We start from the raw sequence: 52,964 nt of genomic DNA, 5'->3' as shown, positions 1-52,964 counted from the left end.
TATCGCCATGACCTGCGTCGCAGCACTCGCCAACACCGACGGTTCGATCAGCGCTGAACGGGATCCGGAGACCGGCGTCGTTCGTCTGACCGTGCGCGGCAAATCAGAGACGTCAATCAACCTAACTGCTGCCGAGTGGCACGATTTCATCTGGCAGGCCTCACCACACAACAAGCGATCGTATCAGGGTCCTCCGGCGTAGGCAGCCGGTCTCCAAAACTGCGCTGAGAGAGTTCGAGTCTCTCCCCTGGTGCCAACAAACAGAAGAACAATGAGCACGTTGCGTTATCGGGTACTGGCACCCAGTGGCATCTACATTGGCACGGACTTCTACCCAGCGAACTCCATTGTCAAGCTGACGGCGAAGGGCGCGAAGTACTTCCTCCTCAACTGGCAGATCGCTATCGCATCTGAGCAAGCGCCGAACGGTCCGCCATCAGGGCCGAATGAGGATGACGTCTCTATCGACATCCTCATCAACAACCAGATCAGGACCGTCTCGCTCACCCAGCTCAGGGACATGTTCCCGAGCATCAAGGGCCCCCCCGGTCCAGCAGGCCAACCTGGTCCCAAGGGCGATAAGGGCGAGCCTGGCCGTGGCTTTTCGCTGAAGGGCGAAGTCGGTGCCTACGAGGATTTGCCGACCAATGCACCAGACGGTGATGCCTATGTCGTTTCTGCGACGGGCACAGGATGGGTTTGGAGCCAGGGTATCTGGATCGGCATTGGGCCTTTCCGCGGTCCTCAAGGGTTAAAAGGTGACATCGGTCCGAAAGGCCCCAAGGGCGACAAAGGCGATAACGGCGACAAAGGAGATGAAGGCGCCATCGGTCCTCAGGGGCCGAAGGGCGACAAAGGCTCCGCCGGAGATCAGGGGCCCCAAGGCGTCCAGGGCATCAGGGGTCCGAAGGGCGATACCGGCGACCAAGGCCCGCAGGGCATCCAGGGACCAAAGGGCGACAAGGGTGATGTCGGCCCGCAAGGTCCGAAGGGTGATCAGGGACTTCCTGGTCTCGGCGACATGCTGTCAGTCAACAATCTGTCGGATGTCGCGAATGCTTCGACGGCGCTCCACAATCTCGGCGGCGCCCCGCTAAATTCGCCGGAATTCGCCGGAACTCCAACCGCGCCGACACCGGCCACCGGGGATAGCAGCGCCAAGATCGCCACCACGGCTTACGTGAGCGACAATCTGGCGAGCTACGTGTCTTCCACCGCGCTGACGACCACGTTGGCCGCGTACGTCACCTCGTCGGCGTTAACTTCGACCCTGGGAGCTTATGCGCCGCTTGCGTCTCCAGCCTTTGCGGGCACTCCGACAGCGCCGACGCCGGCACCCGGCGACAACTCGGCCAAGATCGCGACGACCGCCTATGTTGACGCGAAGATTGGCACCGCGACGCCTCTCGCGCCCAGTGGCTCAGGAACCGTCGGCTCGAGTGCGAGGTGGGCACACGAGGATCACGTCCACCCTGTCGATACGACGCGGGCTCCGCTGAACTCACCAGCCTTCACGGGCACCCCGACTGCTCCGACGCCCGCCGCAAGCGACAACAGCACGGCGATTGCCACGACGGCCTACGTCACCAACGCGGTGGCGCCACTCATCGGCTCTGTGAACTATCAGGGTACCTGGAACGCCTCTACGAACACGCCGGCTCTTGCCTCTGGCACCGGCAGGAAGGGCACCCTCTACAAGGTCTCTGTCGCCGGGACGACTGCGATCGACGGCATCTCGCAGTGGAACCAGGGCGACTGCATCGTCTTCAACGGTACCACCTGGGACAAGATCGACGGCCTTGCGACGGAAGTGACCAGCGTTGCCGGTCGCGTCGGTGCGGTGACGCTGTCCTACAGCGACATCTCCGGCCTCGGTGGCGCGGCGACAAGGAACGTCGGCGCTGGCTCGGGCACTGTCGCTGCCGGCGACGACTCTCGCTTCACCAATGGTGCCTTCACGACGCTGACTGTCAGCGGCAATGGCGTCTGGCACGGCGGGAACTTCAACCCGGCGAACTATGTGCCGCTCAACGGCTCAGTCCAGTTGACGGGATCGCTGACCGGCGCTTCGGTCAGCCTGGCCATGTCGCAAGACGGCGGCGCAACGAGGGGGAGCTTCGTTTGTCGCGCTCCCAGCAGCGGCGACAGCAACCTCGCCGGAATGACCTTCTGGAACGATTCGTATGCGCTGAAGCTCGGTATCCGAGCTGACGGATATTTTGGATTCGGTGGCTGGTCTCGTGCACCGTGGTCCTTCTATTCGGACCCGTCAGGCAACGTTACTGCAGGCGGCAACATCACCGCCTATTCGGATCCTGCCCTGAAGGACGATATTGTCAGGATCGCAGATGCACTCGACATCATCGGGCGGCTCGACGGCGTGCGCTTCACCTGGAACGGGAAGACGAAGCTCATCGGAAGATCGGGCGAACGTGACATTGGGGTCTTGGCCGACCAGGTCGAGGCTGTCCTGCCCGAACTCGTCAATCTCTCGATTCCAGACGACGGCAACGACGGAAAACGTTGGCGCACTGTCGCCTACGACAAGCTCGTTCCCGTGCTCATCGAAGGTATCAAGGCGCAGCAAACGGAGATCGAGGCTCTGTTGAGCTGGGCGCGCTCGAACGGCTTTAACGGATAACGATCATGTGGGCTTTACTCTCTCTCATCCCAGGTCTGGCTAACGGCCTCCTGACTTGGCTCAACAAGAAGACCGACGCTGACTTAGAAAAATACAAGGCGGCGGTCGGCGCTGACACGACGATCGGCGTCGATGACATTAGATCGAGGATCGAAATCGCCAGGATGGTGAACCAGCAGCGGTCCGAAGACCGTGAACACTGGTTTACGGCCTGGATGGTGCCGGCGGCGTTCGGCGTCTTCCTATCGCACGCCGCGGCTGTTGTCTTCGACTCCATGCCGCTACTCGGCCACGAAATCGGCAGCTGGCATGTCGCGTCGCTGCCCGGCATGTACGCCAGCATGCAGAACAACATCATCCTGACCGTCTGCGGTATCGGCGGCGTGTCGGCCTTCAAGAAGATCTTCAGTCGATGAAATCCATCACGGACACCACCACACTCGAAACAATCTACGGGGCTAAGCGTCCCATCGTCGTCAAGTTCGAGGCTCGCTGGTGCAACGCCTGCAAGGCTATGAAGCCGCTGCTGGATGATATCGAGAAGCAGCTCTACGGCAAGGTGGACTTCTACGTCGCGGACGTCGAGCAGTGCATGAATGCAGCTCAGCTCTACCGCGTGAACCAGATCCCAGCTCTCCTAGCGATCGACAAGGGCGTCGTGACTGCAACACGCATCGGCGCCGGCTCCAAGGCTGAGATTTTGCAATGGATCAAGACGGCGATTCCCGGGGCCAAGGGATAGGCTCCACGGTCGACTTCGATTCCATGTCGATCGTCTACGACGGCGGTTTCGCCGTTCCGATCATCGCCATGTTCGATCGCTTCGACGACGAAACCGACGATCACAATGAGGCAGAATACATCCTGGTCGAATGGCCGGGTGAAGGCCTGGTGACTGCGATTTCGATCGAAGACATCATGTGCGATGGCGGAGCGCTGGTCGAAGACAGGACTCACTGAACAAGAAGAAGAACAATGACCGACCTGCCCAAGCGTCGCCGCGGCCGGCCGACGAAAGAGGAGGCGGCTGCTCGCGAAGCCGCAGCCAAAGCCGCCGCCGAGAAGGAAGCCAAGGAGACGGAGTTTCTCGATGAACTTCTCGCTCGCCCGATCGGTCGTCGCAAGACGAAGCTTCAACCTGATGAGGACACGCTACGTGCTCTGGCAGAGATTGCTCGCCTTTTCGGTACACAAGACGAGGCAGCCGCAATCCTCGGCGTAAGCCCTCGCACCCTGACCAACTTCTTCAACGTCTACCCCGAGGCGCGCGAGGTTTGGGATGATGGGCTGCAGCACGCCAAGGTGTCCCTGAGACGCAAACAGATGGCACTTGCCGATAAGAACGCACCAGCGTCGATCTTCCTCGGCAAGAACTACCTCGGGCAGAAGGACGAGAACCACACCAACCTTAATGTCCGCAAGGAGGCCTCCGAGATGTCGGAGGAGGAGCTGCTCGAACTTGCGAGCCGGGCCAAGAAGCCGAAGCCGGAGGAGAAACCCGAGAGCGTTCACTGATGGGGAGCCGGCGTCCACTCGACGAGAGTGTGCGCCGGCAACACATCGCCGCGCTCATGCGCCAGCCATCGATCGTGGTGGCCGCAGCGCGCGACAAGCCGGAGCTCGTTCGGGCAGTGCCGGCACCAATACCAGAGCCGGTCGCCGCTGTTGCGTCGGCATGACCGGAGCCGGAGCCATCGTGGACGCTCCGGCCATCATTTCAGAACCGGCGCCCATCGGCCGGAGTTAAAACTCGAGAAAAGCAAGAAGATGTCTGCGATTAGCACACTGCACCAGAAGGTGAACATCGAGGACGCCCGTCTCATCACCGTGTCGGACCTTGTCCAGGACACCGATGGAAACTGGCTCCGTACTATCCGCTTCTACGGCGACCCGATCACCAACGGTGCTCCTACCGTGATGTTCGAAGTCCAGTCGCGCTCCGCCAGAAAAGACGATCTCACGATCCAGGCGCCGGGCTTCAAGTTCTAAAAGGCTACCATCGTGAATTTGGTCACCGATGTCTCCCCCGAGGAGGCAGCGGCCGAGATCCTGCGTCGTAGGAGGGGCCGCGAGCACCTCATAGATTTCACCACCTACACGCTCCCGAAATACTACGCCGATCCGTTCCACTACAAGGTCGCAGAAGCCCTTGAGCGTGTCGAACGCGGCGAGTGCAAGCGGCTGATGATCTTCGCGCCGCCGCGGCACGGAAAGTCGGAGCTATCGACCAGGCGCTTCCCAGCCTGGTTCATGGCCCGGAATCCGTCGAAGAACGTCATCTCGGCATCCTACAACGGCGACTTCGCCACCGGCTTCGGCCGAAACGTCCGAGATATCATCAAGGGCAAGGAGTTCGAGCGCCTTTTCCCGCACATCAAGATCAGGCCCGACATCCGCGCTGCCGACGAATGGCAGCTCACGGACGAGTCCGGCGGCGGTCAGTATTACGCGGTCGGCGTCGGCACCGGCACCACCGGTAAGGGCGCCCATCTCTTCCTGATCGACGACCCGATCAAGGATCGCAAAGAGGTCAAGTCGGCCACATTCCGCGACGACCAGTGGGATTGGTACCGCGACGTCGTCTACACCCGTCTCGAAGAAGACGCGCCGATCATTCTGACGCTGACGCGCTGGCATTACGATGACATCGCCGGCCGCATCATCGATGCGATGGAGGATGGCAAGGGCCTCCCCTGGGAGATCCTGTACCTTCCGGCGCTGCCATGGGTGAAGAAGACGCCTGATGGTCAGCTGATCCTCAACGAGGATGGCACAGTTCCTGGCGACGCGCTCGGCCGTAAGCCGAATGAGCCTCTCGCTCCGCATCGCTTCTCCTACGCAGCTTTGCAGGATCGTCTCGACGTTCTCGGCGAGCGCTCGTTCTCTGCTCTGTACCAGCAGCAGCCGATGTCCGACGACGGCGGCATGTTCCGCGGTGACTGGTTCGCTCCGGTCGCCTTCGCTGAGCTGCCTGCGCGCCGGGCCAAGGTTCGCGCCTGGGATTTGGCGGCATCTGCTGACGGCGACTACACGGTCGGCGTCCTGATGTCGAAGGACTCCAACGGCCGCTTCTACACCGAGCACGTCATCCGCTTCCGTGGATCGCCGCTCGAAGTCGAGAAGAAGATCCTGGAGACCGCCAAGAACGACGGACGCTCCGTCCAGATCTTTCTCCCGCAAGACCCAGGCCAGGCCGGCAAGAGCCAGGTCCAGGGCTTCATTCGCCGGCTCGCCGGCTACATCGTTAAGACTGCCCGCCCCACAGGATCGAAGGAAGTCCGCGCTGCCGCATTCGCTGCGCAGGCGGAAGCCGGCAACGTCAAGATCGTTCCAGGAGCCTGGAACACAGTCTTCACGGACGAGCTGGAGACCTTCCCGCTCGGCACCTACGACGACCAGGTCGACGCTGCTGCTGACGCATTCAACTCGCTCCTCGGTCCCAAGAAGGCGGCGGTCCTTGACTGGTAACGTCAGGACATCCTACCACCATGGCAGCCGCCACCCAACAGATCAAGTATACGCCGTCTCCGAAGGACGGTAACCCTGGACTGCTGTCGTCCGCCGCGACGACGATGCAGCAGCGCACGAGGATGCTCCGCGCCGTCTACGGCGGCACCGAGACCATGCGTGCCCAGGGCGCAACCTTCCTGCCGCAATACGAGAAGGAATCCGACACCCGCTATGCGGCGCGTCTGGCCTCCACGTTCGCTCTCAACAAGCTGCGAGAGGCGGTGGATGCTGCATCTGCCAAGCCCTTCCGCACCCTGCTGAAGGTGATCAACAGCGATCCGAATCTGGATCTGTGGGTTCAGGACATCGACCTGATCGGCACGCACCTACACGTCTTCGCCCACCAGTTCTTCAACAACGCGATGCTGGACGGCATGTGCCACATCCTGGTGGACCATCCGGACACCTACAACATGAAGAGCCTGGCGGACCAGAAGGCCTCTGGCGCCCGACCATTCATGAAGATGTACAAGGTCGACGACGTGGCCGCGGCCTACGATGCGTATGTCGGCGGCGACACCAAGACGGTCCACGTCCGCATCCGCGGCCAGCGCGCCGATCGCGACGGCTTCAAGGAAGTGCTCTACAACCAGATGCGGGTCATCGAGATCGACCCGACGTCTAACGGCAAAGGCATCGTCCAGCTCTGGGAGCAGCTCGCCACCTCCGGCGGATCGAACTGGACCTTCGTCGAAGAGACCCCGCTCACCAACATGACGGAGGTGCCGTTCGTCACCCTGTTTGCCGGCGAGAAGGAGGCCGACTACCAGGTCCGGCCGGTCTTCATTGACCTCGCTTACAAGCAGATCGAGCACTGGATCTCCAGCTCGGATCAGCGGTCGATCCTGTCGGCAGCTCGCTTCCCGATGCTGGCCTGTTCCGGTGTCCAGATCGACCCGGAAGACGAGGCGCAGTTCGCCATCGGCCCCTACAAGGTGCTCTACGCGCCCGAGGCCAACGGCCGCTGGTATTACGTCGAGCCCCGCGGCACCGCGATCGACTCCGGTATGAAGGACCTGGAGAAGCTCGAGATGCAGATGGACATGATGGCGTTGAACCCGGTCACGGGCACTCACCGTCAGTACGTCCCGCAGAACGAGCGTGACATCCAGGAAACCCGGGTCCACTCGGTCGTCCACGACATGGCGATCAACTGCCAGGACACGCTGGAGCGCGCCATCCGCATGATGGGCAACTGGACCGGCTCGGACTACTCCAACGTCAACGTGGTCCTCAACACCGAGTTCTCGAACACGGCCGATCGCCTGGCCGAGGTTGCCCAGCTGGTCACCCTGTGGTCTCAGCGCGGTCTGTCGCGCGAAGTGCTGCTGCAGGAGATCAGGGATCGCAACCTGCTCGGCGACGAGTTCGACCTCAAGGCGGAACTCGCGCTCTGGCAAGCGGTCGACGAGAACATTCAGGCTGCCGGCGAGAACATGCTGCCGGGTAAGTGGACCCAGGCAGATCCGGCGAAGGCAGGCACCGCTGCGCCGGCTGGAGGCAGCTCCTCGACGCCGCCGGCTGGCAACCAAACCCAGCCGAAGCCGAACTTCCCGGCCGGCTCAACGCGCCCAACGCCTCAGTTCTGATTGACTTGCATTCGTGCAACCTGTAGGCAAATTGGTCCATGATCGAGCGGCTGTCGTTCAAATGCGAAGGCTACGTGTGCGAGCCCTGCACCCAGAGGCAGGGTACGCTCGTGCGCGAGCTGGTGCGGATGATCCCTCGCTCGGTCGTGGCCTTCGGCAAGCTGGTCGGTGACGAATACTGGTGCTGCCCGATCTGCTTCGAGCCGAAGTTCACGGTCAAGGGGAGGAAGCCGGTCAATGGAGTCAGTCAAGCTGAAGTGGTGGGAAAAGCTCCTGGGGCTGCCCGAGGAAGGCGTTCTGCCGCCAAATCCGGCCCCCGTCTCGTTGCCACCTAAGGTTCCGCAGCCGAATCCTGAGCAGCTTGCCCTGGAGCGACTGGTTCGCGAGCAGGAGAAGACCAACTTCTGGCTCATGATGCAGCCCGTCCTGATGCACCCGTTCAAGGCGGTGATGGGGATTTTCATCCTCTACATCATCATCCACGTCTGGATTTACGGCTGAGTTTCCAAGATTTGCATTTACGTTTGCAGTTTTTGCATTCCCTATTGACAAAAGGCGTATATTGTGGTTCAACACTGTTGAAATGCAGATAGTGTGCAAATGAACCTGTTTCACCGCAAGATCTTGGTCCAAGCGTTCAAATTGCCTCTCTGGGGGCAGGCTGCCGAGGAGGTCGCGCCGCAATGGCTCGTCCGCCGTCTGCAGAGTGGTGAGCTGAAGGTCAACTCCCTCGGGGGTCTGACCATGTCGTCGGCGTGGGGCGTGCAATCCTGTGCCGCTGGGGACGTCATCCTCCTGACCGAGGATGACACCATCCAGTTCGCCAAACCGGAGGAGTTCGACAAACTCGAACCCGTCACCGAGCTGCAGATCGCAGCATAATCCGACGCTCTCTCCAGAGGGCATACAGAAGCCGCTCAGGACCTCCCTGGGCGGCTTTCTGCATCGGTCACTCACTCACCTTGCCCGCCCGGTCAACGCCTGGCGGGCATTTTTTTGGCCCGGCGGGCCACCTCTTTCGGTTCCGCGCTCCCTTGAATGGTCGAGCGCGGCTTCAGCGGTCTCAACTCGCATCCCGCACAAGACGAGCAGAGATACCCAAGAGCGTGCCGCACGCCCGCGCCGCCGCTGAAAAATTCGCGAGGAGTAGGCAGAAGGCGCGCAAACGCCGAGGTAGCTGATGCTGCTGGAGGGCTCACCCCAGCTGTTGCCGTGAGCGCTTTTGCGAGTGCTCCGGCAACGACAAATTCCGTTGGCATGTAGCTCAGACGGTAGAGCGCCTCGCTGTTAACGAGGAAGTCGCAGGTTCGAGACCTGCCGTGCCAGCCACCCAGTTCGCCAGCAATGACCCACCGAGCGCCGGGACGGCCTCGGAACGATCGCTGCTGGCATCTCCGATTCCCCGGTTCCTCGGGGATATCACCGGCCCTCAGGCGGGATGCTTGAGCGGCCTTTTATCACGAGGGGCGGGATGCCCCGCATTTCCGGGATGGATATGCTCAAAGCAGTAGTCACCGATCTCAACTCCGTCGAGGAGGCCCATCGTCCGTTTTACGTCGAGAAGAACGGGAAGTTCTTCCTGAACGTCACGCCGGCCGAGGGTTTCGAACTCGACGACGTCAAGGGGCTGAAGACGGCTCTCGGAGCGGAGCGCAACAACGTTGCGGTCCTCAAAGAGCAGCTGAAGCCCTACGAAGGTCTGGATGCCGCATCGGCTCGCACCGCGATCGAGCGCGTCGCCGCCTTCGGAGACATCACCCCTGACGCAGCCAGGACGGCTGTTGAAACCGCTGCACGACTGTCGCAGCTCGATCCCGCGAAAGAGGCGGAGAAGATCGCAGGCGAGAAGTTGGAGACCCTCAAAGGCCAGCTCCAGGCGCAATGGACTGCGCGTGAGACCGAGCTGAACCTGGCGGTCAAGAACGCCAACGCCACGGTCGAGAGCCTCACGGGGCAGCTCCAGACGATCATGGCCGACAGCCAGGTCAAGTCTGAAGTCGCAAAAGCAAACCCACTGGACGACGCGCGGGATGCCGTCGAACTGCTGGTGTCCAAGTTCGTCAAGACGTCCATGAAGGACGGCAAGGTCGTCGTCGAGGTGCTCGACACCAACGGCAACCCCCGCATCAAGGACGTCAACGGCACCCCCTTCACCGTCGCCGATCTCGTCGCAGAGATCCGCGAGAGCCGCGCATCACTCTTCAAGCCGGATGAGAAGCGCGGACTGGGAACCAAGCCCGGCAATGAAGGCGGCGCTCCGGCGGCCGGTGGGGTCGTGAACCCCTGGGCCAAGGAGACCCGCAACATCACCCAGCAGATGGTGCTGGAGAACACCAAACCCGAATTGGCCAAGCAGCTGAAGGCAGCGGCCGGCGTGAAGGACTAACACCTTCCTGCCCATCCGAGACTGCAGGCGCCCGGATTATGTCCGGGCGTTTGCTTGAATGCAAACCAGCAGCGAGGCCAGTCACCAACCTCAAGAGTGAGAAATGACTGAGACTCGTCTCGCGGACATGATCGTCCCGACCAAGTTCAACAACTACGTGCAGGTGCTGTCGACGCAGAAGTCGGCCCTGTTCCAGTCGGGCATCATCACCGACTTGACCAGCGTGATCGACAGCGAGATCAGCGGCAAGACGGTCAACATGCCGTTCTTCAACGATCTCGACGCCAGCGACTCCGAGCAGGTGCTCGATGACAACAGCGATCTGACCGTCAGCAAGGTCTCCACCGGCCAGGACGTAGCGGTGAAGCTGCTGCGCGGCAAGGCGTTCGGTGCGTCCGACCTGTCGGCGGACCTCTCCGGCGCCGACCCGATCGACCTGATCGCGAACCGTTTCGCCGACTGGTGGAACAAGCGCATGCAGACCGCCCTGCTCGCGACCCTCGCGGGTGCGATGGGCTCGGCCGGCATGGAAGCCAACGTCAACGACATCTCCGGCCTGACCGGCGGTGCCGAGAACTTCGACGCCGACTCGTTCATCGACGCCGCGTTCTTGCTCGGTGACGAGCAGGGCGGCCTGAACGCCGTCGCCGTCCACTCGCTGACCCTGAAGGCGATGGTCAAGGCCGACCTCATCGAGTTCATGCCGGACTCCGAGGGCAAGCTGACGATCCCGACCTACATGGGAAAGACCGTCATCGTCGACGACAGCATGCCGGTGTCGGGCAGCGGCGCGAACCGCGTGTTCACCACCTACATCTTTGGCCCCGGCGCGATCGGCTACGGCGAGAAGTCGCCGAAGACCCCGGTCGAGGTCGAGCGCCAGGCTCTGAAGGGCATGGGCCAGGAGTACATCGTGCAGCGCCGCCAGTGGGTCATGCATCCGCGCGGCATCAAGTGGCTCGGTGGCACTCAGGCCGGCGTTACCCCGGCGAACTCCGAGCTGGCGAACGTCGGCAACTGGCAGCGCGTGTACGATCCGAAGATCATCCGGATCGTGGCGTTCAAGCACAAGCTGGGCTCCTAATCGTCTGACCTCAGACGCAAGGATCTGAAATCGACCCTCCTCGGTGAAAGCCGGGGAGGGCTTTTTCGTTATTTGGAGACATCCATGATGGGAACGACTGGCTTCCGAGCCCGTGAGGCGGCTGCGAACATTCGTCTGCGCAAGCAGCGGATCGTGTCGCCCGAGGTGCGCGCCGCGCGCTTCGCTAACCTCCACGGCAATTCGCCGGCCGAAGACGCCGCAGCTGAGGCTGCTGCAAAGGCCGCTGCCGAAGCCGCCGCCAAGGAAGCCGCAGAGAAGGAAGCCGCCGACAAGGCTGCTGCCGATGCCGCTGCTGCAACGAGCAAAACCAAGAAGAAGTAACCTGACAGGGGTTCATGATGGGCTACGCGAGCAAGGACGATATCGACGATCTCTATGGGACCGATCTCCTCGTTCGCATAGCCGATTATGACCGTGACGGCGTGCCGGACCCGCTGGTTGTCCAGCGCGGACTGGACGGCGCAGACGAGATCTGCGACGCCTACCTGTCGTCCCAATATACGGTCCCGGTCGTCCCAACGCCCGGCATCGTCAAGAACTGCGCCATCGACATCGCGGTCTACAAGATCGCACTGGGCCGCACCGGCCGGACCGATGAGATGCGCGTGCGCTACGAGGACGCGCTTGCAATCCTCGAGAAAATTTCCACCGGCAAGGTTGGCCTCGGCCTGCCGCCGGTCACCACGACTGGCACCGATGCCAACGGCAACCCGGTGACCACGACCACTAACCCGAACGTCACACGAGGTGGCCGGTCATTCGATAGCAGGAGGGCCTGATGGCGGCTTTTGCGGTCGATCTCAACACCGAAGACCTCGCCCGCCTCAATGCCCGCCTCACCAAGCTGCTGCAGGACGCCGAGCACCTCCATCCCGTGATGGAGCAGGCTGCCGAGTACATGCAGCGCGCCACCATCAACCGCATCCTACGGACCAAGATGTCCCCGGAAGGGGAGCGATGGGCTGCGCTGTCCGATGTGACCATCGCCCTGAAGGGGCACGACAGGCCACTGTTCGACAGCGGCGAGCTGTCCCGCAGCATCGAGGTCAGCGACGTGACCGATCACGGTTTCGAACTGACGGCGGATACCGAATACGCATCCTGGATGCAGAACGGCTTCAATCATGCCGGCCGGAAGGCGCAGCGCGGCGGCAAGCGCTACAGCAAGTCCGACAAGGTGCCGGCGCGTCCGTTCATGGGCTTCTCGGAAGAGAACGTCAAGCGCATCTCGAAAATGATCCGCGACTACCTCGCGCACGGAGGCTGATGATGGGAAAAGTCGTCAACTTCCGACAGAAGATCATCGACGGGATCAAGGCCATGTACCCGACGATGGACGTCGACTGGTACGACGGTCTGTTCGACGAGCAGGATATTGCCGACTGGACGCTGAAGACGCCATGCGCCCGCGTCGCGGTTATGGCATCCAAGAGCGAGCCGACATTCACGGGCGAGCTGAATGCTCTGCTCCGAGTCGTTGTGGTCTTGATCGACGAAAACAGAAATGTCGCCCTCGATGGCGACGCCAGAGCCTGGGACATGGTCGAGACCGTGGCCACCTGGGCTCATCAGAACCAGTTCGGACATCCCGATGCTGCTCCCGCGCAGAACGTCCAGTTCAAGCGCATCAGCCAGCCGGTCTTGAGGCGCGAAGGCGTCTCGGTCGGCGTGGTCGAATGGCAGAGCGATCTCATGATCGGCACAAACCAGGTGCTGAAGCGTGAGTTCTTCTATTACCCACAGACCGGCGAGATGATCACCAAGGTGCCCAGCTCCAAGGTGTCGATCCTCGGTCACGTTGAAAATGCAGCGGGTCTGTCCAGGGACGAAACGGTCGATGTGACACCCGAGGTGCCGTAATGGTGCGTGCAATTCACGCGATGGAGCGCCGGCTCCAGGATCTAGAGCGCAAGTTCCAGAACAAGGAGCGACTCGGCAAGATCGTCGCCGTCAAGTTCGAGAAGAACCGCTGGTACGTCAAGATGAACGACGGCGAGGATCAGACCCCGAGTGGGAATGAGACCTACTCGAAGCAGGACACCTTCAAGAGCGACTGGCAGCCCTGGCAAAGCCACTCGCACGCCACGATCAAGTATTCTGTTCCGCCGAAGGTTGGGATGCATGGCATCCTGCGCTCGGTCGGCGGCATCCCCGAACTAGGGACGGTCGAGCCGTTTCATTACGGACCGGACACGCCATCGCCGCACGGCAAGCAGGACGAGACGGTCGCCCTGATCCACGAGAAAGAGGATCAGCAGCACTGGGTCCATCAGACCAAGGACTCGAACCACCTGATCATCAAGACCAAGAAGAAGCAGCAGGGCGCCCCCACGGGCCTCGGCGACATCTCTGGTCTCGGCGATCTCGCAGGCATCAGCCAGATGGCCGGCTTGAGCGGCATGGACTTCTCCAACATGCTCAGCGGCCTCAGCAATCTCGGCAACCTGGGCAATCTCACCAACCTCGACATCTCGAACATCGCCAACATGGCGGGGATCTCGCAGCTGTCGGGCCTCAACATCGACCAGCTCGCCAACGTCGGCTCATTGGCCAACATGTCAGGCCTCCCGGGCCTGTCCCAGCTCGGCAACCTCACCGGCATCGCCAACCAGGTCGCCTCTGGCAATCTCATGGGCGTAGTCAGCCAAATGATCGGCGGCGGCGCGGGCGGAGCGGCCGGCATCCCGGCGAGCCTCGCAGGTGGCGGTGGAGGTGGCGGCAGCTCGGGCAGCTCGGGCGCTTCGTCATCAGGTCAACAGCAGTTGCAGCAGACGCGGCCGCCCAAGCTTCCGGAAGTGCCGGAGGATGGCGATGACGGCGTTACGCGGCAGCTGGCCGACAAGGAGAAGATCCTCAAGACGGTCGGCAAGAACAAGTCCTACTACCGTCAGGATGAGAAGCTGGTTCACATACGCTACGGCGAGAAAGACGCCAAGGGCGACGTCCTGATGGATGAGAACCAGGTCAAGGTCCAGTTCAAGGACAAGAAGGCCGTCGTCAAGTGGACCGAGCAGGATCTCACGGTCCAGATGGGCGAAGATGATAAGTCGAAGGTTTATATGACCGAGGACCGCATCTTCATGACCCAGGGCGGAGATAAGGGTTCCTCCGTCCTCATGACCGATGGCGAGACCGTAATTCGGCAGGGCAGAGACAACTCTGTCGTCACTATCAAAGAAGATGGCATCGAGGTTAAAGGCGCGACTGAGTTGTCATGCGGTGTCGACGGTCGATGGATCTACATCACTCAAGGCCGCGTCAACCTTGGCGTCTCCGGTCCGAAGGAAATGGCCCAGACCAGGGTCATTACAGAGGGCGGCCCCTCACAGGTGGTGTGGGCCAAACTTGTATAACGAGAGAGAACAATGAAAACCTACGAAGTGATTAAGGATTTCTGGCATAGGGGCATCCTTGTGCCGGCCGGCTCCCTCATCACTGCAGTCGAAGCTGAGGTCAAGTATCTCAAGCACGCCGTGCAGGAGAAGGTTGAGCAGGCCGAGGCGGTCGTGGCCAAAGTCGAGGCGACCGTCACCAAGGCGGTGACCGCAGCGAAAGCCGTCGAGACTAAGGTGCTCGGTGCCGTTGCTTCGGAGAAGCCGGCCGATGGCAGCGCTTCCAAGTGAGCACCTGGTCGACATCGATCGTGAGACCGGCGAGCTGATCCAGGGCTGGCCCCGGATCAAGCAAAGCATCTTCGTCATCCTCACCACCCGCCTCAAGGTTCGCCTGATGCGGCTGTGGTGGGGATCGACGTTTCAGAACATGCAGGACAAGCCCTCCAACGAGGAGACGATGATGTCCGGCATGATGGCCGCGATCGCCGCGATCAACACCTACGAGCCGGAGTTCAAGGTCACGCGAGTGTCCATTGACGAGGCTGACGCATCAGGTGCGATCACGATCACCATCGATGGAATCGACCTCGTGGAACAGGTGCTGCGGAGAACTTCGGTCACCATCTAGCGAGGGTTGAATGCCCAATTACACGTCGCCCGCGCTGTATATCGACTTCGCGCGTCTTCCTCCTCCTGACGTCATCGAGACCATCGATTACGAGGTTCTGCTCCAGCGCTACAAGGACGAGGTTCTCGAAAAGAACCCGAAGCTGAAGGCAGCGCTGGCCCTCGAACAGTCTCCGACCAACATCATCCTTGAGCCGCAGGCCTATGGCGAGGTCCTGGTGCGAGCGCGGGTCAACGCCGCTGCACGCGCCGTCATGCTCGCCTTCGCCAAGGGCTCCGACCTTGACAACCTGGCCGCCTTCTTCGGCGTCGAGCGCCTGCCGGACGAGCTGGATGACGGCCTGCGCCGCCGCGCGCAGATGGCCCCTGAGGCCTATTCGACGGCCGGCTCCGAGGGAGCCTACATCTTCCAGGCCCTGAGTGCCGATGTCCGCATCCGCGACGCCACGGCGACCAAGGTCAACAAATTCGGCGGCGTCAAAGTCGCTATCATGCAGAGCGGCACCGACCCGGTACCGACCAAGGACATCCTCACAAACGTGGTGAGACGCTTGAACCAGAAAGGGATCAAGCCGCTGACCGACGTCATCTCGGTGTGTCCGGTAACGCCCCTCCGGACGCAGATCGTTGCCAACATCACGCTGTATCCAGGGCCTGACGCGGCGCTGGTCATGAATGACATCGGAACCGCCCTGACGAAGGTTCGCACCAACGTCTCCCTGATCGGACGCGATCTGACCAGGTCGGCGATCATTTCGGCGCTCAACCAGAATGGGGTCCAGAGCGTCGACCTGATATGGCCGGCCGCCGACATCGTGGCCGGTAATGACCAGTGCGTCGTCGTCGGGTCCGCAAAGGTCACGCCGCTCCCGACCAGATTGGAGTAAGCCATGGCCCCGTTCCCGACGCGCAGGATGGGTCAAATCCTGTCACCGAATGCGACGGAGTACGAGCGCACGCTGGCCTCTCAGGTCGAACGCCTGCTCGAAATTGACATCCCCATCCGTAAGCTCTGGAACCCGTGGACCTGCCCTGAGAACCTGCTGCCTTACCTGGCCTGGGCGCTCTCGGTCGATCTGTGGGACTCGGAATGGCCGCTGACGAAGCGCCGGAGCGTGGTCGCGAACGCGATAAAGCACCACCAGATCAAGGGCACGCTGAAGGCTATCGAGACCTACGTCGAACTCATCGACAGCAGGGTCATCAAGGCAACGACGCCGCTGGCAAAGGTGTTCTCCGGGCCCTCGCTCAACAAGGAGCAGCGGGAAGCCTGGCTCGCCAAGCTGCCGCAGGTTCGCATCTACCAGAATTACCTGCGTGGCGCCGCCCGGCGCCGCATCTTCTCAGGTGGAGGCCGCTACAGCAGCTTTCTGGAGAATAAGTTCCCGGCGCCCAACGAGGCGATCACGCGGCTTTCGAAGCGGGCGTCCTGGGTCGTCAATGGTGTCGAGACCGACACCAGGATGGACAACGAGGGCACTTACTTCAGGATCTACATCAAGGCTGTCCGGCCGTATTCGACCTTCTGCAACACGCCGTTCGGCCTGAAAAAGAAGTTTCCGATCCCGTCCACGGCATCCAACCGGATCGTCACAATCGCGCCGATCGTCATTGCGCCCTGGCGCCGAGCGGTCGGCCCGCAGATGGAGCCGGTGTCGACGACACCGGAGCTGATCACCATCAGCGGCAAGGAAGGAAAGGCGGTCTATTGTGGCCGTCCGGTCCACAAGCGGTTCTTTGTTCCTTCGATGGCGCCGTACCAAACCTACGAGCGGTACGCGGTCAATGACGGGTCCGTTTCTGGTGCCAAGCGTCCTACGATCCAGTTCATGGGCGTTGGACGGTACGGGATCGAGCCGCATTCGGCAGAGCTGAAGGTCCAGATGCAGACGCGGTGGAGCAAGTACAAGGCACGCCTCGCGCAGCCGTTTGCGCCGAAGACGCGCTTCTTCATGCCGCACGATGGCTCGCTGATGACCAAGAATCGACAGGCCATCATCGCAGCCAAGCGCATGACCGACAAGATCCTGCTCGACACCGACACCAAGCCCGGCTTCGTCGCCGGCCTGCCGCGGTTCGCGGGCGACCTGATCATCATCTGACAATAACCAGAATGCATTGAGCCCATCGTCCGCGGGGACGGTGGGCCTTTTCGCGTTCGCAGCAAGAGGCCCTTAGATGGACCAGCAAGTCATCTTTCGCGACTATCAGGAACAGACCGCGACCGATCACAACAACATCCAGGAATACGTCCAGACCGCGATGGACCACATCGTCGCCGACGCCGTTTCTGCCACTCGAAAATCTTCGGGACTGATGGTCACCAAGACCGGTCAGGTCGAGGTCACGGTCGGCGCAGGTCGTGTCTACGACACTGGCGCTGTCTACGCGCTCCGATCGGTTCTGACCCAGTCGCTCGCCACGTACGTGGCCGCAGCCGCACGGCGCATCGTGACGATCTCGGCCTATGGCCAGGAAGTCGAGACCGACGTCGAGCAGCGCGATTACCTGACGGACGTCGATACCGGCACCGTCGAGCCGCGCTCGGTCGCCATGACCCGCTCCCGCAATGTCCAGATCGTGTTCACGGCTGGCGCCGAAGCTGCCGACCCGGTCCCCGCCGCTGTGCCAGCGACCCACGTGGTGATCGCGAACGTCCTGCTGGACACCACGCAGATCGTCTCGATCGACATCCAGGATCAGAACCAGGTCGTCTCGACCGACGCTCTGGATAGCCGCACCGACCTGCTAGAGACCTTCCGCTCGATCATCGAGCCGCGCGTCACCTCGCTGGCATCCGATCTCGCCGATCTGGCGAACCGCATGACGGGCCTGAGTAGCGCCTCTGACCTATCCCGCGTTTATCTCGACCTGGCCCGCGTCAAGGAGAGCCTGCGCTATCCGGCCGACGCCTCTGGCTTCGACACCGACTTCTTCCTAGACCAGACGAAGTCGGACATGACTAACAGCAAGCTGCTAGGGTTCGACGCGAGGGTCGAGGAGGGTATTCGCTTCAACGACGCAAACAAGAACCAGTTCGAGATCTCGTTGTTCTCGGCGAACGATCCGAATGCGGCGCTGGCCGGCGGCTACCTGATGCCGAAATACAGCAACGTGCTAAAGATCCAGACCGGCAATTACACCGAGTCGCTCGGCATCGCGCAGTACGGCTACCAGGTACATTCGATGAAGGTCGGGTACATGTCCCGCACCCGCATCCGGTACGGCGGCAGCTACACGGTCTGCACCAACGGCAACGCCTGGAGCACCCCCGGCAACCCGTCCGATATCTCGAACCTCTACGACTTCAACACGATCGAGTATTCGACGGTCACGACGCTGCGAGACCCGCACGGGAACGGCGACGGCACCGTTGCCTGGCGCACCGACTATTACTGGCTCGACACCTGGGAAGAGCCGTACATGTACGAGGTCACCACGAACCTCGCCGTGACTGGCGCCCAGGTTGCGCAGACCTTCCTGGTCTCGAACGACATCATCGCCACGCAGCTGGGCTTCTACATCACCCAGAAGGCAGCAAACGAAGACATCCACATCGCTCTCTGCGAGGTGACTGCCGGCCAGCCCGACCTCGAAAAGGCCGTGCTCAAGACGGTCTACGCGCAGCAGAACATCGTCACGGGTTGGAACCTGTGTCCGATCCAGCCGACCTTCCTCGCGAAGGGCAAGCGCTATGCCTTCGTGTTCATCTCGAACGCGAACCATCAGATCGGCATGACTAACGGTCAGTCCTATCTGGACGGCACGTTCTTCTACTCGACGGACGGCATCTACTACATGGGCGACCTGACCAAGGACATGATGATCCAAGTCTACGGCGCCCAGTTCGCCTCGTCCCAGGTTGCGATCGAGTTCGCTCCGATCAACCTCGACGGCGGTTTCCGCGACATCGACATCCTCGCTGAGCAGTGGGTGCCAGGTTCGTGCGAACTCGTATTCGAGATGCGACCGAACGGTACCGGCGAATGGCAGCCGCTGATCCACGACAACTCCGGCGTCCTCGCTGTTGCTCCGCCGCTGGCTCAATTCCGGGCTCGCTTCGTCGGCACCAGAGACATGATGCCGATCCTGCATCTGACTGGGTCGCGCGTCAGCGTCTCCCGTCCGAAGACGGCCTTCAAGCACGTCTCGAAGACGATCACGGTGCCGGCGCTGTCCAACGTCACGCACAACGTGACCTTCGTCAACCTGCTCGAAATGTTCGATCCGACGCCGCACACCTACGCGATGACGGTTCGGGTTGGTTCGACGGAGTACTCGCCCGACACCACCGTCACGGTGCTGAAGGACGCGCAGGCGAAGCGCTACGAGAAGACCTACACCTTCAGTCTGCCGGCCGGAACCACGCAGTTCACGATTGAGCAGACCGGAACGACCAACTCGCCGCAGGTCACGTACCACGTCGCTGAGCGGTCGTTCTACACCAAGTAAGGAACCAACTTCATGGCCGACACTGATAACGCAGCCGCCCCGGCGGCTGCTACGCCCGTTGTTTCGCCGGCTGCTCCCCCGAAGCTGCCCATCGACCCGGCGAAGAGCTATCGCCTGAAGCTCGCTCGTGCAGTCGAGATCGCTCCCAAGATCTGGGCGCGTCCGGCGCACGAGGCGATCGTCAAGGGAAGCCTCATCGCTGATCTCGGCGACGCCGTCATCGGCTACGAAGAGGTCTAAGGCCGATGGCGCGCAGGTACGATCAATTCTACCGGGTCAAGGCGAGGGATAATCTCGGTGACCCCGAGTATTGGAACCAGCGCTTCGAAGACATCGACCGCCGAATCAACTCGAACGAGGACGGTCTTGCTGCCATCGGCGGCTTGACCTCCTACGTCGAGGGGCTCGCCCTCAACCGTCTCGATCTCGTTCTGGCGCCCGCGCTCGACAAGATCGCCCTGGTTTCCGAGCAGGGATTCCTGCTGGCACATGCCAACAACTCGGTGACGCTCGACGTCGCCACATCACAGACCTTCGCGATCTTCGACGCAGCGGAGCGGGAGCTGTTCGCGCCCTCGCCGTTCGTGACGGTGACCCGCCAGGCCAACAATACCGACTATGCGTTCTGCAGGGTGCTCGCTTGGGATCGCGTCTCCGGCCAGCTGACGCTGCATCCGATCCAGATCTTCGGAAATCCCGGCCCGTTCATCGACTGGGTGATCTATGTCGGCACCGCGCTCCCGCAGGTGGCGATACAGACCTTGACGGATGCCCAGGCTGCACGCGACGCCGCCAAGGGATATCGCGATACGGCTTCGACATACGCGGTCCAGACTGGACAGGATAAAGCTGCGGTCGCCCAGATGAAGATCGACGCGCTGGCTGCTCGCGACCAGTGCTCAACCTATGCGGCGAATGCTCAGATTTTCGATCCGTCCTTCTACATCAAGAGGGATGTGGGCGGCACCTTCAGCGCCTCCGTCAACTTCACGGTGAGCCCGACCGTCCCGACAGTGACGGCCGGCGACAATACCCAAAAGGTGGCATCGACCGCCTTTGTGAAGAACGCCATCGACGCTCTGATCAATGGTGCCCCTGGCACCATTGATACGCTCAAGGAAATCGCCGACAAGCTGACGGCAGACGAGGGCGTCGTCGGCGCTCTGACCTCCACGGTGGCCGGCAAGCTGCAGAAGGACCAGAACCTCGGAGATCTGCCGGACAAGGCAGCCGCGAGAGCGAGTCTTGGACTCACCGGGGCACAGCCGACCGGCAAGGCCACTATCAATGCCAGTGCTGGCAGCGCAGTGACCTATATGCGGTCCGATGCAAACATCGCGATCGACCAGTCGATGTCTCCGACCTGGACCGGGACGCACGTCTTCCTGCACAATACTGGCACGACGTACGGCTTCAACACTGCATCAGACGGAGCCATTCGGATCTACGCACCCGACCAGGGCACTGCGGTCCTCTCGTTCCACCGTCAGGTCTATGCTGTGCAGCTCAGCCTGGATGGTGACAACTGGTTCCGTATCGGCGGATGGTCTGATGGCGGAAACTGGCGCTTCGGCGTGTCTCCCGGCGGTGACGGATATTTCCGCGGCTCGCTCGGCGTTGGCACGACTCCAGTCGGTGGCGGCTCGATCGTTGCGACGGGCGATATCGTCTATGGCTACTCCGATTTTCGTCTGAAGGACGGCATCGAGGTGATCGAGAAGCCGCTGGAGAAGGTTAGGAAGCTCAAAGGTGTCACGTACATCCAGAGCGAGCTGGCAAAGCTGGTTGGGGCTCCGACGCAAGCGAAGCGAAAGGCCGGTCTTCTGGCTCAGGACGTTCTCGAAGCGCTTCCTGAAGCGATTTCGCTCGCTCCGTTCGACCGCGACGATAGCGGCGGAAGCAAGTCTGGCTCCGACTTCCTGAATGTCGACTACATCCAGACGATCGCGCTGCTTGTTGAGGTCGTGAAGGCTCTGGATGCGAAGGTTACAGCTTTGGAGGGCGCATAATGGCAGTGCCCTCCTCGGGACCCGTCGCCTTCTCGACGGTCAACGGCGTGTTCGGCTGGGGCAACCAGATGAGCCAATATGCCGGTCGGACCTATTACTACGGCCCACACCAGACGGCTGTATTCCCGACATCGAACTTCCCGATGTCCCGGTTCTACGGGACGTCCGGACATGACGAATGGAATTGCGCGACCGTTTGCGACTGCGTTTGCGGCAAGTGAGGATACATGGATCGGAAACTGAGCGCGACGTTCAGCTACAAAATCCTGGACTGTAGTCCGGATGGTTGGGCTCGCGTCGAATTTATCCACGATACGCTCGGTCGGCTGACCCACCCTCGCGTCTTCATCCCACTCAACCACTCGGCCGAGGAACAGCGTGGCGCCATCGTCATGCAGTTCCCGGCCAAGTCGTTTCATTTGCGATACCTCGAAATGCTGGCGCAGGAGCAAGGACCACTCGCTCCTTCCAGCATGGAGGGAAGCTTCACCTACCGCATCGATCGTCCGATGGAAGATCCGATCGGTTTGCCCATGGAAACCCCCAAGGTGTGAGATGCACTTCCGGCGCCTCCGTTTCGAGAATTTCACGATCACGATCTTCACGGCGCATGCCGGCGAAGAGCGCATCTGTCCTCCGTCTGAGCTGACGCGCGGCCTGACCGCGGCTGATGCTCCTGCCATCGCGCACCTGCTCGAAGGCAAGGATGACGCGAGGCCGCTACACACGATCCCCGTCTACACCAAGGGCGGCTTCGAGGCGCTCGGCGGAGACCATGCGCCAGACCCGCGGCCGGCGGGAAGCGGCGGCACGCAGTTCGTGCGCGGCATCGACAATTACCGTCTCCGGGCGACGGAAGAGGGCAGCGAATATCACTGCATCACTCCGAAGAGCGAGAAGCCAGTGTTCTTGCAGCGCGCTTTCGTCTCCGGAAAGTCCGGAGACACCTTCGAGGTGGAGCCCGGAAACTACCTCTACATCGCACAGGGAACGATCGAGATGGCCGGAAGGCCGTGGGTTGGCCCGACGATGCTTGAGATCACCAAGCCATACACGGCAACGATCACCGACCCGATGATGGGCGCTAAGCTCTGGCGCTGAGAGGTTGACTATGCCCACGATCCGCTATCTGACGCCTGCCGATTACGACGACATATGCGCCATCATCGACAAGCATTCGAGCGGACCGGGGGCATGGTGCAACGACAGTAGCGCTCCCGCAGCACCGAATTTCAGGAAGCTCGCGAAGGATCATGTCGAGCTGTGCTTTCCGCAACCGATGAGCAACTTCTGGGGCTACTTCGACGACAGCGGAAAGCTGGTCGCCTGGACGATGTTCGTTCGCTGGGCTGACCACGACAACGTCACCGTCCGCCTTCTCATTGAGGATCCCGAAGCGGACCTGCCGCGTGCAAATGGCGCGGTCTGGTCTGACGCCGCTGTTGATCTCGTGAACTGGGGGATCGGCTCGTTTTGGTGCGAGGGCGTGTCATGTTTCTGGTCCCGCACTTACGCGGGCAGGGAAGCCAGGCACGTCAGCGTTCATCCGAACTGTCTGCTCGCAGAATACGAGCGCAGGGACGTGCTGAAGCTGCCGGTGAACACCGTGTCTCCCGACGAATACCGCCGTGTCACATGGTCGCCTGTCGATTACGAGACAACGATCTGCCGGTTCAACGATCCGCGTCCCCTGAAGGACTATCTGGAAGGACCCAAATGATCCGCCTGGACATGCTGAGCAAGGACGGAGAGGTCGTGCCTCTGTTCTATGACCAGCACACCTCTCGTCTCACGGACGAAAACGGGTTTCGCGCTGTCGACTTCACGGGCAACCCGCTTCTCGATCCCGATCCGGCGCCCGGCCGGCCCTTCATCGCCGTGGATTACGATCAGCCAGGCCGCAAGGTACGAGCGGTCAAGAAGCTGAAGATCCAGCTCGGCCTGGGCTGCCAAAAGTCGTGCCTCTACTGTCTCCAGGCGATCCAGGTTCACAAGGCGGCATTGTCGTCTACCCGAGACGCCAGCGAGTTTCTCTCCAATATCGACTCCTGGATCGAGAATCCGGAAGGTGTCCAGAAGGTCGAGCTGTGGGGCGGGGAGCCGCTGCTCTACTGGAAGCATATCGAGATCCTGGCGCCGGAGCTGATCAAGAAGTTCCCGAACGCGCGGTTCTCAATCATCACCAACGGTGAATTGCTGTCACGGGAGATCGTCGACAAGCTGAAGGCTTGGGACTTCTCGATGGCCATAAGCCATGACGGTCCGGGCCATCACATTCGCGGTGACGACCCGTTCGAAGATCCAAACAAATTTGCGCTGATCCAGTATGCGCAGAAGACGTTTCATCCGCGTTTCTCGTTCAACGCGGTCCTGACCCCGGCAAACCACGACGTCAATGCCATCATCGACTGGTTCCAGGATTATTTCCCGGGTTGCAGGGTCGGCTTCGAGGGCGTCGTTCACAGCTACGCCGCCGATCCATCATCGATCTTCTCGGAAGATCAACTCGGCCTGTTCAGCGACACGCTGTCGCGCCAGATTGTCGACGGCTCTGCGATCAGGTCGCCGTCCATCCATGATAAGCTGCGCCGGGCGCTCAGCTCGATGGTGAATGAGCGACCGTCCGAAGTGCTGTTCCAGAAGTGCGGAATGGACTTGCCGGAATACCTTGCGGTCGACCTCAAGGGTAACGTCATGACCTGCCAGAACGTGGGCGCCAATGGCAACCACAAGATCGGGCACGTAAACGACTTCGAGAACATCGCTCTCAACACCTCGCGGCACTGGAGCAAGCGTCCGGAATGCCAGAACTGCCCCGTGCTGCAACTCTGTCAGGGCGCCTGCATGTATCAGGGTGGCGATAACTGGACGCACAGCTGCAACGCCGAGTTTTTCTACAACCTGGCCTTCTTCCGAGCTGCTCTGTTCATCCTCACCGGACGCTGGCTGGTGAGCTTTAGCGGAGACATCGTGCGCCCGAAACTTAAGAAGGACCGCAATGTCGAAGTTCGTTGAGCTTTCCTCCAAACTGGAGCGCATCCCGCACCTCGACCTCTGCAAGAAATACGACACAAATCTCTTACAGGCAGAGCTTGCGGCGATCGACCCGGCGTTGTTCGTGCCGTTCCGCTCCAAGAGCCGGCACAAGGACAGGATCGCAGAATGCTGGCATGGCCTTTCGTTGGTCGCTCCGCATGGCTCGATCCACGACGATCTGACCGAGGAGGGGTACGCGGGCCGGACGGACAGCACCTGGACGCCGATCGCCGACAACTCGCCGTACATCAAGCAGGTCGTCGCCGAGTTTGGTGGTGAGGGGCAGCGCGTGCGCCTCAACCGCCTCGGGGCGGGCAAGAGCCTGACATGGCATCGACACGGCACAGAGCTTTCGATGATCGCAGGTGTCGCGGCAACCGGCCAGAGACGGCCGAACTGGTACGAATTGATCGTACACGTCCCAATCGTTTCAAGCGATCGCGTCAGCTACGAGGTCATCCCGACTCAGGTCTACGAGTTGGCGGATTTCGCAGCAGGCGGCCTGGAGATCCACCAGAAGGCCTATCCGCAAGGCCAGGCGTGGTGCTTCAACAGCGCCCACTATCACAACGTCTTCAACCGCTCCGCCGATGACCGCTACGCGATCATGCTGACGCTGGACATCAGGATGCGGAAGACCTTCGAGATCGTTTTGAAAGCCGTCGAGCGATACATCGAAAACCGAGAAGGTCCGCTGATCTCCTGATCGGCGACCACCACCATCACTCCATGCAGCCGCCCCTGACCGGGCGGCTTTTTTGTTGGGAGAACCCTACGTGACTGTTCAATATCTCCACGGCATCGAGACGATCGAACTCGACAGCCCCTCGGGTCCGGTTGAGACCGTCAAGTCGAACGTGATCGGCTTGGTCGGCACCGCCCCGAACGCCGACCCGGACATCTTCCCGCTCAACACTCCGGTCGCGGTGTTCGCTGACGCCCTGAAGGCAGGCCAGCTCAAGAGCGACGGCACCCTGCTCGACGCCGTGGACGCCATCTACAGCCAGAAGTCGGCTGTCATCGTGGTGGTCCGCGTCGCTGAGGGCCAGAGCACCGAGGAGACCTGGTCGAACGCGGTTGGCTCGCCGACCGGTAAGACCGGCATCTGGTCGCTCCTGAAGGCGCGTCCGCTGCTGCAGGTCATCCCGAAGCTGCTCTGCGCCCCCGGCCTCACCTCGGGGCGCCCGACCAACGGCGTCAAGAACCTGGTCATCGGGGATGTCGGCAATGCCTACGTCCTCAACACGACCTCGATCACCATCGCAGCTCCCCCGGCCGGCGGCCGGCAGGCAAAGGCGGTGCCCCAGGTGGTCGGCGGCAAGGTGACCGGCGCCATCATCACCGACCCGGGCTACGGCTATACGGCCGTTCCCGCCGTGACCGTGAACGGTGCCGGCGCAGGCGCCACCATCACCGCGACCCTCGGCCATGTGGCAAACCCGGTTGGCGTTGCCTTCGGCTCGATCGTCGATCGCCTCCGTGCCGTCGCATTCCTGGATGGTCCCGGTACCTCGTATGAGGACGCTGTCGCGTACCGCGGCGACTACGGCAGCCAGCGTATCTCGATTGTCGACCCGGGCGTCCTGTCCTGGGACACTGAGAACTCGGTCTACGTGCAGAAGCCTGCTTCGGCCTACGCGGCCGGCATCCAGGCCCGCGTCGATGAGGAGAAGGGCTTCTGGTATTCGTTCTCGAACGAACTGATCCAGAACATCGGTGGCCCCGCTCGTCCGGTCGACTTCATGCCGAACGACCGCGACAGCGAAGCCAACATGCTGAACTCCAACCAGATCACGACCATCATCCACGATGACGGTTTCCGGTTCTGGGGTCTGCGCAACACCGGCACCGACCCGCTCTGGGCTCAGCTGTCGGTCCGCCGCACCGCGGACATGGTGTACGAGAGCCTGGAGCGTGCTGAGCGCGTCCGGCTCGACAAGCCGTTCAGCCTCCAGCTGCTCTCCGGCATCCAGGGCGACGTCAACGCTTACCTCCGTCTGCTCCGCTCGCGCGGCGCGCTGATCGGCGGAAAGTGCTGGATCGACCAGTCCATCAACACCCCGGCGACTTTCGCCAACGGTGAGCTGACGGTGGACTTCGATCTGGAACCGCCGGCCTGCTTGGAGCACCTGCAGTTCCGCGCCCGCCGCAACCCGAACTACTACACGAACTTCATCGAGGAGTTCGCGCGGCAGGTTGCGAACGGCTAAGCGCTTCTTCGTCTCCGCAACAATCACATCACCAAGAGCTAGTCACGAGCCGCTCGGTCCCTCCTGGGCCGGGCGCGCTCTGGCATGGCCGGAGAGTTAAATGGCAAACAACAACCTTCGCGACTCCAACATTCTCCAGGACTTCACGGTCTGGATCCAGGATATCGGCAAGATCGGCGAGTCCCCCGAGTTCCAGCCGCCCGAGATCAACATTGAGGTCGAGCAGTTCCGCGGTGGCGGTATGGACGGCACGGTCGAGATCCCGATGGGCATCGAGAAGATCGAGTTCGACTTCCAACTCCACACCTGGGACGAGCAGATCTGGCAGAACCTCGGCTACGGCCCCGGCTCGCTCGATGTTCCGGTCACCTTCCGCGGCTACATGCTGTCGGCAGCCGGCGCCGAGAAGGGCGTCATCATCGAGACCCGCTCGCTCATCAAGTCGATCAAGCCCGGAAAAGCGGCGCCCGGCAAGAAGGTCGAGATGACTGTCAATCTGTGTGCGAACTACTACGCGCACTATATCGACAACAACCTCGTCACCGAGATCGACGTCTTCAACAAGATCACGAACATCGGCGGCGTCGACAAGACCGCCAATGCCCGGCAGATCCTGGGCTTCACCTACTAAGTCCTGATCTCCCGAACTCAAGGCCTCGCCATCCGGCGGGGCCTTTTTCGTTTCCAGTCACATAGGTGTGCAAACCAATGACCCAGAAAGTCTTCAACCTCACCCAGCCCTTCGAGTATCGCGGCGCGAACTACATCGAGTTCAAGGCTCGCCGGCCGAAGGTTCGTGATCTCCGCAACTTCGTGAAGAACGTCGATCGCGACAGCGTGGCGGCCTTCGAGAAGGCGCTCGCCGACCTGTGCGAGGTCGATGAGAAGATCATCGCCGAGATCGACATCGAGGATTTCGGCCCGATGAAGGCGTGGTTCGAGGGTTTTTTGAAGCCCATGCTGAACGGATCGGACGAATAATCGAGGACTCGTTCCCAATCTTTGAGCGCTTCGGCTGGACGCTTGACGCCGTCGAAGCGCTCGAATGGGACGATTTCCTATTAATCGCCGATGGCGTTCAGTTCCTGAACAAGCGCGATCAGGAAGCAATGGAAGCAGCGCAAAAGGCCCGGGGGCGATAAGCCCCGGGCCACCCCTTTCCATTTTCAGGAGCGGTGATGGCCGACGAAACTCTCGATATCAGGGCCAGACTTACGGCCGAAGACCAGGCCTCTGCCAATATCAAACGGCTCCTCACCCAGATCAAGCAGCTCGAGACTCAGATCAAGAAGAGTTTCGCTGCAGCCCCGATCAAGGGGTCCATCATCGACCCCGAGGTCCAGGGCAAAGCGCAGAAGGCGCTCAAAACCACCGAGAAAAGCTTCAACCGCCTGACCGACGAACAAAAGCGTTGGGCTCGCGAGCAGAAGATGCTCGGTCAGATGAATACGACGGTCTGGACCAAGATCACCAACGACATCAACAAGTCGGTTGGCGCGTTCCAGCAGTCGACCGGCAAGAAGCGCGTCGAGCTGGCACGTCAGCTCCGTGACCAGATCGGATACGCCCGTGCGTTCCGCTACGTCTACATGCAGGAGCACGAGAGGCATCAGCGCTCCGTCTCCAGACACCATCAGGCCCTGAACCGATTGGAGCTGGCAAAGCAGCGCCGTGATGAGGTGATGGAGCGAGCCAAAAAACGACTCGCTGAAAGATCCGAGGCAGAGAAGAAGCGGGCGCTCGCCAAAGTCGAAAGGGAGCAGAAGCGGCACCTTGAGAAGTTGGAACGTCAGGAGCGCCAAGCGGCCCGTGAGCGCGCTCGCGCCGAGAAGCAGGCGCTTGAAGAGCGTGCCCGCGTCCGTCGCGGCCTGAGGCGTGGATTCAACCGCTTCCGGGAAGCGCCTGGTCAGCTGGCCCGCGTTGGCCGGACGGTCGGAATCGGCGGCGCACTGTCTGCCGCTGGCCTCGCCATGGGCACCAGGTCCGCAGTCCGTGCAGCTGTCGGCGTCGACGCGGCCGAGACCTCCGCGCGCATGAACATGGATCAGTCCAAGCTCAATGCCCGCGATCTCCGTGACAATTGGGCGCTTCCCACAGCCGTCAAGATGGGTATCGACCCTGGCACGCTGATGGGCGGGGCGGTTGAGGCTGCAAAGGCCGGCGTGCCGGAGGCTCTGTCCAAGACCGCCGCAGAGATGTCGTTCAAGACCGCCAAGCGGTTCGGCATCGATCCGAGCGAGATGATGACGGCCATCGGCCGTGCGGTTGCCCAGGAAATCGGCTCCGGACGTATGCAGGGCAACGACATCAGCGGCTTGACCCGCAAGTTCAACATCGCGTCGACCCTAGCGGCAGAGACCGCGACGGACCCCGCTGAAACCCTGTCGTTCCTGCGATCTGGTCTCGGCGCTGGTGCATCTGTCGGCATGTCCGACGTCGGCACCATGGCGTTCGGCAACTCCGCAATCCTGGCCGGCGCTCAGGCGCGCCAGGCCTCGCGCTTCCTGTCCCATCTCGGCGAGCAGTTCTCCGAGCTGGAGATGAAGCGCAAGATGATCAACAGCAAGGGTCATCGGACTGAAGAGGATCGCCTCTTCATGTCGATCCCGAGCAACCTCGGCTTCGGCTCGCTCGGCAACATGCGTGCGATGCTCAAGAACGATCCCGATGAAGGCTTGTTCAAGATCATCGAGTCCTTCCGCAACATCAAGGATCTCGAAAAGCGCAGCCAGGCGCTGCATGCCTTCTTCGGCTCCGAGTTCGGTCCGATCATCAAGAACATGATCGATGCGCCGGGCAATATGTGGGAGAACTTGAAGATCGCCCGCAGGGCGGCGGCCGAGAGCCCAGAGAACAACGGGATCACCCGGGCCTGGGCAGATTACCAGAAGGGTCTTGAGAACATGATGGACCGCCTCGCCGCGGTCTGGAAGGTTCTGAAGGCCGAGATCGGTGACACGCTGAAGCCGTTCATCGAGCAGATCAGCGTCTGGGCCGGCGACATGTACGAGTCGCTGAAGACCGGCGGCTTGAAGGAGCGCCTGAAGGCGTTCATCAACGGCCTGATCGAGGGCTTCACCGGGAAGAACGGAGCGACCCTCCGTGAACTCCTGGATCAGGTCTTCGGCAAGCCCGGCAGCCAGAACGGGTGGAGCGCCGAGAACATGGGCAAGTTCGGCAAGGGCCTGGCTGAAGGCATCACCTCGATCGTTTCGGCGATCAGCTCTGCTGGCAAGGCGATCATCACGATGTTCGGAGAGAACTCGTCCGATCCTGAGGTGATCGGCAAGTTTGCCGGCCGGATCACCGCACTGGTGGTCGCGCTGACGGCGCTGGCCCCAGTCATGAGCGTGTTCTCGTCTCTGGTCGTCGGCATCGTTGCCATCGGCGCAGCCCTCAAGGGCGTCGGCAAGGGCGTGATCAACAAGAGCATCTTGGCTCTGCTCGCCAAGCTCGGAGTTGGCGGCCTCACTGGCGGCATGCTCGGCGGCCTCATGATGGGCGACGGTCGTGCTGATAACAGTACCGAGGACATGGACGCGCTCCAGAAGGAGATGGGCAAGCAGAAGGGCCAGCCTAAGAGCGACAAGTTCAAGGGCAAGGGCTGGGTGCCGCCTCCGGCGATGAAGTCCGGGGAGAGCACCGAGGAATACCTCAAGCGCCTGGATCTGCTGAAGCGGTCGAGCTACACCGGCCCGACTGAGTTCTCTGGTCGTCGTCGCACCAGCGAGGTCGACGAGCTGACGGATCAGCTGAAGAAGCTCGGCGGCAACGTCGAGAGGGCCGCTTTCATCGGCGGCGGCATCAGCTCCACCGGCAGTGCCATCGCATCCTCGTTCGGAGGTGGCGGCTCCGGCGGTCGCATCGCGGCCCTCGGGTCGGGTAGCGGCAGCCCAACAGCGCTGTTCGGTAGCACGCCTGGCGGTGCGCTGCCTGACTTCGGCGTCGGCTCCAGCGGCTCGATATTGCATCGTAACGGCGGACTCATTCGAAACGGTTCGAACGGACGCATCATCAGCCCGAGCAACGTCCCCAGCTTTAGCGGCGGGGGAGGGTCGTTGGCAAATGATGGTGTCGGAGCTGGCTTGGCCGGTTCTGAGTTCCTGAAGGCGCGACGCGCTCGGTTCGCCGAGGAGTTGAAGAACGATCCGACTCTGAGAATGCACCTCGCGGCCATGCAGATGACCGAAGGGGCAAGCGGCGGCGGAACGATCGAAGCTCTGATGAACCGCATGGACATGACGGGGCAGTCGCTCCGTCAAGGCCTTGGCGCTGGCCAGGACGGTCTTCCGAACTCGAAGTTCCAGTTCTACGGACCGATCAAGAATCATAAGCTGCCGGCGGCGATCCAGAAGCTTCAGAGCAATCCGAAGCTGTTCGAGAAGTTTGATCGCTACACGCAGGCGGCGCTCGCAGGCAGCCACAAGATCGGTGGCTTCACCGACCAGGGACTGCCAACAGATCCGAACGGCACTGTCACGCGGCGCCGTAAGGGGTTGCCAGCGCTGCCGACCGTGAACTACGGCGGCAACGAGTTTACCGAATGGCTCGGCAACCAGCGTTCTCGCAACTATCGCCAGATGATCGAGAAGGGTATCGGAGGCGAGACCTCCAAGGTTCCGTCTCCCGGCGATGCCACGAGCAAGGTGCCGATGCCGGCAACGCCTGGTGCTGGTGCGGGTGACGTTCGCATGGGCGGAGGCGGCCAGGTCGCGATCCACATCAACGGTGGCTCGCATGATCCGGAGGCTCTCGCGCTGCTGGTCCAGCGTCGCATCGACGAGTCCATGAACTATCGCGCTCACGACAGCGAGTCCGAATACACCTAACGCGCCTGGCCCCACGGGGCCGGGACACACCTTCTACCGATAGAGGCCTCGCCATCCGGCGGGGCCTTTTCATTTTGAGAGGATTCCATGGCTTCTGTGCTCATGGGTTTGGGCTCGCTCGAGCCTACTGCGAGCGAAAACGTGATCCTTTTCTACGTTCCGCTGCCGAATAATGACACTCCCGGTTTCGAGCAGCTGCAGCGCGATCGCCAATACACCTGGGTCTCGAATGACCGCCTGTCGCGCGATCCCGCGATGCAGTTCACCGGGCCTGGAGAAGAGCAATTCGTCATCGAAGGTCGGATGTATCCGTACCACTTCGGCGGTCTCTCAACCATCAAGCTGCTCGATCAGGCCGGCCGGTCCGGCAAGCCGCACATCCTGGCGCGTTTCTATCCGCTGACGCAGCCGGGTGGCTCACTGTCCTATGGCAGCGAGAACCTCGGCAACTTCGTCATCAAGCGGCTCCGCACGGTGGAGTCCAAGATCGGTGCTGTCGGTATCGCACACAAGATCGACTTCCAGCTTGAGCTGTCGCGGTACGGCGACGACCTGAACACAGCAGCAGTTCAAGATTTCTGGGCCACCTGATGTCGATTTACGTCACCAAGATGTTCGATCGGCTCGACCGCGTCGTCTACGCACGATACGGCTCGACCAGCAACCGGCTCGTGGAATGGGTCATGGAGCAGAACGACGGCATCGAGCTTTATGGCTTCGTTCTGCCGATGGGAATCAGCATCAACCTCCCGGAGCCTCCGGTGAAGGTCACCGAGGTGTCTGTCCTCCCGCAGCTCTTTCTCTGGACCTGACGCATACGCATTCGCGCATAGCGTCGATTTATACGCAGTTGCGCATCAGACCCAGCGTTTGATGCGCCATAGCAGATCAAGGCCGTCCTTCGGGGCGGCCTTTTTGTTTGGGAGGCGTGCGTGCCCACCGGCTACACCCCGATCTACCGCATCTACAAAGGCGGGATCGATATCACCGATCACTTCAACGATCGGACCACCAAGATCAAGGTCGAGCTGACGTCGGGCGGAGGCGAGGGCGACCGATGTGAGATCGAAGTCGACGATCGTGACTGGCGCATCGCTAGGCCGAACGGCGGCGAAATGATCCAAGTCTGGCTCGGCTACAAGGAGATCGGCCTCGCCTATCTCGGAACCTATACGATCGACGACGTCATCTTCGAGGGTATGCCGCGGAGCATCCAGCTCACCGGCACGTCGACCGGATTCAACGATATCAAGAAGGCCCCGCAGATCGCCAACTTCAGCAACAAGACCGTCGGCGACATCCTCGGCGAAATGGCCTCACAATCCGGACTTCAGCTGTCGATTCCGAGCGACCTGGCTGGCCGGCAAATCCCCTTCAAGAACCAGCAGGTCAGCAACCTGCACATGATCCATGAGCTGGAGCGCATGTTCGGCGCCATTGGCAAGGTGGCTGACGGCAACCTGGTCTTCGTCCCGCGCGACTCGACCGAGAGCGTCAGCGGCGTCGCGTTGCCAACGCTGGTGCTCCATCCGGAGCACTTCGGAACGTGGCGCGTCCGCTACTCAGGCCGCAATGATGCGTCCGAGGTGAAAGCCGCCTACTGGGACAAGGACCAGCACATCCGGAAATGGATCTCGTCTGCGCTGCCTGGCGGCGATGGCGATCCCTTCACCATCGGCCAGATCTTCAACTCGCAGATGGAGGCAGAGGCTGCTGCGGCGGCCAAGGCCGGGGCGATCAAGCGCGCCTCAGTCGAGGCCATCTTCGACCTCGCCAAGGGCGATCCCTGGATCCGTGACGCGCAGACGATCCTAGTGACCAACATGCGGGACGGCATCAACGGCTCCTACGTCGTCGAAAAGGCGACCCACACGTACATCAAGAGCACCGGCATCCGCTCCAACCTGCAGTGCCGAGCCCCCGGCGACGGCGTCGATTACAGCGACCGCGCCGACGACCTGTTCCTCAGACCCATGCCCGGAGAGCCGATGGGCGGTGTGCTCCCTGGAGCGCCCGGCAGCGGCAACGCGGCTCCTTAAACCACGGAATCCAACATGTTCAGTCAAGAGATCATCGACGCCATCGTGGCGGCGGCGAACCAGCACGGCTGGCCGGCGTCTTCGCTGCTGGCCGTCGTCGAGTGCGAGACCTCCGGCAAGCCTTTCGAGGAGGACAATCACACCCCGACGCTGCTGTTCGAGCGCCACAAGTTCTATTCGGAGATGCAGTCGCATCAGCCGAGCAAGCTGAAGGCGGCGATCGCCGCCGGCCTCGCGATCGCAAAGTGGTCGCCGAAGACCCAGTACAAGGACCAGGGCAAGTCGGCCGACCGCCTGTCGCTGATCGCCAAGGCGCGTCACATCGACGAGGAGGTCGCCAACCGGGCGGCGTCCTGGGGTCTCGGCCAGACCATGGGCTTCAACGCCGAGGGCCTGAAATACGAGAGCGCCACGGCGATGGTCGCCGAGCTGTCGCGGGGCATTGCTGAGCAGGTGGATGCGCTCTGCCGCGAGATCCTGCACGCGAAGCTCGACCGGTTCCTGATCGCCAAGGACTTCACCAGCTTCGCACGGGGCTACAACGGTTCCGGCTACGCCCAGAACCACTACGACACCCGCATGCAGGCCGCGGACACGGCCTGGGCGCGGCGCCTGGCGAGCGGCGACTACGAGGCCAAGCCCGGAAAGTCGATCACGCTGGTCTATCAGCAGAAGTTGAAGGGCCTGAATTACAACGTCGGCAATGTCGACGGCGACTGGGGAGACCTCACCACGGGCGCCTGCGCGGCGTTCCAGAAGCGTGAGGGCCTCAAGATCACTGGTCATCCGAATGCCGAGACCACGGACGCGCTGGACAAGGCCATAGCGCCCCGTCCGGCCTCGCCTGAGCGCGCAAACGCCACGGCCGGTGATCTGGCAGCAGCTGGCTCCAAGACGATCAAGGCGGCTCAGAAGGGCTCCACGCTGACCAAGATCATCGTCGGTAGCGGCGCGATCGGAGGTGCCAACATGTCCGGCGCCCTCGACAAGGCGAAAGACGTGGTCAGCCAGGTTCAGGCTGCCAAGGGCATCCTGGATTCCGCCCACGACGTCGTTGTCTGGCTCCTGCCGTACTGGTGGGTCGGCGCGATCGTCGTCGGGTTATTGCTGTGGCGCTGCTATGGCGATGTCATCGAGGCCCGTCTCAAAGACCACCGGACCGGCCAGAACCTCAACAGGTGACTATGTCCATCAGCCGATCGAAGCCGGCATGGGCAAGGTCGCGGTCGTCGCCCGCTAGCGAGCACCCTCATCACCGCAAATCACATTATCGACGGCGTTGCCCAGTGCATCGCCGAGATCGACCAGATTGGAAAAAAACTATGGCCACGCCCCCGCCCATCGACGTGATCAGCCTCGAAAGCATTGCTGGCCTCTATGGCCCGACCGTTGCCCTCATCGGCCTCACCCTCACCATCTCCTGGCGTCTCAGCGGCAAGATCGATGAAGCGAAGGCCGCCGGAGAAGCTGCTGCGAAGTCCGCGACTGAGAAGGCTCACAAGCTCGAACGCGAGTTGGCCGAGTTCCGGCTGAAGGTTGCCGAGGAGTACGCCTCCTGGGATACCGTCAAGGCAATCGAAACCCGATTAACAGAGCGGATGGACGACATTTCCGATCAGGTGATGAAACTACCCGACGTCGTGGTCGACCGGATCATGAAGTTTCTGGCGATCAGGTGACCTGAACAAACACATGACTTGAATTAGCGTCAGGTTGTCGGTAACCTTAGGTCGTTTTGGCGATAAACGAATAGCGTCAGCGATCTTGACAACTTGGGGCACGGTCGCCGCCACCGCATTCACTATCTGCCCCCCTAAGATCGCTAACTTCAATGCGCGTCATCCGAAGCAGTTTGCTTGTCGGGCGTGGCAGACCCAATAATGTTATTGGCAATCATTGGTGCGATGGGGCCTGTGAGAGCACCATCAGCTCGGTTCACGGGTCGAACAGCTACATTAATTTCTAAACAACTTACGATTTCCAGTATAAAATAGCACAAATGACCCCGTGACAGTTTCACTGGAGCCTGAGCGGTGCCGCGAAAGCCGAGAACTGGTACTAATTCGCCCGATCCGCCATCGGTCCCAGCTACGGCATCACTGGCTCCGCTCGCCTCTCCCAGTTGGACGCGCGTAAAAATTGGAGAGACGCGTACTCAAGGCATCGTGGATTTAGCCTGGCTTGAGACCTCAGTGAATCAAGGAGACCCGTTTCATGCCCTCCCTGTCCGCGTCACAGTATCCTGCGGAAGGCCCTCTCTTACAATAGGTGACAATATCCTTATCCTGGCTACCTGGCAGGTATTGATTCGACACGAACTCGAAAATGCGCGCGTGAAGCATAACAGCCGCCGTAGAGTAGCGCTACAAGATGGAAGCTTTAGATCCCAATCAATTTCGAAGACGAAACTCCTAAAAGTAAAAGAGCACGCATTGGCACTTGGGATCGATGCGCGCGTAAAGGGGGCAATATCAGATCCTTCCCTTACTGCATCCTTGCTTGCCAAATGGAGGTTCAATCGGGCGCGAGCGATGGCCCAAGAGAATAACAGCACGGCCAAATCCATATCAGAGATCATTCTAATTGGATCATTTGGGGAGGCTACCGCCATTGGCGACCCGGATTTTGGAGATCCCCACAAAGAGCATGGCTTGTTAAGCCACACGTATCCGAAGACCAGTTCGGAAGAACAAAGTCCCCTCTTTGTACTCGAACCCGAAACTTCCGCAGAATCTATGCGTGTTACATTGATGACCACCGTGCCATTCGAAAAGTTGTGCTTACTTCCAGGGAATACCAGCGAACGCGTTGCGCAGCTGGCCCGAACGGAATTGGAGCAAAGAGCAGATGAGGCGGTGGAAGCTCATGAGATCCTTCGGCAGCAGATGCTGCGAGACGAACTGACAGCGAGGGTCGCGCGGAATCAGAGGGAAGCTGGCTTACCGGTTCGCGAAGGAGAATTCGTAGTGATGATTGAGATATTCGAAATCAGACCCACAACAGGCTAACTCTCAATGGAGCAGAAATCGATCCCGTTCCTAACGGCGGATGACCGCACTGCACTTGGTGCGATGATGGAGGCCGTCGTTCCTCGCCCCGAACTTGCGTTCGTGACCTTTGCAAGGGCCGCGGGCAGAGACATTAGAACTTACTATCGTGGCGCCGATCTGCGCGGGTACGTGCTTCGCGACCAAATACTAAGTGACGTTAACCTAGAAGGAGCGGATCTTCGCCACGCCGATCTGCGTGGCGCGATCGATTTTCAACAGGCGGGTACCCTCATCGAGGGGGCGGTTGTCTCCGTAGACGGCGAAAGGGCGCCGCGCGATCCTATATCGACGCGTCGTGCCCGCTCATCGATCTTGGCCGAAGTTGGTCGCTTTGCCGGAGCAACGGCATCGGTTGAGACCGGTCTAGCGTCGGATTTAGCCGAGACAGCCCCTGCGGCTTCGGTGTCCTGGGACCAACTCCATCGCGACTGCCGCGCGCTCGCCTCGCGGCTACAACGCGCCGGACCGTTTTATGCTATCGTCACCACCAGCAATGGCGGCCTTGTGGTGGCCGCGATCGTCGCGCGCGAGCTCAACATCCAGACGATCGAGACCTTATGCATGTCGAGCCAAGGTGAGTCTGGACCCGAAGAGGAACCGAAAATCCTCAAGAAGGTAGCCGACGAAGTGGCGGCTATTGCCGGCGGGGCAGGGCAGGGCGTGCTTATTATCGACGATGTCGCCACCAACAGCACCGTTGAGGTAGTGCGCAGCATGCTGCCGAAGGCGCATGTCGCCGCCGTTTATACTAGGCCGATCAGTCGCTCGCTTGTCGACACCTTTATCACAGAGGTATCAACGCACTCCTCCATCTACCTTCCTTGGGAGACGGCGGTCGCGTTTCAGCCGCCAATCCACGAAGACGGAAGTTAGGATCTCTCGGCGCTCGCATGCATGGTGAGCAAATAAGGAAGCAAGCGTATCCCGGCTCAGAGATCTTCGTAGGGTGAATTCCCGACGGCACGTCGTTTCCCAAGAAGGGAAGCCTTCGATCGTCTCGGACAACACCGCTGAGTTCACCAGCGATCCAGAACGCCTTAATTGGCGCAGTCTAGCTGCATGAGCGGAGAGCATATCTGAGGTCTGGCGGCAATTGCTGCCAGCAACCTCACGGCCGGCCCGGGGTAACCTCATATTTGCATGAATGCAAATAGCGTGATAATGCAAAACCACGGAATTTCTGTTGACTCGGTGTTTCATGAAACTATCGACCGAAGAGCGCGCCCGCAGAAAGAAGGTCGTCGAAGACCTCCTGAAGCTGGGGTACCACCCTCAGGGGTCTCGCGGTGGGCTGGCTTCCGCCACCAAGACCGCGGAGCGCCGCGAGGGCATCAACTATCCGAACTGGGTTCGCGCCGAAGAGGCGCTGAAGCGAAAGCGCAAAGAGCACTTCGCTGTCGACTGGTCTCTCTACATCCCGCCGCAGGCCGCCGCCACCGTGACCCGGGGCGCCGCTGAGGCCGGCGAGGAGCTGTCCGCCGAGGATCACGCGCACATGCGCGCCCAGGACCTGTCGGTGGAGGTGACCAACCTCATCACCAGATCCCGTTATCCGGTTATCAATCCCGAAGCCATCATCATCGACTCCTACCTGGTCCGCAAGTACGACCGCGATCTGCGCGGCTACGTGACCAAGGAGGGGACTCCGCGGACCTGGATGACCGACACCCTGCGTGTCGCCCCGATCCGGGACTCCCGCAACCGGAACTTCGTCTTCACGGGCGCGCAGAACGATGCGCTGCTGCACGAGGAGTTCTGGGCCAACCTGCTGGCCTATGCGGCATTCATCAACGCCGAGATCGTCGTCGGTCCCTGGACCTACGAGACCCAGTGGTGGGCCGAGAACAACCCGACCGCACGCGCGTACTCGAACGAGCTGACCGAATATCTGTGCTTCGGCCAGATGAAGATCGGCGACAACTTCATGTTCTGCGGCGAGATGAACACGCTGCCGACCGCGTCGCAGCCGATCTCCGACCTCGTGACCTATAGCCGGGGCCGCTGGGCCGTGTTTCCGCACGCCAAGCGCCAGCTGAAGAGCGTTCCGTCCACCGATCCGAACATCCAGGCGCACCAGGTCATGACGACCGGCGCGGTGACCCGGCCGAAGGTGATCCCCCGCAAGGCGGGTGTGAAATCCATCTTCCACCAGGTCATCGGGGCGACCGTTGTTCAGTTCGACAACGACGGCGACGTCTTCTGCCGCCAGATCACGGCGAACGAGGACGGCTCATTCTACGATCTCGACGCCCATGTGGCGGATGGCGAGGTCACGACCGGGCACCGTGCTCGGGCGATCACCTATGCTGACATCCATGTCCGCAAGCTCGATGCCGCCAACACCATGGCGACGTTTGGCTGGGACATGCGCGGCAACATCGCCCGCTATCGCAACAGCCTGACCGACGTCCTCAATCCCGAGTACCAGATCTTCCACGACATCTTCGACAATGAGCCGGGCAACCATCACCACGTCCACGACATCGCCTACCAGTACGAGATGGCGCTCCGCGGTCGCGACAATGTGGCCGACGAGGTCAACCAGTGCGGAGACTTCCTGCACCGGACGATCGGCGAGGACCGCCACGGCATCATTGCCGAGGGCAACCACGACATCGCGCTGGAGAAATACGTCCGTGAGGCTCGCTATCGCGGGCACGGCACCAACCTGCGCTTCGGCCTGCAACTCGAAGACGCCTACATGGCGCACGTCGAGAAGCGGTCGTTCGCGATCGACAACGACCTGCCGATCCCGCGCTTCTCGCTGCTCGAACATGCGATCCGCCAGATGTGGCCGCAGATCGGCGACAAAGTCGAGTGGTGCCATGACGGCTACAGCAAGCTGATCGACGGCATCGAGGTCGGCAACCACGGCTTCCGCGGCGCGAATGGCGCCAAGGGCACTGTGGCCGGCTTCGCCCGCATGGGCCGCAAGATGACCATCGGCGACAAGCACAGCCCAGAGATCAACGAGGGCGTGTACGTGGCCGGCGCGATGAACCTGCGGCACGGCTACAACAAAGGACCGTCCGGCTGGGCTGTCTCGCACGTCGTCCAGTACCAGGATGGCAAGCGCGCTCTAATCACGCTGCAAAAGGGCAAGTGGCGTCCGGAGAAGCCTGTCATCCGCATGCCGGCGGCTTCTGCTGCCTAGAGATTTGCATAAATGCAAATGGAGAGTTGATTCCGATGAGTTTCCCGTATCGTATGATGGTTGTCGGCCACGGTCGGCACGGCAAGGATACTGCGGCCGAGATCCTGCGTGACGATTTCGGCGCGACGTTCGTCTCGTCGAGCTGGTTCATGGCCGAGCGTGTCGTGTTTCCGTGGTTCGAGGAGAAGCATCCCGGCAAGTACGCATCGGTGCAGGAATGCTACGATGACAGGGCGAACCATCGGTCGACGTGGTTTGATCTGATCGCCGAGTCCAACAAGGCCGATCTCACCACGCTGGGTCGTGCGATCTTCAACGAATACGACCTCTATGTCGGCAACCGAAACGCCAGAGAGTTTCACGCGCTGCGAAATGCCCGCGTTTTCGACGCCTCGATCTGGATCGATGCATGCGAGCGCCTGGAGTATCGCGAGCCGCGTAACTCGCTGACGATCGAGCCCTGGATGTGCGATTTCGTGATCGACAACAACGGGACTCTGGATGAGCTGAAGCGGAACATCGCTTCGCTGATGCGCGGAGCCCTGAAGCTCCGGCCGGCCGCCTGATGGAGCAGTCCCGGCTGATGTCCCTGGTGGAGGTTGTGACGAATGCCATGATCGGCTTCGTCACCTCCGTGCCAGTGAACTTCGCGATCCTGCCGTTGTTCGGTGCCCCGGTGAAGCTCGGGGCGTCCATGGGCATCACGTTGGCGTTCACGGTCGTCTCGGTCGTGCGTTCCTATCTGGTTCGCAGGTTCTTCGCTGTCCACATCAAGCGGTTCGCTGCCTGGTGCCAGAAGATCCACGAGAACTTCGCAGCGCCTTCTCGGCACACGCTGAAAGGAGTCTACGGTCTCCTGCCAAGCTCGGCAGCTCCCGTCAGTCTCTTCAATTCAACGGTATCGAATTCCCATTTGGGCAACCTCGATAATCCTTGTTGACTGTAAAAGCTGTTAATCAGGTTGTGTAGATCTTCGGGCGTGGAAACGCCAAGGACTGGAAGCAGTCGTTGAAGATATCGCGCAGATGTCGCTCGCGCGAATAACTCAAAGGGCGAATACTGGCGTGAAGCCCATATCAGTGTCTCCGGCCACCAAGCGTGTTCTTCAGCGGCGGCTCGAAGAAAAAGGACTAAGTCGGCCTGCATAAGATCGTCTAAATTGACGCCTTGGGGCGGTACGCGATCTCGCAAGAGGTCGGCACGGACAGATAGCCGACGGAGTTCCAGCCGTACGTTTCGCCGTGCGAGCGATGGAAGATACGTTCGAAACAGCGTAAAATCTTGTATAGGCGTCCTTGCTCCATCCTGGGATAGAGCGGCGGCATAAAAGCCGTCACCAATGAAACTCAACAGTTCTGCAAATCGTTCGTTTTTCAGAAGCGAGGCAACAGTGTAGAGAAAGAGTTCGTGAATAATGAACCTATAGTTGTCAAACCAGTCTTCAGACCAGCTCATCATTCCCTTCGGTCGAGTCATAAATGGAATCAATCGCTCGAAAAATCTCTTGATGACCAACGCGCTATCGTCCGATGGAGGGGCCTTCACCAAGGTAGAGAGCACGCTGAGATACTCATCTCTATATGGCGTAAAAGCGCCAATCGATTTTACCACTTCTTCGTCAAAATCGTCCCGAGTGGCCCCCTCAATTCGGATCATATTGAAGCTATCTGATAGACTCTCAAGATAGTCCTGGAGAGCGCCGAGCGCTGCGGGGGACGCGGACCTAATTAGAGTCGTTGCGCGGTGTGCGCGCGAGCGTGTGGGTAGAGCTAGATAGCTGTCGTTCAAGAATTCAGGCGGTCGTCCGAGCGGAGGCTTTGGGTATGCTGGTTTACCGAAAACCCAGCGCAAGAGCTGATCGAAATTCTCTGCGTAAGTGTCCTGGTCGCTAAGATCGATATGGAGGCGGGATGCATAGTAGATGGGTTTGTACGGTCGGCCCTCGGGGTTCACTTCAGCGACTATGCCAATAAACTTATCCTGGTCGGATCGCTCGTAAATCTGTGATGTGATAATCTGCGCCTCAGTGCCGACTCCGCCAGTTCTGTCGTTTGCCTTTTCAACATACCGACGGTCGAAAATCATAATGACCTTTTCAATATCCTTGTCCGTGCCCATCCTTTCCATAAATGCGACGACATCGTGCCCCTCCTTGAGGTCCCATTTATCCAGTACGACATCGACACCGCTCTCACGCAGAGCAGTGGCGAATTCTAGTACCCACTGTTCTCGCTCCTTAGACGACCAGCTGTACGAGATAAATGTCTTTGGCATACTACAGCTCCGTCAGCGACCGGCGGCCTGAGCCGCTGCGTCGATCCAACTACCGATGTTTTGGTGCCCTTTATCCGCAATGTAGTCGTAGGTTGATGTACATCTAGAAAGTGGCGTGACGTATCCATCGGCTGGATCTTCAAGCCATCGAGGAAGCGGAACGGCCAGCGTGTAGTCGCTGTATCGGTGCCATTGCCATTCGTGGCCACCGAAGCCGTTCGGAATTGCCAATCTTTCGAATAGGAAGTGCCTCGGTGGCTTTAGAGGATGTTCCTGCACCTTTCCGACGGCCAAGAAGTCCAGCGGATTGTGTCCGCGGGTGTGCGGTGTCTTGGTCGAGTGGTGTCTGATGCTGTTTAGGTGCACGCTGAGCAGTCCGCGCCCGTCCACTACTGCTCTGGCTATTTCATAGCGCACCCAGCGCCTCACCCACGTGCCTGTACCGATAAGGACGCAAACCGCGGATGTGTAATCAACGCCTTCCCTGATGAGGCGCTTAATTGCTTCATCACCCTCAAGCTTTCGACTCTCCCACAAACTGCTGTCCTGGAAGCTACGCATGAGCACGTTGTCCGGATGGTCTATCCTCCATGCGTTCCGAACCACGTTCACTCGCATGATGTCGTCATAGTGGAATGAGAAAAAGGCCTTCCTCTTAATGGCTCGCTTTGGCGTGATAGCGGGCGCTATGCCGGGGGCCAGGGATCCAAAGAGATCGGATACCGCACTAGCCTTGGCAAACGGGTTTGGGGAGGGCGAAGGCGGGGGAAAGAGATCGCTTATAGCGCCACCGATACCGAACGGACCTGTCAACCCGGCGCCGAAGGTAGGTTTTGAAACCAGCGATCCAAGCCCGAGAGCCCGCTCAAGAGGCTTGTTAGCCTCGCTCGTTTTTACCAGTCCAAACAGGCCACCCATGCGATTCGCGTCGAAAGGATCGTCAGCCATAGACGTATGCCCAGAGCACCGCCATTAGGACGGCGATTGCCAGCGGTGCATAGAACCAGACAATCGACCAGCTCGTAGCGGCGGTCAAAAAACGTTCCGCAGGAGCATGCTTAAGATTGATGTCAAAGCTCGGTAACGTGTCCCAGGCCTCTTGGCGCACAACGTTGAAGAGTCCTCGGAAAGTTCGTTCAACGCGGAGATATTGCGCGTCGGCTACGGCGAACGCGAGCACCGGCAGAAGCGCGAGCGCAGCGACACCAGGTCGGTGCAGTGTGAAAGCGAATCCCACTACGGCGGTGACGACAGTGATGCAGTAGCTCTTAAACGAGGCGCCATATCCTGCCATTCGCGTGATAAGTGTCTGTAACATTTCAAGGTGCTTCACCCGCAGCTCTGCGATCTTGTCTGGCGTCATTGGGGCCTCGTAGCTTCGTATGAGATGTCAGCGTTAAACGGCATATTTCAAGGTTGCATAACGTCAAATTACCTGTTGACAGTTGTCGACTCGGACTAGCTGCGTCGGGATTCGCCTCAGCTGAGCTACGACTGAGGATCGAAGGATGGACAGCGTTTTGCGGGGGGATTGATCTTCCGGCACACCGTTTCTGATGCTGTCGCTAAATTGTTTAGATCCGTGCGCTCCTGGTCTAGGAGCGCCGTACCATCGAATTTGTTGGGCTTTGTCAGGCGTCGAGCGGGCGAGGGGAGGCCCCGCCGCAGGGCGGCGCGATGGGGAAACGACTTCGAAAACACGAATGCGCTCAATGGTCTATGGACATAGTAATTGCAAAGAAAGATCCATGTGCCAGTCAAGGCCAACTAAGCCGCTGATTTAACTTGCGGGCTGTGTCAGTCATTTAACGCAGTTCGGCAGATAGCCCCTTCTCAAGCGGCAGCGGCGAATCGCTCTCCATGTTTTAAAATGGAGAGCTGAGTCATGTCGGAACCAGGATCGGTCTCAAAAGCGGAAGAAATATCCCGCGATATCCGTGGCTTAGATGGAGCCACTTTGCGCTTGCCAAGCGGTCTGTCGTCAGCGATCAATCTAAATCACCCGAAAAAGGCAGCTCTGTATTTTCAAGGAGAGCTGCGCCATGTCTGATCATCAGCTTCGCTTCAAAGGCCCTGGTTTCGATTTCGATGCCAAAGGTTGGCAGGCGATTGTCGCCGCCGTCGCGATGGTGGGGATGATTCTATGGCTGTGCCACTAAGCTATGCGCGCTCGCTCATCGCAGCGCCTTTCCGAGTAAGTCGATCGCAAACTGCCGGTCTCGAGATCGGTATCCCTGTGCCTCGGACTTCTCGAAGGTCTCTAGCACCGCGGTGGCGAATTGGTTCAGCAGCTGGTTGCGGACGTAGCTCAGCGCCAGCTCGTGAACCAGCTCCGCCTCGCTGTAGACAGAGGCCTCGATGACATCCTTCACAGGACCGCCGGTCTCGGCGCATTTGAGGATATCGTTGCACACCTTGTGCAGATCAGCCGGATTGATCATTTTGGCGTCCTCCTCCGCTACTCAGATAGCTTGCGAAGCTCGGCCTTCAGATGTCAGCTCCGCTTTGAGCTGGGCCACGCGCTCGTAAGCGAGCGGCTGAGGTTTGATCTTGGTCGGGTTCGCCTGAATCTTAGCGCGAACCTTGGCCCAGTGTTCGAGGCACTTTGGCCCAGGCCTCCACGTCAGGTCGACGCTCATCGACGGAAATCCTTCGACGGATGCTTGTGGCCCTCGGCGCAGATCGTGTCGCCGTCCGGCCTCTTCTCCATCATGTGTCCGGGTTCTCCGCAGGTAGGGCAGCGGCCGAGGCCGATCCGCTTCTCGCGGCCCTTGAACCAGTCCTCGATGAAGCGATGCAGGTTCGGCGCATGCCGCGGCAGCTGCGACAGACCTGTGCCGATGCCGTCAAACGGCACAACAACGGTCCGGCCGGCGCGCAGCAGATCATCGATCTTCAGCAGATCGCACTCGACGACCGCCCTGCAGGCGATGGTGTCATCGAAAAATTCGAGAGGACCCATTCCGGGCGACCATTTTGTCGCCACGCCGATCGCGTTGGGCTCGCCGCGCATCTCCTTCGCCTGACCGCCGTAGCCGCGGCGCTGCATGTTGTCTCCGAAGACATAGAACTGGTTGGGATTGTCCCAGAGATGCTTTCGGGTGATCCATTGCTGACGAACGACAGGCATTAGGGATGCTCCTTCGTGCCGTAGGCGCAGTCGGCGCAGAAGATGGCGCGCTCGCCGCCGATGAACTCCTCGTCGCAGCTGAAGCAGCGCGAGTGATAGGTGCCTGGTGCCCAGCCATTGAGCTTTGCCCGCTGGTCAGCAACCAGGTGATGCCGCTCGGTTCTGGTGTGCGCCTTGATGAAATCCGTGATGAAGCACATGCGATCCCCCTTTCAGAAAACGTCGGTTTCCGAGGCTTCTTCGGCCTCGTAATCAGGAACGTCAGGCACGATGATCGGCTGGCGGCGGAGCAGGCTGACCACCAGCGGCCAGGACGGTGCGTCTTTCGATCGGATCGGCGCCGGCACGATGGTCTTGAAGGTCGGCCAGTTGCCCCAGAAGTGCGGCTCCTGGGGCTCCAGCAAGCCCGCCCAGTCCGGAATCTCTTCCGGCTTGAGCAGGCCCGGTGGCGTCACGAAGAAGAACTGATCCGAGAACAGGCGAGCGCCGCGCTGCTTCAGCGGCTGCTGCACGTCCTTCAGGAAGTCGGAGCGCGAGACCTTGATCTCGTAGCTCGTCGCCGTGCAGCCCTTCGTCGCGTTGGCTTCGATCACCCACAAGTCGATCGAGCGCTCAGCTCCGCCGGCATAGCCGCAGCCGACGCGCAGCTCGGGGATGGCGATACACCCCAGGCTGTGACGCCGAGGCAGCTTCTGCTTGAACACTTGAGCGGTGTACTTCCGCTCGGTCGACTTGATGGGCATCTGGTGCTCCTCAGGTCGGCGAGACCCAGGCGCGGATGCGGTGGCGCGGATAGACGCTCTCCGCCACGCGATGGCCGTGGTTGCCGCTGATGACGATCGGGTCACCCTTGGCGGTGAAGCCAGAGACGATGCCGACGTGCCCACCGCCGCGGCGGCCCATGGTCACGACAGCTCCGACCTGCGGCGCAATGTGGCGATGGCTCTCCCAGGACAGGGCGCGGTCATCGACGCCCGTGGCGCCTGTGATCTTGCGCAGGAATGCGGAGCACCACAGGGCGCTACGGACGCCGACCTGATGAGCCGTCTCACCAACGAACTGGCGAGCACGTTCGACGAAGCCTGTGCCAGCGCTGAAGCCCTGCTGGAGTCCGCTCTGGATGCCACCGAACAGGATCGGCTGCTCCTCCTGCACGGCAAAGGCCTGATGCAGGTGATGGTGGCGATGATGGCGATGGGGACGGGCTTCAGCCACACTGATTGGCGCGGCCAAGGCAGCGGCGCAGAGCAGCGCCGAGATTGCTCTCTTCACTTCATTCTCCTGACTAGGCGGCTAGGATTGCTGGTTCGCCAGCGACGTTCAGAACCGGCTCAGCGGCCGACTCGGAATTGAATTTCTCGATCTCGTTGCCCCAGGCATCCCAGCCTGGGCGCACCTGACGGCTGAAGATGTCCGCCTTCGGATACGGGCCTGCCATCTTGGCTGCGTTGAAGTAGCCTTCCTCGGGCTTGCGCGAATGCTCGCGGCGAGGCTGCAGGATGGCGGAACGGACATCACGGGCATGCACGCGCGGCTTGCCGATTTTGCCGATCAGGATGGGTTCATGGCAGTTGCGGAACACATATCCGGTCCCGAACGTCGGGCGGCTGTTGTCCTTGGTCATCTTCACCCAGGCGCCCTGGGTGACGTACTTCACGTCCCAGCGGCGAAAGGCCTCGCGGGCCTCGTCGTACATGACGCCTGTGGCGTAGAGCCAAACCCACATCCCATCTGGATGCGCCAACTCGGCGATCGGCAGCTCGTAGATGTCTTCGAGCGTCATGCACTTGTAGTGACGCTCTGCAGACTTGCCTTTGCCCTTTTGAGAATAGGTCTGGAACGTCCACGGCGGGTCGATCTTCGCCAGGCCGTAGTGACGTCTGAGCAGGGGGGCGAGCTGGAACTCTGTCATTTGCATTTACGTCCTTTGCATTTATGCAAATGCCAGAGCAAGCCAAGGCTGTCAACTTTTGGTCGTCAATCGATCAGACGCAGCTGCTCAGGATTGTAGATGTGAAGCGCGCCTGCGACTTCAGGGACGGTACACTCGACAACCAGACGTGGCTCGCCCTTGAGTGTCGAGAACGTCGAGACGACGACGCCGGGCCACTTGTAGCCCTTGATCTTCTCGACCTTGTCGCCGACCTTCATGCTTCAGCCTCAGCGAGTGCTGAGCGGCCGGCATCGGTGATCTGCCACTGCATGCCGTAGCCGCTCAGATTCTCCTTGATGAAAAAGCCGCGCTCCGCCAGCTTCGCGGTCGTCTTCGGGTTGAAGAGTCCCCAGCCGCCGGGCCGCTCAACAGCGTCCTTCAAGGCCAGCTTTTCCCTGCTCGTCAGCTTCATCAGTCCTCCTTCTTCAGCCACCGCGGCTGATATTGCATCGCTTCCTCGATCAGCTCTGGTTTGAGCACATCTTCCTTGCGCTCTGCGAGGATCGCCTGGACCAGCATGGCATCCGGCAGGATAGACATGCATGGCTGCTTCTTGTCCTTCCGATCGCAGGTCGGCTCCGTCAGCTTGGCTCTGACCACGAACATCTCGCGGTCATGACCGAAACGCTCCAGCAGCTTGACCTTGCTCGCACGACCCTCGCGGTCGCACTGCGTGCACTTCACGCGGACATGTGCCAGGGGCCAGTCTTCAAGTCGCATCGACGCGCTCCGTAGCTGCCTTCACTCGGATGCGGGGCTTCGTTTTAGGAGGCCCCCAGTTCTGGACGAGATGGTAACGGTAGCAGTCATCGCCCTTGCGGATGGCGCACTCACGAAAATCCCATCGCTCCTTGCCGCACGGGCAGCCGCGGTCATGCGACATCTTCGTCCTCCGGCAGGCCGACAATATCGCACTGGATGCCGCATTCGTCGTAGATCGAGCGTGACTTTGCCATCGAGTCCTTCCACCGTTCGCGCTTGTCTTCCGGCAGCTCAGGCGCGACGACGCGCTTGATGCCTGCCTGCACCATATGGAGGGCGCAGCGGTCGCAGGTGAGGAACGGCCAAGTGTAGAGCGTGTAGCCGTGGAGCGGCTCGCGAGCGGTCAGCACTGCGTTGATCTCAGCGTGGATGACCAGGGAGATCTTGGTGTCCCGGTCCTGCAAGCGCTCGAAGGTGTCGGCGATCCCACGCGGGAAGCCGTTGTATCCCGTTCCCGCGATCGTCCTGTCCGGTCGCACGATCACAGCGCCGACTTGCGTGCTCGGATCCTTCGATCCGCTGGCGATCTCGCGAGCCACGCGCAGGTGGTAGCGATCCCAGTCAAGGTTGTTGCGCTTGATCTCGGTCCTAACTGGCGCAGCGACCGGAGCGATTCCGGACGCCTGGCAGCAGATGTCGCAGATCGAATTCGGATCGCGCTGCTGATGGGAGCAGGGACTTACGGCGGAACAGCAACCCAGCATCAACCGGCTCAACACTTTGCCTCTCCATTTGCATAAAGCATTTGCAGTACAACATTAAATGCAAACATGCAAGTTTTGGATCGGAACCCACTGGAGGGATTTCTAGGCTGGAAATGTTGGGTTTTTGCTGTTTTCACTTCCTGCCGAAATAGCATTGTAGCTTAGGCGAAAACTTGCATTTTGACGCAAGCCCAGCTAATGCAAACGACGGAGCCGGGACGTTGGGGTCTCGACTATGGTCTGGCGGCGGAACACCATGAAGCGTTCTTTTTGTTATCGGGGTTACGAAATTTCGGCTGAAGACGGCCGTTACCAGGCGAAGTCCTTGGATGGGGACGATTTTTTGATGACGTCCAACCACCTCTTGCGGGTCCTGAGAAGCGTGGATGCGCTCTGGGTCGCAGCAGAGGAAGTCCTTGATCAGCATGTCTCAAAAAATGAACAACCGTCGTGGATCCGCGACCTGCTCGAAAAGCCCATGTGCCGTATGGATCTCGATTTCGCTGATGGTGCCGCGCCAGTAAGCAGCCCGGCCGGAGTTGTCGCATTCCGCAGCCGCTTCACCGTCAAGTCCGGCCCTGCCAGCAGCAGCGGCGATTGCATAGCCGCTTCGGGATTGTCTGGGGCTCACGGCCGGCGATCGTCGTGACCATGCTCGGCGACGTCTGCTACAACTGGTGCATCGTCCCGCCAATCAACGAGGTGAGCGCGTCGACCGCCGCGGAGTTCCTCTATATCGCTCTCAACCTCATCGTTGCTGTCGCAGTGCCAAGCCTGATCAGGTGGGCTTCGGAAGCAAAGGGGCGAGTCCGTATTCCCAACACCTGATCGTCATGTCCCGGGTGCCGGTCCCGCCAGGGAAGCCTACCGCATAGTCCGGCTTACCCTCGCGAAGCATCTTCTCGTTCCGGAATGGGCCGGCAGCTGCATCATACAGCTTGCCGGCCTTGTTGCGTCGGACCACGGCGCCGGGGCGGGTGATATCGTTCCACGCAGCTGGGTACGGATCGAACAGGACACCGCGGCTCTTGGCCCATTCCCGGGCCATCCTATCGGCTCCAGACGCCTCACCCTCAATGATGCAACTGATCGTTGAACGCGCATCCAGCTCGTCCAGAACGCGATAGAGCCATCTTCTATCGACGAAGTCCCGACCGCCGTAGACCAGGACTCGCATTATGGCGTTCCGTCCATCTTCTTGCACTTCGTCAAGTCGCTCTTCTGGACCCAGCCATAGGTGCCGTCGTGAATGACGAACCACCAGCCCTGATACTCGTCGCGGAAGGCAACCTTGTCGCCCTTCGCCACGGGCTCGAACCTGGGATCGGTTTTGCCGTCTGGCCGATTGAGCAGCTCGATTTCCTTGATGGCCGTGCATTCGGTGTAGAATGCTCTGGCCGGGGAGGCGGTAAGAGCAGCAGCCGCAGCAAGCAACAACATCATCTTCGACATCTTCATCAAGTCCTCTCGGCGAGCCAGCTCAGCTGCCGGCCCATCGTCAATCCATACATCGGCACTTCTACAGAACCGAACTTATCAAGCAAGATCCAGTAGGCGTGTTCTCTGTGTCGCTTGCGGGCGAGCATGATGGCCGTCTCGCCGGTCAGCTTCTGGCGTTCCACCTGGTCGAGCACCCGATCCGCCCAGTCCAGACGCTGTTCGTTCTTCATCCGGTTCAGGGGTGACCTCGTACGGAGCGATCAGATCGTCTGGTCGCAGCAGGCCGTACTTCGCCGACAGGATGAACTATTGGTCGGCGTTCCGCTCGGCCCAGAACCTCGCCATCTTGAACCAGGGCGAGGTGTACATCTCGCCGGCCCTGCAGATGCCATCCGCCTTGGTCTTCACGCAGGAGACGAAGGCGACCTTCATCGCACGATCTCGAACTGCGTGCCGGCCCGCCAGTCCCGCGCTCCCCCCACCATGATGAGGTACATGTGGGTCTTGGTGACGCGCTTCGGCGAGGGCAGGTGCTCATCTTTGATCGGATCGCCGTCCCAGATCCCCTGCTGCAGGATGTCTCCGACCGAGGCGAACGCTGTCGTGAGTCCCCTGCCGGGCGGCAGGTGGATCGTGGTCAACCTGACAGCATTCGAGGCATGATCACGAAAACGTGATTAACCAAGTTCGCGTAGAGGAACCAAGGCGTTGGGCGGACCGAAGGTATATTTCGAAGGGATTCCTTCGAACGGCCTCTGATTTCGAATTGATTCCTTCGAAAACAGGTCTAGAAGGTGAGAGACCGCTCGGACGGAACCCAAGCGGCCTCTCTGATAGCGATCATCCCTGAAAGGACCAACCGCCATGCCCACCCTACTTCCTTCTCTCGCTGACGTCACGGTTCCTCCTCACGTCCACGTCGAAATCGCCTCCAGCATGGACGCGCTCATGACCGAAATCGGTCGCCGCTCTATGATGGGCTTTGCCGGCGAAGTGTTTTTCGGCACCGCGTTCTTGCAGGGCTCCCGGCTGCAGTTCACCACCGCGATGCCTGTGGCGAAGATGATCCAGGTGTCCAAGACAGATCGTTCAAAAAAGAAGGACGGTGTCGTCGGGGCGATGGAGCATTCTAACCGGCCCCAGGAAGCCAGCCACGCCAAGCATGTTCGTGAGTACCTCACCACGACCGCCTGCATCGGCGAAAAGTTCATTCTCCCGGCCTTCACTTTCAACTATGGCGTAGGCCTTGACGACGAGTCGCCGGACGCATCCCTCATTCTTTTCGCGAATGCCAATGACGGAGCCAACGCCTGGCCCGGCATCCTCTGCCTTCCTCCGACAGCCAAGCTCGATACGACTGACGGCGCCCACCGTCGCGGCCAGATCGAAGCCATCATCAACGACTCGAAGATCTCGACGGAATACAAGGACGCGCTGAAGCGCAACGCGGTCGACGTAAAGATCGTCTTTGAGTCCAGCCGCTCTGACAGCCATCAGGATTTTGCCGACTGCGGCAAGGCCAAGGCAATCGCGAAGTCCCTGATCACCACCTTCGACGTGCGGGATCGCCGTAACAACCGAAGCCGCGAACTCGTAAGCAATATCCCATTCTTGTCGTTCTATGTTGACGCGACCGCCTCCAACGTGAACCTCTCGAGCAAGTCGCGGAAGATCTGGTCAATGAGCGCGATCAGGATGTTTGTCTCGCACATCGTTGATCATCACGCCCAGGAAGACGCCAGCGTGCAGGAGAAGACCCGCGCTGCGGAGGCCTTCATCGAAGCTCTGGTCAGGCACATGCCGCAGCTACGCCTTCTCGACGCCGCTCGCAACATGCGGGATCCGGAAGTCACCACCGGCAGCTTGCGCGAGAAGCATGGTGGCGACGTTGCCCTGCGAGGCATCGGCATGGCGATCTTCGCTCGCGCATACCTTCACTGCATCGAGAACGAGATGGACTTCGACGTGATGGCTGCAAAGCTCGCAGACGTCGACTGGAATATCTTAGACTGTGAAAAAGATCAGCTGCCCACGGGCGAGGACTTCCAGGCCGGCGTTCGCCAGCATGCCAAGCCGATGTGGGGTCACATACTCGTCGTCGGCGAATCGAAGTACCGCGTATCGTCCTCGCAGGCGGATGCTGACGGAGCTTGGGACAAGATCAAGGCACAGATCTTCGCCGAAGAACGCCAGGCCGCCTAAGGCGCAGAGAACCTCACGCGCCCCCTCGGGGCGCGTGTCGAGGCGGTGCCCGAACAGGTCACACCAGATGCTCATCGGAACGCCTTGCAGTAGTCGCCGCTGCGGAAAGTCCCGGACGGGCAGGCAGCGCCTGGAACGTACGGGTAGGCGCGGGGCGTGTCGTTGTGCAGCGCCTCGCACTTGTCGCCCAGGCCGACGTAGCCGGTCGGGCAGGTGCCGTGCCGTTGTAGGCGTTCCCGGCCGTCACGGGTTGGGGTAGGATAGGGGCTCTCGGCGAGCGCCGCAGAGGCGCTGATGATGATCAGAGACAGCGCCGCGATCACGCAACGCAAGCATGCTTTGGTCATCGTTATCTCTATGTTGATGTCGTTGTGACGAGGTCATAACCGCACCAGAAACGGGTGAACGTAGGAAGCACAGATGGGGAAAGATTGACTAACCAATCTGTGCCCCAAACTGTGCCCCAAATTTTTGGGGTTTGTGTAAGTGCTTGATTTGCCTGGTGGGCCCGGCAGGACTCGAACCTGCAACCAGACCGTTATGAGCG

At 60.6% G+C, this 52,964-nt stretch carries 68 protein-coding genes, 2 tRNA genes and 1 pseudogene; 51 read left to right on the top strand and 20 right to left on the bottom strand.

The genetic code is table 11. From position 1 onward, the window contains the following. Positions 1-7 precede the first annotated feature (7 nt). From ACQR07_RS32035 to ACQR07_RS31800, 48 genes and pseudogenes are all read left to right on the top strand, one after another. On the top strand, positions 8-202 hold the full coding sequence (locus tag ACQR07_RS32035) for a hypothetical protein (protein ID WP_434906046.1): 195 nt from the start codon (positions 8-10) through the stop codon (positions 200-202). Then, a tRNA-OTHER gene (locus tag ACQR07_RS32030) sits at positions 183-256 on the top strand. The genes ACQR07_RS32035 and ACQR07_RS32030 overlap by 20 nt, the downstream gene beginning before the upstream one ends. Before the next feature lie 15 nt (positions 257-271). Next, entirely contained in the window at positions 272-2,641 is a 2,370-nt protein-coding gene (locus tag ACQR07_RS32025; protein ID WP_434906045.1) for a tail fiber domain-containing protein, read from the top strand. A gap of 5 nt (positions 2,642-2,646) precedes the next feature. Continuing rightward, positions 2,647-3,057, top strand: coding sequence for a hypothetical protein (locus ACQR07_RS32020; RefSeq protein ID WP_434906044.1), 411 nt, complete (start codon positions 2,647-2,649; stop codon positions 3,055-3,057). Continuing rightward, positions 3,054-3,383: a thioredoxin family protein gene (locus ACQR07_RS32015; protein WP_434906043.1), complete on the top strand. Its 330-nt coding sequence runs from the start codon at positions 3,054-3,056 to the stop codon at positions 3,381-3,383. The genes ACQR07_RS32020 and ACQR07_RS32015 overlap by 4 nt, the downstream gene beginning before the upstream one ends. A gap of 23 nt (positions 3,384-3,406) precedes the next feature. Then, positions 3,407-3,601, top strand: coding sequence for a hypothetical protein (locus tag ACQR07_RS32010; protein WP_434906042.1), 195 nt, complete (start codon positions 3,407-3,409; stop codon positions 3,599-3,601). 15 nt (positions 3,602-3,616) lie between these two features. Continuing rightward, positions 3,617-4,156: a hypothetical protein gene (locus ACQR07_RS32005; protein ID WP_434906041.1), complete on the top strand. Its 540-nt coding sequence runs from the start codon at positions 3,617-3,619 to the stop codon at positions 4,154-4,156. Between the two features lie 252 nt (positions 4,157-4,408). Then, a complete protein-coding gene (locus ACQR07_RS32000) occupies positions 4,409-4,630 on the top strand; it encodes a hypothetical protein (RefSeq protein ID WP_434906040.1) in 222 nt (73 codons plus the stop codon). A 12-nt stretch (positions 4,631-4,642) separates the two neighbouring features. Next, positions 4,643-6,109, top strand: coding sequence for a phage terminase large subunit (terL, locus tag ACQR07_RS31995; protein ID WP_434906039.1), 1,467 nt, complete (start codon positions 4,643-4,645; stop codon positions 6,107-6,109). A gap of 20 nt (positions 6,110-6,129) precedes the next feature. Then, positions 6,130-7,740: a DUF4055 domain-containing protein gene (locus tag ACQR07_RS31990; RefSeq protein WP_434906038.1), complete on the top strand. Its 1,611-nt coding sequence runs from the start codon at positions 6,130-6,132 to the stop codon at positions 7,738-7,740. A 237-nt stretch (positions 7,741-7,977) separates the two neighbouring features. Next, positions 7,978-8,241 (top strand): hypothetical protein, encoded by a 264-nt coding sequence (locus ACQR07_RS31985; RefSeq protein ID WP_434906037.1) that lies wholly within the window; start codon positions 7,978-7,980, stop codon positions 8,239-8,241. Between the two features lie 99 nt (positions 8,242-8,340). Beyond that, positions 8,341-8,622, top strand: a complete 282-nt coding sequence (locus ACQR07_RS31980; RefSeq protein ID WP_316200911.1) for a hypothetical protein — start codon at positions 8,341-8,343, stop codon at positions 8,620-8,622. Between the two features lie 371 nt (positions 8,623-8,993). Next, a tRNA-Asn gene (locus ACQR07_RS31975) sits at positions 8,994-9,069 on the top strand. Between the two features lie 166 nt (positions 9,070-9,235). Then, positions 9,236-10,126 carry a hypothetical protein gene (locus ACQR07_RS31970; protein WP_434906036.1) on the top strand — a complete coding sequence of 297 codons (891 nt, stop codon included), beginning with the start codon at positions 9,236-9,238 and terminating at the stop codon, positions 10,124-10,126. 103 nt (positions 10,127-10,229) lie between these two features. Continuing rightward, a complete protein-coding gene (locus tag ACQR07_RS31965; protein WP_434906035.1) occupies positions 10,230-11,210 on the top strand; it encodes a major capsid protein in 981 nt (326 codons plus the stop codon). Positions 11,211-11,294: 84 nt separating this feature from the next. Then, positions 11,295-11,552, top strand: coding sequence for a hypothetical protein (locus ACQR07_RS31960; RefSeq protein ID WP_434906034.1), 258 nt, complete (start codon positions 11,295-11,297; stop codon positions 11,550-11,552). 14 nt (positions 11,553-11,566) lie between these two features. Beyond that, a complete protein-coding gene (locus tag ACQR07_RS31955; RefSeq protein ID WP_434906033.1) occupies positions 11,567-12,010 on the top strand; it encodes a gp436 family protein in 444 nt (147 codons plus the stop codon). Further along, positions 12,010-12,498 carry a phage virion morphogenesis protein gene (locus ACQR07_RS31950; RefSeq protein WP_434906032.1) on the top strand — a complete coding sequence of 163 codons (489 nt, stop codon included), beginning with the start codon at positions 12,010-12,012 and terminating at the stop codon, positions 12,496-12,498. Before ACQR07_RS31955 ends, ACQR07_RS31950 begins: the two co-directional genes overlap by 1 nt. A gap of 2 nt (positions 12,499-12,500) precedes the next feature. After that, positions 12,501-13,091, top strand: a complete 591-nt coding sequence (locus ACQR07_RS31945) for a hypothetical protein (RefSeq protein WP_434906031.1) — start codon at positions 12,501-12,503, stop codon at positions 13,089-13,091. Continuing rightward, the gene (locus tag ACQR07_RS31940; RefSeq protein ID WP_434906030.1) at positions 13,091-14,584 is read left to right on the top strand and encodes a hypothetical protein; all 1,494 of its coding nucleotides are present in this window, start codon (positions 13,091-13,093) and stop codon (positions 14,582-14,584) included. The genes ACQR07_RS31945 and ACQR07_RS31940 overlap by 1 nt, the downstream gene beginning before the upstream one ends. Positions 14,585-14,596: 12 nt before the next feature. After that, positions 14,597-14,854 carry a hypothetical protein gene (locus ACQR07_RS31935; protein ID WP_434906029.1) on the top strand — a complete coding sequence of 86 codons (258 nt, stop codon included), beginning with the start codon at positions 14,597-14,599 and terminating at the stop codon, positions 14,852-14,854. Next, complete coding sequence (locus ACQR07_RS31930; RefSeq protein ID WP_434906028.1) at positions 14,835-15,194, top strand: GPW/gp25 family protein; 360 nt, start codon at positions 14,835-14,837, stop codon at positions 15,192-15,194. The genes ACQR07_RS31935 and ACQR07_RS31930 overlap by 20 nt, the downstream gene beginning before the upstream one ends. 10 nt (positions 15,195-15,204) lie before the next feature. Continuing rightward, positions 15,205-16,080, top strand: a complete 876-nt coding sequence (locus tag ACQR07_RS31925) for a baseplate assembly protein (RefSeq protein WP_434906027.1) — start codon at positions 15,205-15,207, stop codon at positions 16,078-16,080. A 3-nt stretch (positions 16,081-16,083) separates the two neighbouring features. Beyond that, positions 16,084-17,295, top strand: a complete 1,212-nt coding sequence (locus ACQR07_RS31920; RefSeq protein ID WP_434906026.1) for a phage tail protein I — start codon at positions 16,084-16,086, stop codon at positions 17,293-17,295. Between the two features lie 76 nt (positions 17,296-17,371). Then, positions 17,372-19,645 carry a hypothetical protein gene (locus ACQR07_RS31915; RefSeq protein WP_434906025.1) on the top strand — a complete coding sequence of 758 codons (2,274 nt, stop codon included), beginning with the start codon at positions 17,372-17,374 and terminating at the stop codon, positions 19,643-19,645. Between the two features lie 12 nt (positions 19,646-19,657). Further along, complete coding sequence (locus tag ACQR07_RS31910) at positions 19,658-19,885, top strand: hypothetical protein (RefSeq protein ID WP_434906024.1); 228 nt, start codon at positions 19,658-19,660, stop codon at positions 19,883-19,885. Positions 19,886-19,890: 5 nt separating this feature from the next. Further along, positions 19,891-21,654, top strand: a complete 1,764-nt coding sequence (locus ACQR07_RS31905; RefSeq protein WP_434906023.1) for a tail fiber domain-containing protein — start codon at positions 19,891-19,893, stop codon at positions 21,652-21,654. Then, positions 21,654-21,875: a hypothetical protein gene (locus ACQR07_RS31900; RefSeq protein ID WP_434906022.1), complete on the top strand. Its 222-nt coding sequence runs from the start codon at positions 21,654-21,656 to the stop codon at positions 21,873-21,875. Before ACQR07_RS31905 ends, ACQR07_RS31900 begins: the two co-directional genes overlap by 1 nt. Before the next feature lie 6 nt (positions 21,876-21,881). Beyond that, positions 21,882-22,208 carry a hypothetical protein gene (locus ACQR07_RS31895; RefSeq protein WP_434906021.1) on the top strand — a complete coding sequence of 109 codons (327 nt, stop codon included), beginning with the start codon at positions 21,882-21,884 and terminating at the stop codon, positions 22,206-22,208. A 1-nt stretch (position 22,209) separates the two neighbouring features. After that, positions 22,210-22,755: a hypothetical protein gene (locus ACQR07_RS31890; protein WP_434906020.1), complete on the top strand. Its 546-nt coding sequence runs from the start codon at positions 22,210-22,212 to the stop codon at positions 22,753-22,755. Between the two features lie 10 nt (positions 22,756-22,765). After that, positions 22,766-23,374, top strand: coding sequence for a hypothetical protein (locus ACQR07_RS31885; protein WP_434906019.1), 609 nt, complete (start codon positions 22,766-22,768; stop codon positions 23,372-23,374). Beyond that, positions 23,371-24,669, top strand: coding sequence for a radical SAM protein (locus tag ACQR07_RS31880; RefSeq protein ID WP_434906018.1), 1,299 nt, complete (start codon positions 23,371-23,373; stop codon positions 24,667-24,669). The genes ACQR07_RS31885 and ACQR07_RS31880 overlap by 4 nt, the downstream gene beginning before the upstream one ends. After that, entirely contained in the window at positions 24,653-25,396 is a 744-nt protein-coding gene (locus ACQR07_RS31875) for a hypothetical protein (protein ID WP_434906017.1), read from the top strand. The genes ACQR07_RS31880 and ACQR07_RS31875 overlap by 17 nt, the downstream gene beginning before the upstream one ends. Before the next feature lie 70 nt (positions 25,397-25,466). After that, a complete protein-coding gene (locus ACQR07_RS31870) occupies positions 25,467-26,900 on the top strand; it encodes a phage tail sheath subtilisin-like domain-containing protein (RefSeq protein ID WP_434906016.1) in 1,434 nt (477 codons plus the stop codon). 100 nt (positions 26,901-27,000) lie between these two features. Further along, the gene (locus ACQR07_RS31865; RefSeq protein ID WP_434906015.1) at positions 27,001-27,531 is read left to right on the top strand and encodes a phage major tail tube protein; all 531 of its coding nucleotides are present in this window, start codon (positions 27,001-27,003) and stop codon (positions 27,529-27,531) included. 77 nt (positions 27,532-27,608) lie between these two features. Beyond that, on the top strand, positions 27,609-27,881 hold the full coding sequence (locus ACQR07_RS31860; protein ID WP_316200889.1) for a phage tail assembly protein: 273 nt from the start codon (positions 27,609-27,611) through the stop codon (positions 27,879-27,881). 197 nt (positions 27,882-28,078) lie between these two features. After that, on the top strand, positions 28,079-31,729 hold the full coding sequence (locus ACQR07_RS31855) for a hypothetical protein (protein ID WP_434906014.1): 3,651 nt from the start codon (positions 28,079-28,081) through the stop codon (positions 31,727-31,729). An 87-nt stretch (positions 31,730-31,816) separates the two neighbouring features. Continuing rightward, positions 31,817-32,320 (top strand): phage tail protein, encoded by a 504-nt coding sequence (locus tag ACQR07_RS31850; RefSeq protein ID WP_434906013.1) that lies wholly within the window; start codon positions 31,817-31,819, stop codon positions 32,318-32,320. Beyond that, entirely contained in the window at positions 32,320-32,541 is a 222-nt protein-coding gene (locus ACQR07_RS31845) for a tail protein X (RefSeq protein WP_434906012.1), read from the top strand. Before ACQR07_RS31850 ends, ACQR07_RS31845 begins: the two co-directional genes overlap by 1 nt. A 120-nt stretch (positions 32,542-32,661) precedes the next feature. Next, positions 32,662-33,768 (top strand): phage late control D family protein, encoded by a 1,107-nt coding sequence (locus tag ACQR07_RS31840; protein ID WP_434906011.1) that lies wholly within the window; start codon positions 32,662-32,664, stop codon positions 33,766-33,768. A gap of 15 nt (positions 33,769-33,783) precedes the next feature. Next, positions 33,784-34,950 (top strand): N-acetylmuramidase domain-containing protein, encoded by a 1,167-nt coding sequence (locus tag ACQR07_RS31835; protein WP_434906010.1) that lies wholly within the window; start codon positions 33,784-33,786, stop codon positions 34,948-34,950. Positions 34,951-35,090: 140 nt separating this feature from the next. Continuing rightward, positions 35,091-35,447: a hypothetical protein gene (locus ACQR07_RS31830; RefSeq protein ID WP_434906009.1), complete on the top strand. Its 357-nt coding sequence runs from the start codon at positions 35,091-35,093 to the stop codon at positions 35,445-35,447. Positions 35,448-36,299: 852 nt separating this feature from the next. Then, positions 36,300-36,776: a hypothetical protein gene (locus ACQR07_RS31825; RefSeq protein WP_434906008.1), complete on the top strand. Its 477-nt coding sequence runs from the start codon at positions 36,300-36,302 to the stop codon at positions 36,774-36,776. A gap of 6 nt (positions 36,777-36,782) precedes the next feature. Beyond that, positions 36,783-37,007 (top strand): annotated as a pseudogene (locus ACQR07_RS31820) (pentapeptide repeat-containing protein); the annotation flags it as partial. A gap of 213 nt (positions 37,008-37,220) precedes the next feature. Then, on the top strand, positions 37,221-37,691 hold the full coding sequence (gene gpt, locus ACQR07_RS31815; protein ID WP_434906173.1) for a xanthine phosphoribosyltransferase: 471 nt from the start codon (positions 37,221-37,223) through the stop codon (positions 37,689-37,691). Between the two features lie 325 nt (positions 37,692-38,016). Then, positions 38,017-39,972, top strand: coding sequence for a hypothetical protein (locus ACQR07_RS31810; RefSeq protein WP_434906007.1), 1,956 nt, complete (start codon positions 38,017-38,019; stop codon positions 39,970-39,972). 35 nt (positions 39,973-40,007) lie between these two features. Beyond that, on the top strand, positions 40,008-40,538 hold the full coding sequence (locus ACQR07_RS31805) for a hypothetical protein (protein ID WP_434906006.1): 531 nt from the start codon (positions 40,008-40,010) through the stop codon (positions 40,536-40,538). After that, on the top strand, positions 40,538-40,912 hold the full coding sequence (locus ACQR07_RS31800; protein WP_434906005.1) for a DUF7220 family protein: 375 nt from the start codon (positions 40,538-40,540) through the stop codon (positions 40,910-40,912). The genes ACQR07_RS31805 and ACQR07_RS31800 overlap by 1 nt, the downstream gene beginning before the upstream one ends. Here ACQR07_RS31800 and ACQR07_RS31795 read toward each other — a convergent pair. The 14 genes from ACQR07_RS31795 to ACQR07_RS31730 all read right to left on the bottom strand — a co-directional run bounded on the left by ACQR07_RS31795 (position 40,819) and on the right by ACQR07_RS31730 (position 48,787). Continuing rightward, positions 40,819-42,246, bottom strand: coding sequence for an SEFIR domain-containing protein (locus ACQR07_RS31795; protein ID WP_434906004.1), 1,428 nt, complete (start codon positions 42,244-42,246; stop codon positions 40,819-40,821). The genes ACQR07_RS31800 and ACQR07_RS31795 overlap by 94 nt on opposite strands. A gap of 12 nt (positions 42,247-42,258) precedes the next feature. Further along, a complete protein-coding gene (locus ACQR07_RS31790) occupies positions 42,259-43,194 on the bottom strand; it encodes a TIR domain-containing protein (protein ID WP_434906003.1) in 936 nt (311 codons plus the stop codon). Further along, entirely contained in the window at positions 43,187-43,609 is a 423-nt protein-coding gene (locus ACQR07_RS31785) for a hypothetical protein (protein ID WP_434906002.1), read from the bottom strand. Before ACQR07_RS31785 ends, ACQR07_RS31790 begins: the two co-directional genes overlap by 8 nt. An 811-nt stretch (positions 43,610-44,420) precedes the next feature. Further along, entirely contained in the window at positions 44,421-44,687 is a 267-nt protein-coding gene (locus ACQR07_RS31780) for a hypothetical protein (RefSeq protein ID WP_434906001.1), read from the bottom strand. Between the two features lie 21 nt (positions 44,688-44,708). Continuing rightward, positions 44,709-44,885 (bottom strand): hypothetical protein, encoded by a 177-nt coding sequence (locus ACQR07_RS31775; RefSeq protein WP_434906000.1) that lies wholly within the window; start codon positions 44,883-44,885, stop codon positions 44,709-44,711. Further along, positions 44,882-45,376, bottom strand: coding sequence for a hypothetical protein (locus ACQR07_RS31770; RefSeq protein WP_434905999.1), 495 nt, complete (start codon positions 45,374-45,376; stop codon positions 44,882-44,884). The genes ACQR07_RS31775 and ACQR07_RS31770 overlap by 4 nt, the downstream gene beginning before the upstream one ends. Then, positions 45,376-45,576 carry a hypothetical protein gene (locus ACQR07_RS31765; RefSeq protein WP_434905998.1) on the bottom strand — a complete coding sequence of 67 codons (201 nt, stop codon included), beginning with the start codon at positions 45,574-45,576 and terminating at the stop codon, positions 45,376-45,378. The genes ACQR07_RS31770 and ACQR07_RS31765 overlap by 1 nt, the downstream gene beginning before the upstream one ends. A 12-nt stretch (positions 45,577-45,588) precedes the next feature. Next, complete coding sequence (locus ACQR07_RS31760) at positions 45,589-46,119, bottom strand: hypothetical protein (RefSeq protein ID WP_434905997.1); 531 nt, start codon at positions 46,117-46,119, stop codon at positions 45,589-45,591. Between the two features lie 10 nt (positions 46,120-46,129). After that, positions 46,130-46,648 carry a TIGR02594 family protein gene (locus tag ACQR07_RS31755; protein ID WP_434905996.1) on the bottom strand — a complete coding sequence of 173 codons (519 nt, stop codon included), beginning with the start codon at positions 46,646-46,648 and terminating at the stop codon, positions 46,130-46,132. Positions 46,649-46,661: 13 nt separating this feature from the next. Then, positions 46,662-47,288, bottom strand: a complete 627-nt coding sequence (locus ACQR07_RS31750) for an MT-A70 family methyltransferase (RefSeq protein WP_434905995.1) — start codon at positions 47,286-47,288, stop codon at positions 46,662-46,664. Between the two features lie 65 nt (positions 47,289-47,353). Further along, the gene (locus ACQR07_RS31745; protein WP_315782436.1) at positions 47,354-47,527 is read right to left on the bottom strand and encodes a hypothetical protein; all 174 of its coding nucleotides are present in this window, start codon (positions 47,525-47,527) and stop codon (positions 47,354-47,356) included. After that, positions 47,524-47,721 carry a hypothetical protein gene (locus ACQR07_RS31740; RefSeq protein WP_434905994.1) on the bottom strand — a complete coding sequence of 66 codons (198 nt, stop codon included), beginning with the start codon at positions 47,719-47,721 and terminating at the stop codon, positions 47,524-47,526. The genes ACQR07_RS31745 and ACQR07_RS31740 overlap by 4 nt, the downstream gene beginning before the upstream one ends. Then, a complete protein-coding gene (locus tag ACQR07_RS31735) occupies positions 47,721-48,029 on the bottom strand; it encodes a hypothetical protein (RefSeq protein ID WP_315782439.1) in 309 nt (102 codons plus the stop codon). The genes ACQR07_RS31740 and ACQR07_RS31735 overlap by 1 nt, the downstream gene beginning before the upstream one ends. 152 nt (positions 48,030-48,181) lie before the next feature. Then, positions 48,182-48,787 carry a deaminase gene (locus ACQR07_RS31730; RefSeq protein ID WP_434905993.1) on the bottom strand — a complete coding sequence of 202 codons (606 nt, stop codon included), beginning with the start codon at positions 48,785-48,787 and terminating at the stop codon, positions 48,182-48,184. Positions 48,788-49,031: 244 nt separating this feature from the next. Here ACQR07_RS31730 and ACQR07_RS31725 point away from each other — a divergent pair, with 244 nt between their 5' ends. Together ACQR07_RS31725 and ACQR07_RS31720 are read left to right on the top strand one after the other, a co-directional pair. Beyond that, complete coding sequence (locus ACQR07_RS31725; protein WP_434905992.1) at positions 49,032-49,424, top strand: hypothetical protein; 393 nt, start codon at positions 49,032-49,034, stop codon at positions 49,422-49,424. A gap of 2 nt (positions 49,425-49,426) precedes the next feature. Next, the gene (locus ACQR07_RS31720; RefSeq protein ID WP_434906172.1) at positions 49,427-49,603 is read left to right on the top strand and encodes a hypothetical protein; all 177 of its coding nucleotides are present in this window, start codon (positions 49,427-49,429) and stop codon (positions 49,601-49,603) included. Here ACQR07_RS31720 and ACQR07_RS31715 read toward each other — a convergent pair. The 5 genes from ACQR07_RS31715 to ACQR07_RS31695 form a co-directional block, all read right to left on the bottom strand. Beyond that, the gene (locus tag ACQR07_RS31715; RefSeq protein WP_409999184.1) at positions 49,554-49,952 is read right to left on the bottom strand and encodes a DUF2493 domain-containing protein; all 399 of its coding nucleotides are present in this window, start codon (positions 49,950-49,952) and stop codon (positions 49,554-49,556) included. The genes ACQR07_RS31720 and ACQR07_RS31715 overlap by 50 nt on opposite strands. Continuing rightward, positions 49,952-50,233 (bottom strand): SH3 domain-containing protein, encoded by a 282-nt coding sequence (locus ACQR07_RS31710; RefSeq protein ID WP_434905991.1) that lies wholly within the window; start codon positions 50,231-50,233, stop codon positions 49,952-49,954. Before ACQR07_RS31710 ends, ACQR07_RS31715 begins: the two co-directional genes overlap by 1 nt. Then, on the bottom strand, positions 50,233-50,445 hold the full coding sequence (locus ACQR07_RS31705; RefSeq protein WP_434905990.1) for a DUF6884 domain-containing protein: 213 nt from the start codon (positions 50,443-50,445) through the stop codon (positions 50,233-50,235). Before ACQR07_RS31705 ends, ACQR07_RS31710 begins: the two co-directional genes overlap by 1 nt. 76 nt (positions 50,446-50,521) lie before the next feature. Further along, positions 50,522-50,647, bottom strand: a complete 126-nt coding sequence (locus ACQR07_RS31700) for a DUF6884 domain-containing protein (protein ID WP_434905989.1) — start codon at positions 50,645-50,647, stop codon at positions 50,522-50,524. Next, complete coding sequence (locus ACQR07_RS31695) at positions 50,644-50,856, bottom strand: hypothetical protein (protein WP_434905988.1); 213 nt, start codon at positions 50,854-50,856, stop codon at positions 50,644-50,646. The genes ACQR07_RS31700 and ACQR07_RS31695 overlap by 4 nt, the downstream gene beginning before the upstream one ends. A gap of 223 nt (positions 50,857-51,079) precedes the next feature. Between ACQR07_RS31695 and ACQR07_RS31690 the strand changes: the two genes are divergently transcribed. Then, complete coding sequence (locus ACQR07_RS31690; RefSeq protein ID WP_434905987.1) at positions 51,080-52,417, top strand: DNA sulfur modification protein DndB; 1,338 nt, start codon at positions 51,080-51,082, stop codon at positions 52,415-52,417. Positions 52,418-52,488: 71 nt separating this feature from the next. On the opposite strand, the gene ACQR07_RS31685 is transcribed toward ACQR07_RS31690, so the two are convergent. Further along, positions 52,489-52,764 carry a hypothetical protein gene (locus ACQR07_RS31685; protein WP_434905986.1) on the bottom strand — a complete coding sequence of 92 codons (276 nt, stop codon included), beginning with the start codon at positions 52,762-52,764 and terminating at the stop codon, positions 52,489-52,491. Positions 52,765-52,964 lie beyond the last annotated feature (200 nt).

Source organism: Bradyrhizobium sp. HKCCYLS20291, from assembly GCF_051167715.1.
Taxonomy (GTDB): Bacteria; Pseudomonadota; Alphaproteobacteria; order Rhizobiales; family Xanthobacteraceae; genus Bradyrhizobium.
The sequence above is the reverse complement of the archived record's forward strand: the minus strand, read 5'-3'. Positions and strand labels throughout refer to the sequence as shown.

Coding starts and splice junctions, on each gene's coding strand:
- ACQR07_RS31910 (WP_434906024.1), top strand. CDS start 19,658: ATGGCCGACACTGATAACGCAGCCGCCCCGGCGGCTGCTACGCCCGTT.
- ACQR07_RS31790 (WP_434906003.1), bottom strand. CDS start 43,194: ATGGCTGACGATCCTTTCGACGCGAATCGCATGGGTGGCCTGTTTGGA.
- ACQR07_RS32025 (WP_434906045.1), top strand. CDS start 272: ATGAGCACGTTGCGTTATCGGGTACTGGCACCCAGTGGCATCTACATT.
- ACQR07_RS31810 (WP_434906007.1), top strand. CDS start 38,017: ATGAAACTATCGACCGAAGAGCGCGCCCGCAGAAAGAAGGTCGTCGAA.
- ACQR07_RS31725 (WP_434905992.1), top strand. CDS start 49,032: ATGAAGCGTTCTTTTTGTTATCGGGGTTACGAAATTTCGGCTGAAGAC.
- ACQR07_RS31830 (WP_434906009.1), top strand. CDS start 35,091: ATGGCCACGCCCCCGCCCATCGACGTGATCAGCCTCGAAAGCATTGCT.
- ACQR07_RS32020 (WP_434906044.1), top strand. CDS start 2,647: ATGTGGGCTTTACTCTCTCTCATCCCAGGTCTGGCTAACGGCCTCCTG.
- ACQR07_RS31720 (WP_434906172.1), top strand. CDS start 49,427: ATGCTCGGCGACGTCTGCTACAACTGGTGCATCGTCCCGCCAATCAAC.
- ACQR07_RS31875 (WP_434906017.1), top strand. CDS start 24,653: ATGTCGAAGTTCGTTGAGCTTTCCTCCAAACTGGAGCGCATCCCGCAC.
- ACQR07_RS31855 (WP_434906014.1), top strand. CDS start 28,079: ATGGCCGACGAAACTCTCGATATCAGGGCCAGACTTACGGCCGAAGAC.
- ACQR07_RS31690 (WP_434905987.1), top strand. CDS start 51,080: ATGCCCACCCTACTTCCTTCTCTCGCTGACGTCACGGTTCCTCCTCAC.
- ACQR07_RS31990 (WP_434906038.1), top strand. CDS start 6,130: ATGGCAGCCGCCACCCAACAGATCAAGTATACGCCGTCTCCGAAGGAC.
- ACQR07_RS31865 (WP_434906015.1), top strand. CDS start 27,001: ATGGCAAACAACAACCTTCGCGACTCCAACATTCTCCAGGACTTCACG.
- ACQR07_RS32005 (WP_434906041.1), top strand. CDS start 3,617: ATGACCGACCTGCCCAAGCGTCGCCGCGGCCGGCCGACGAAAGAGGAG.
- ACQR07_RS32000 (WP_434906040.1), top strand. CDS start 4,409: ATGTCTGCGATTAGCACACTGCACCAGAAGGTGAACATCGAGGACGCC.
- ACQR07_RS31985 (WP_434906037.1), top strand. CDS start 7,978: ATGGAGTCAGTCAAGCTGAAGTGGTGGGAAAAGCTCCTGGGGCTGCCC.
- ACQR07_RS32035 (WP_434906046.1), top strand. CDS start 8: ATGACCTGCGTCGCAGCACTCGCCAACACCGACGGTTCGATCAGCGCT.
- ACQR07_RS31785 (WP_434906002.1), bottom strand. CDS start 43,609: ATGACGCCAGACAAGATCGCAGAGCTGCGGGTGAAGCACCTTGAAATG.
- ACQR07_RS31765 (WP_434905998.1), bottom strand. CDS start 45,576: ATGTGCTTCATCACGGATTTCATCAAGGCGCACACCAGAACCGAGCGG.
- ACQR07_RS31710 (WP_434905991.1), bottom strand. CDS start 50,233: ATGAAGATGTCGAAGATGATGTTGTTGCTTGCTGCGGCTGCTGCTCTT.
- ACQR07_RS31920 (WP_434906026.1), top strand. CDS start 16,084: ATGGCCCCGTTCCCGACGCGCAGGATGGGTCAAATCCTGTCACCGAAT.
- ACQR07_RS31930 (WP_434906028.1), top strand. CDS start 14,835: ATGGCAGCGCTTCCAAGTGAGCACCTGGTCGACATCGATCGTGAGACC.
- ACQR07_RS31905 (WP_434906023.1), top strand. CDS start 19,891: ATGGCGCGCAGGTACGATCAATTCTACCGGGTCAAGGCGAGGGATAAT.
- ACQR07_RS31740 (WP_434905994.1), bottom strand. CDS start 47,721: ATGAAGCTGACGAGCAGGGAAAAGCTGGCCTTGAAGGACGCTGTTGAG.
- ACQR07_RS31715 (WP_409999184.1), bottom strand. CDS start 49,952: ATGCGAGTCCTGGTCTACGGCGGTCGGGACTTCGTCGATAGAAGATGG.
- ACQR07_RS31935 (WP_434906029.1), top strand. CDS start 14,597: ATGAAAACCTACGAAGTGATTAAGGATTTCTGGCATAGGGGCATCCTT.
- ACQR07_RS31900 (WP_434906022.1), top strand. CDS start 21,654: ATGGCAGTGCCCTCCTCGGGACCCGTCGCCTTCTCGACGGTCAACGGC.
- ACQR07_RS31925 (WP_434906027.1), top strand. CDS start 15,205: ATGCCCAATTACACGTCGCCCGCGCTGTATATCGACTTCGCGCGTCTT.
- ACQR07_RS31750 (WP_434905995.1), bottom strand. CDS start 47,288: ATGACAGAGTTCCAGCTCGCCCCCCTGCTCAGACGTCACTACGGCCTG.
- ACQR07_RS31800 (WP_434906005.1), top strand. CDS start 40,538: ATGGAGCAGTCCCGGCTGATGTCCCTGGTGGAGGTTGTGACGAATGCC.
- ACQR07_RS32010 (WP_434906042.1), top strand. CDS start 3,407: ATGTCGATCGTCTACGACGGCGGTTTCGCCGTTCCGATCATCGCCATG.
- ACQR07_RS31950 (WP_434906032.1), top strand. CDS start 12,010: ATGGCGGCTTTTGCGGTCGATCTCAACACCGAAGACCTCGCCCGCCTC.
- ACQR07_RS32015 (WP_434906043.1), top strand. CDS start 3,054: ATGAAATCCATCACGGACACCACCACACTCGAAACAATCTACGGGGCT.
- ACQR07_RS31945 (WP_434906031.1), top strand. CDS start 12,501: ATGGGAAAAGTCGTCAACTTCCGACAGAAGATCATCGACGGGATCAAG.
- ACQR07_RS31895 (WP_434906021.1), top strand. CDS start 21,882: ATGGATCGGAAACTGAGCGCGACGTTCAGCTACAAAATCCTGGACTGT.
- ACQR07_RS31770 (WP_434905999.1), bottom strand. CDS start 45,376: ATGCCTGTCGTTCGTCAGCAATGGATCACCCGAAAGCATCTCTGGGAC.
- ACQR07_RS31915 (WP_434906025.1), top strand. CDS start 17,372: ATGGACCAGCAAGTCATCTTTCGCGACTATCAGGAACAGACCGCGACC.
- ACQR07_RS31700 (WP_434905989.1), bottom strand. CDS start 50,647: ATGAAGGTCGCCTTCGTCTCCTGCGTGAAGACCAAGGCGGATGGCATC.
- ACQR07_RS31960 (WP_434906034.1), top strand. CDS start 11,295: ATGATGGGAACGACTGGCTTCCGAGCCCGTGAGGCGGCTGCGAACATT.
- ACQR07_RS31825 (WP_434906008.1), top strand. CDS start 36,300: ATGGCCCAAGAGAATAACAGCACGGCCAAATCCATATCAGAGATCATT.
- ACQR07_RS31795 (WP_434906004.1), bottom strand. CDS start 42,246: ATGCCAAAGACATTTATCTCGTACAGCTGGTCGTCTAAGGAGCGAGAA.
- ACQR07_RS31885 (WP_434906019.1), top strand. CDS start 22,766: ATGCCCACGATCCGCTATCTGACGCCTGCCGATTACGACGACATATGC.
- ACQR07_RS31850 (WP_434906013.1), top strand. CDS start 31,817: ATGGCTTCTGTGCTCATGGGTTTGGGCTCGCTCGAGCCTACTGCGAGC.
- ACQR07_RS31760 (WP_434905997.1), bottom strand. CDS start 46,119: ATGCCCATCAAGTCGACCGAGCGGAAGTACACCGCTCAAGTGTTCAAG.
- ACQR07_RS31685 (WP_434905986.1), bottom strand. CDS start 52,764: ATGACCAAAGCATGCTTGCGTTGCGTGATCGCGGCGCTGTCTCTGATC.
- ACQR07_RS31970 (WP_434906036.1), top strand. CDS start 9,236: ATGCTCAAAGCAGTAGTCACCGATCTCAACTCCGTCGAGGAGGCCCAT.
- ACQR07_RS31835 (WP_434906010.1), top strand. CDS start 33,784: ATGTTCAGTCAAGAGATCATCGACGCCATCGTGGCGGCGGCGAACCAG.
- ACQR07_RS31980 (WP_316200911.1), top strand. CDS start 8,341: ATGAACCTGTTTCACCGCAAGATCTTGGTCCAAGCGTTCAAATTGCCT.
- ACQR07_RS31845 (WP_434906012.1), top strand. CDS start 32,320: ATGTCGATTTACGTCACCAAGATGTTCGATCGGCTCGACCGCGTCGTC.
- ACQR07_RS31735 (WP_315782439.1), bottom strand. CDS start 48,029: ATGCGACTTGAAGACTGGCCCCTGGCACATGTCCGCGTGAAGTGCACG.
- ACQR07_RS31955 (WP_434906033.1), top strand. CDS start 11,567: ATGATGGGCTACGCGAGCAAGGACGATATCGACGATCTCTATGGGACC.
- ACQR07_RS31860 (WP_316200889.1), top strand. CDS start 27,609: ATGACCCAGAAAGTCTTCAACCTCACCCAGCCCTTCGAGTATCGCGGC.
- ACQR07_RS31780 (WP_434906001.1), bottom strand. CDS start 44,687: ATGATCAATCCGGCTGATCTGCACAAGGTGTGCAACGATATCCTCAAA.
- ACQR07_RS31965 (WP_434906035.1), top strand. CDS start 10,230: ATGACTGAGACTCGTCTCGCGGACATGATCGTCCCGACCAAGTTCAAC.
- ACQR07_RS31775 (WP_434906000.1), bottom strand. CDS start 44,885: ATGAGCGTCGACCTGACGTGGAGGCCTGGGCCAAAGTGCCTCGAACAC.
- ACQR07_RS31745 (WP_315782436.1), bottom strand. CDS start 47,527: ATGAAGGTCGGCGACAAGGTCGAGAAGATCAAGGGCTACAAGTGGCCC.
- ACQR07_RS31890 (WP_434906020.1), top strand. CDS start 22,210: ATGCACTTCCGGCGCCTCCGTTTCGAGAATTTCACGATCACGATCTTC.
- ACQR07_RS31880 (WP_434906018.1), top strand. CDS start 23,371: ATGATCCGCCTGGACATGCTGAGCAAGGACGGAGAGGTCGTGCCTCTG.
- ACQR07_RS31705 (WP_434905990.1), bottom strand. CDS start 50,445: ATGAAGAACGAACAGCGTCTGGACTGGGCGGATCGGGTGCTCGACCAG.
- ACQR07_RS31805 (WP_434906006.1), top strand. CDS start 40,008: ATGAGTTTCCCGTATCGTATGATGGTTGTCGGCCACGGTCGGCACGGC.
- ACQR07_RS31940 (WP_434906030.1), top strand. CDS start 13,091: ATGGTGCGTGCAATTCACGCGATGGAGCGCCGGCTCCAGGATCTAGAG.